This is a genomic window from Gordonia aichiensis NBRC 108223, from assembly GCF_000332975.1.
Taxonomy (GTDB): domain Bacteria; phylum Actinomycetota; class Actinomycetes; order Mycobacteriales; family Mycobacteriaceae; genus Gordonia; species Gordonia aichiensis.
In genome coordinates this window covers 575,335-631,528 of sequence record NZ_BANR01000003.1, presented here as the reverse complement: position 1 = coordinate 631,528, position 56,194 = coordinate 575,335, and the positions used below count along the sequence as shown (strand labels likewise).

Genomic DNA, 56,194 nt, shown 5'->3' with positions numbered 1-56,194 from the left:
CTCTCGCGCGCGTCATCGTCGACGAATACGACGGCGACACCGCACAACTGTGGACGACCGCGACCACCGGCAAGGAACTCTTCGACAGAGTCCGCGCACTGCCGGGCTTCGGGGATCAGAAGGCCAAGATCTTCACCGCGCTGCTCGCAAAGCAACTCGATGTCACCCCGAAGGGGTGGACGTCGGTGGTCGGCGACTACGGGAAGAAGGGTTTTCGGTCCGTGGCCGACGTGACCGATCCCGACTCGCTACAGAAGGTCCGGGACTTCAAGAAGGCCGCCAAGGCCGCGGCGAAAGCCGACAATCAGACGTCTGTGAAAGGCTAGGGTGTCGTCGTGGTCGAAGAACGTGACGTCGAGGTCGGCATCATCCGTCCGGAGGTGCGCTCGGCCATCGACCTTCCGTTTCGGTTGGGGTTCGCGATCACCGGCGTTGCGCTGACCGCTGCCGAGTCCGCGGTCACCATCGCGCGAGTCACCGCAACGAGCGTGCAGCACGAGATCGGGCAGGCCATCGGCATCTCCGGGGCCGAACTCGGCGGCGCGCGGGCTCCTCTCGCTCTGCTGGCCCAGCTGAGCGACCTGATGTCCCCCGACCGCCCGCTCGGCAGGCTGATCGCGCCCGGAGGTCCGCTCGAGCGCCTGGTCACGCCTGGCGGCGTCGTCGATCGACTCACGGCGAAGGACGGTCTTCTGGAGAAGCTGACCGCCCCCGGCGGCCTGTTCGACCAGATCACCGACGAGAACGGCATCCTGGTCCGGCTCACCGCCAAGGACGGTCCGCTCGATCGGCTCACCCGCGAAGGAGGCGTGGTCGATCAGTTCACGGAGAACGAGGGCATTCTCGAACGTCTGACCTCTGAGGGCGGGATCGTCGACCAGCTCACCGCGCCGGGCGGTCTCCTGGACAAGGCGACCGAACCCGGGGGCGCGCTCGACAGGCTCGCCACCGACGGGGGCCTGCTCGATCAACTCGTCGGCGAGGACGGCGCAGTCGAACGCGCGATCACCCCCGGCGGCACACTCGATCGGATCACCGAACTGACCGAGGTCATCGCGACACTCGCACCGAATCTGATCGCCATGCAGGACACCGTCCACGAACTGGCCGACACCGTCGACCTGCTCAATCAGACCGTGGCACCGCTCGGCGGCCTCGCCGACCGATTGCCCAAGCGCCTCACCCGCGGCTCGCGGAATTCCCTTCCCAGCGGTCACGATCCGTCGCGGGCTCCGCACGACCAACTCTGATCGCGTCATCGGCTCCGCACGCGGCGAGTTCGTCGATCGCTGCGGACAACGAGGCGAGGTAGCCGTCGACGTCGGGAAAGACACCGGGGGCGGTGGTCAGCGAGATCGTGACACGATTGCCGATCCCGTGCACACCGTGCGTCAGCCCCTGCGCGGGTGACAGCGCCGGGAACCCGGTCGTCGCGAGCACCGGCCTGCCGTCAAGTGCCAGATCGTCCGCACCCCGGTTCACCGACGACACGACGGTGAACCCGGTGACCCGCTCGGGGACCGCTGTCGGGTCGAATCGACCTATGCCCCAGCGTGTGAGGAAAGCGGGCGTGGCAGCGGTCGCAGCGCGCGATGCGACACGGGTCGGGTCGTCGTCAGCGCGCCGGGCGGCTGCGATGTCGTCGGCGATGAGGCGTGCCCGCTGGGCCAGATTCGGTTGGTCGACATGCAGATCCACACCGACATTGCGAAAGTTGTTGCGCACCCACTTTTTCGGCGTCCGCGCGACGGTCAGTTCGACGACGAGTCGATCGTCGCTCGCTCCGAGAAACGGCGGGAGTGCCATCGAGATCGCTACCAGCGCGCCCACCGTCACACCCGCTCCCCCGATCCGCAGCGCATCACTGTCCACGGTGAGCGTGCGCAGCGTACGTGCCGTCCCAGCCGGCACATTGAACCGCGAGAGCGGAACGCCGCGTCCCTGCTCGACCGGCGCCCTTCGATAGCGACGCCAGGCGACGAACCCACGAGCGATCATCGACGCGACCTGACCGGGCAGCCGCAGCGCACCGAGAAGTGCGGTGCCCGCATGTAGAGCCGAGTCGGGCACCACACGCGTGAGGGTTAGCCGACGAGATCCAGCGGGTAGTGCGTGGCCGAACAAGTCGCGAGCGATTTCCGCCGTACGTCGACCGTCACCGAGCGCGTGCGAGATCTGAAGCGCGACAACAACCCCCGGCCCGTCACCGCCGCCGGGCACTCCGGCGACGCGGCCGAACACATGGATGCGCCAGGCGAGCTCGGTCGGGTCGAGCGGGACCGACATCCGATCGGCCAGTGCCGCAAGACATTCCTGCCAGGTCTGCGCAGCGTCGTCGACGACGATCTGCCGTGAGTGCACCCCGGTGGATACCCAGTACGGCCGATCGAGCGTAAAGGGAACGTCAAGAACGCGAAGGGTCAGGTCGTCGATTCTCGCCGCACGTCGGGCGAGCCACGCGGCGATCTCGCTCCGATCCCCAGCGCTGTGGCCGCGACCTCGGTCGTCTTCGCCGAAAACGTAGACGACGAACTGATCGTTGGGAATGATCGGCGCCATCCAGTACGGCAACGCGTCTGCCGCTGACAATCGCCGCATTCGGGCCGAGTCCTGTTCAGTCCTTGGGATTCTCGAGATGGACCAGTCCCTGAACGTGGACGTCCGAACCAGCCACGGCCGAACGGATCAGCTCGATCTCCGGCCCGAGCACGGCTGCGACGTCGTCGTAGGAGTACGTCGGCGGCGCAGTCACCGTGACCCGGATCAACTTGCGTCCCCGATCATCAACAGCCTTGGCCGAGACATCGCTGAACATGGTGTTGCCCGCGAGATCGTCGGCGACCGCATTGGCGATCAGCTTGGGCGCAACGACCAACTCGCCGTCGTCGTTGCTTCCGGCGAGCTCGAGATCGTCGACCTTGCCGGGACGGATCGCGCTCGCGATCAGTGACCACCCCCAGATGAGACCGACGACGACGATCACGATCAGCGCCACCGTCCACCAGTCGGTACCGTCGAGCCGTGCCGGCCATCCGGAATCGAGATGATCGGACCACTCACGAATCCTGGGCACATCGAACTTCCACAGCAGGGCACCCACCCCGATGACGAGGCAGATCAGCCCGATCAGTCCAGCGGTGATCCGGTGGAACGACGCGGGTCCGCGGTTCATCGCGATCCTTCCTTCTTGTGTCGGGTGACGACCTTGAGCTTCACACGAACCGGCTTCTCCAACGACGTCGCGACATCGTCGAGCGTCTCGCGCAATGCGGACTCGTCGACGCTGCTGTCGGTGGTGACGAGGACCTTGGCCCGCCTACGGCCGACAACGGTCGTGGCGTGCTCGACACCCGACACCGACAGCGCGGCCGTGCTGAATCGGCGTGCCACGTCACCGCGTCGGGTCCACAGGACCTCGTAGTCGCCGAGACTCACGTGGGTGCGCCGACGCGGAGCTACGGCTGTCCACACCAGGAGCAGACCCACGACGACGAATCCCACTGCGGCGGCCCACATCCAGTCCTTCCAGGTCGCACCGTCGAGCCAGTCGGCAGCGGCCTGCAGCCAACCCTCGCCCGACACCCAGCCCGCCTGGATCAACAGGTCGTGTATCGCCAGCGCGACCAGGGCAAGTAACGCAATGCCGATGATCACCCCGGAGACAACGGATTTGGGGCCGGCAGCGGGAGTGAACACCTTGCCCTTGTGCGTGTCGGCGGCATGAGCCCGGGCAACCGAGCGCGACTCGACCCGAGGCGCCTCGCCCCTACCCTGCTCACCCGGCTTCGACTCGACGGGCCCCGCGTCTGTCGTGCTCATGACTCCTCCTCATCGGCGTCTCTGTCCGAACCCGGCTGACCGGATGACTCCTCCGTCCCCGGCTCGCCGGACGACTTCTCCGACGCCCCCGGGTTGGGGATCTCGACGTATCCGGCTTGCCTGCGCTTCGTCTGGGCACCGGTCACTATCTGGGCGACCGTCACGTCGACGCGCGAGGGCCGAACCCCGGTGAGACGCGCGAGCTCGTCCGCGACGTGGTCACGAACCTCGGCGCACACCGCAGCGACAGCACACGGCCAACTCACCGCGATCGTGAGTGTGACGACCGGTGCGGTCTGCGACATATCCGTCGTTGCGGACGGATACCCGCCGGAGAGCGGATTGATCGCGTTGAGTACCGAGCCACCCTTTCCGTCTGACTCGATCACCCTGTCCACGTCGAGCGCCGACCGCTCGGCGATCTTCTCGCCGACGCGGTCGTCGAGCGTCAGGCGCCCGCGCGATCCCGGGTCGGATGAGCCCGCGGCCTCCGGCGACAACGCTCGCGCTGCCGTGCCGACGGCCGCGGCGCTCACGTCGCCGCGGGTGACCGTCACCGCATCAGCCACGGTTCCTGCTCTTCAGCAGTCGGCCGAGGTCGAGAACACCGTCACGGTGCAGGCCGATCACCAGACCCACCGCTCCGAGAACGATGGCCAGGATGAAACCACTGAACCCGCCGGTCGTCGCCGCGATTGCCAGGAGCAATCCGACGATGAGGCCGACCACCGCGTTGTTAATCATCGTTGTTCACCTTCGTTGATCGAGTTGAAGTGCCGTCGTTGTGCTGGGCCTCGTTCTGGGGGGCCTCGTTCTGGGGGGCCTCGTTCTGGGGGGCCTCGTTCTGCGGGGCATCGTTCTGCGCAGCGTCGCCCCGTGTTGCGTCTCCGGGCGAGATCTCCCCTGCGGTGCGATCACCCCCGACGAGTTCGCCTTCTACGACGTCACGTGATGTGTCGTCCTGCGGCGCGGATCCGGTCGAGATGTCCTCGACCACCACCGAGATCGGTACCCCGGCGACCTGCGACGCGGCTGTCACCACCTCGTCGGCGACTGCCCGCAGATCGCGGTTGATGTCGACGACGATGTGCACTTCGCCGGAATTCTCCGACAGACGCACTCCGCTCACCCGGCTTCCGGGAAGATAGGTGGCGACCTCTCCGAAGACACCCGCGTGCAGACCGGTCACCCCGGGCACCGACACCGCGGCGTTCGCCACCCGCTCGGCGAGCGAGCCGTTGTCGTCGGCCGCGGCACCGGGCGTCGAGCCGGCAGGCGTCGTCGTATCGGACATCACTGGACTCGCGGGGTATCCGACGAGTCGTCGTCTTCGTCGCCGAAGTGGATGTCGTGCACGGTCACGTTCACCTCGGTGACCTCCAGACCGGTCATCTGCTCGATGGAGGTGATGACGTTGCGACGGATGGCCGCGGCGAGCTGGTGGATGGCCACCCCGTAGTCGGCGACGATGGAGACGTCCACAGCGGCCTGCCGCTCGCCGACCTCCACATTGATGCCCTGGGTGGTGCTGGTGCCCGTACCCGGGATCACCTCGCGAACCTTGCCCACCATCCGTTCGGTGGCGCCGCCGACGTCGTAGACGCCGTTGATCTCGCGAGTTGCGATGCCCGCGATCTTGGCGACGACCTGGTCGGCGATGGAGGTCTTACCACGCTCTCCCGCGGGTGCCACGCTCTTGGACGCATCCTTCAATGCGACGGCGCTGCCGCTCTTGGAGCTGTCGGTACCGCCCGTGGTCGACTTCGACTCGGTGGTTGCGGTGGTGTCTGACATGACGTTCCCTTTCCTCTACTTCATCCGGTTGGAATGACAGGACGACCTTGGACCGGTGACCTCGGGCGCACGCGCATGTCTCCTGCGCGCCGACCGGCGACGACCGGACCGGGCGGCGACGCGCAGCAGTTGTGCCCGCTGCTTCGTCGCACCCGTATAAGGTCAGTCGTAGTGAATCCGATATCTGCACGCGTGAATTCGAGTGATGCCGGACACAGTGCCGGATCACAGGTTTCTGCGGCCGCGCCCTCGGCATCCCGGTCGTCGCCACGCCGCCCCTCGGGGGATCGGCGGACGTCCGCGCCGAACCCCGCGCCGCCACCAGACCCGAGCCTGTCACTGAACGATTTCTCCGAGGACGAACTCGCCGCGGCAGCTGCGGCGGGCAATGCCGAGGCGTTCTCGGTACTGGTCGAGAAACTTTCGCCGTCTCTGCTGCGCTATCTGCGTCGCATGGTCGATGATCCGCAAACCGCGGAAGACCTTGCCCAGGACACGCTCCTCGACGCGTGGCGGGGATTACCCGATTTCGCATTTCGCAGTTCGTTCAAAACATGGATGTTCGGGATTGCACATCGCAGAACCGTCGATCACTGGCGTCGACGCCGCGACGTCCCGACCGCGGACGAACGGTTCGCCGACCTCTCCGATCCGCGGCCGCTGCCCGCCGACGAGGCGATGCACACCTCCCTCGTCGAGGCGTTGCGCCGCGAACTGACAACCCTCCCCGAGACGTCGCGAGCCGTATGGTGGCTCCGAGAAGCGGAGGGCCTCTCGCTCACCGAGATCTCCCGGGTCCTGCAGATCTCGGTGGGTTCGGTCCGCGGCCACCTGCAACGAAGTCGGCGATACCTCGCAACCCGGTTGGCACCGTGGCGCCCCGGAGAGAGCCCGACCGAACCGAGTACGCAGAGAGGAGGACGACCGTGACGCAGACCAACCGAACCGGGACGCAGAGCAACCGAACCGGGACGCAGAGCACCGGGGGCAACCGCGCCGACCTCGGGCGAATCGATGTCTACGACGACGAGCAGACAGATGCCTGGCTGGTCGACGCGAGTCGTCGACTCGAAGAACCCGACCGCGACATAGCCCGGCTGATCTCGTCGATCACGGGCAAGATCGGCCGGGTCCGCCGCAACGGCCGCCCCCTCGACACCGATGACGAGAGGGTGCAGGTCAACGACCGCGTGGTCAAACAATTACTCGCGACGCGCATCCGGCATGCACTGGGACGACTTGTCGTCCTGGTGGAACTCGACGCACCCGGCAGCGTCGAGAATCCTGCCGAGGACGGCCTCTCCGACAACGCGGTGACCCGAGTGCGCATCGGCCTGATCGCTCGGTACCACGATGATCTGGTCGCCGACTCCGATCGTGTGCGCGAGGTCGCCGACACCGTGCTCGCCTCTGCTCTCGGTCCTGCGATCACCGCGACGGCTCGCCGCCACATCGACATCCGCTGGCAGGACCTCTACACCAGGAACTGGATCGACTGAGCCGCATCGACACGCGCGTTCACCCCCGCGATTGGCACGTCCGTCTATATGCTTTGCCGGGCGGAACTTCTTGTTCACGACCGTCACGGGGAGCAGCGCGGGGCCGACGCCGACAGAAAGGTCGACATGGCGGACGAAGACGCCGGTTCAGAAGAGAAGGTCGCACAGACGTCGTCCGCATCAGCCGACGCGTCGCCCGATGGGCGAAGCGCGCCTGCCGTCGCTGAGCCGAGCGCCGCCGACGATCCCGGTTCGCCGACCTGGGCGTTGCCCCGTGGAACGGTGGTGCTGCTGACCATCGCGGGCATCGTCGTCGCGGTGCTCGGTATCAAATCGATCGGATCGATCGTCGGTCCGGTTTTCCTCGGACTGATCATGACCGTCGCCGTCGCGCCGGTCCCAGGATGGCTGCGACGCAAGGGCTGGCCCAAGTGGACCGCGTTCCTGGCGACGGTTCTCCTCGTGTACGGGATCATCCTCGGACTCTTCGGTTCGGTGATCTATTGCATCGCCCGACTCGCGACGATCCTCCCGCAGTACAGCGACAAGTTCAACGACCTCATCGACGATGTCCAGCAGGCACTGTCCGACCACGGAATCGGGCAGGACAAGGTCAACGACATGCTCTCGCATGTCGACGCGGGCAAGGTATTCGACGTCGTCGGTGACGTCGTGTCGAGCACGGCGAATGCGGCGTCGGCACTCATCCTGGTGCTCACGGTCCTGCTCTTCATGGCCGTCGATTCGATCAACTCCGACGAACGTTTCGCGGTCCTGAAGAGAGTCCGACCCGACGTCGCGCACGCTTTCGACACATTCGCCTCGGGGACGCGCAACTATCTCGTCGTCTCCACCGTGTTCGGCCTCATCGTGGCGGTCTTCGACACGGGTGCGCTGTGGCTCATGGGAATTCCGCTCCCGCTGCTGTGGGGTCTGCTCTCGTTCATCACGAACTACATCCCGAACATCGGATTCGTACTCGGAGTGATCCCGCCCGCGATCCTGGCCCTCCTCGACGGCGGCTGGATGCTCGCGCTGTGGGTCATCGTCATCTACTCGGTGATCAACTTCGTGATCCAGTCGGTGATCCAACCCAAGTTCGTCGGCGACTCCGTCGGCCTCACGACCACGGTCACCTTCTTGTCCCTGATCTTCTGGGCCTGGGTGATCGGGCCACTCGGCGCGCTTCTCGCCATCCCGTTGACCCTGCTGTGCAAGTCACTCCTCCTCGATATCGACCCCTCGACCCGCTGGACAGATGTGCTCATCTCTTCGGGGCGACCGACCACGGACGAGGTCGAGGAGGCGCGACGACACAATGAGCAGCAAGCCCGCATCCGGGAGGAAGCCCAGCAGGCACATCGCGCCGGAGACGGTGGCGAGGACACCGTCTCCTCCTGATCTCTCAGCGATCCGACCAGACCGGGTCACGCTTGGCCAGAAATGCCGTCATGCCCTCCTGTGCGTCACAGGTCATCGCATTGGTCGCCATCGTCGAACTCATCGAGCGGTAGGCGTCCGGTTCCGACTCGTCGATCTGCCGATAGAAGGCCCTCTTGCCATCGCGAGGGTCGACGCGCTCGACGACGCGATCCGCAGCGCGAGATCCCGTGCCGCGGCGTCGAGATCGTCAGGGTCGACGACGTCGTTGACCAGGCCCCACTCGGCGGCCGTTGCCGCGTCGATCGGATCGCCGGTGAGCAGCATCTTCATCGCTCGTTTCCGCCCGATCGCCCTGGTCAACGCAACCATCGGGGTCGAACAGAACAACCCGATGCGTACCCCTGGCGTACTGAACGAGGCGTGCGTGGAGGCCACGGCGAGATCGCACGTGGCCACAAGTTGGCAACCCGCGGCGAAGGCCGGACCCGCGACCTGCGCGATGACCGGTTGCCGGATCTCGTGGATCGCTGTCATCAAGTCGACGCATGTCGCAAACACCGCCTCCTCGTCTTCGAGGGTGCGGTCGACGAGTTCGGTGAGGTCGTGCCCTGCCGAGAACGCAGGTCCCTCGGCACGGATCACGACAACCCGCACGTCCCGGTTGGCGTCGAACTCACCGAGCGCCGTCGTCGCCGCCTGCATCGTCGACGTCGAAAGAGGGTTACGCCGACGCGGATCGGCCAGTGTGAGGTGGCCGATCGGGCCGTCGTACGAGACGGTGACCATCGCGCTGCTCATCTCAGACATTCATCCTCATTTCTCCACACTTTTTCTCCTACCAACTCGAGATTATCTGTGCGCCGGAACACAAAACAGAAGTGATCTGACTCATAGTCCGAGAATAATTGAGCCGGCAAAATAAGAAGGCAAAACGCCGCAGTGCGCAGGCATTTCTCGATAAACAACGTGATTTATCCTGGATAATCAGCCCTGGGCAGGTCAGCGAGTCGATGTGACCTTTCCGTGATCACTCCGTAAGGTCGCCGGTGGTCCAAATACGAGTCACCCGACAACACGTCGAATTCCCCCAACCGGGTGACTGATAGGAGGAACAATGACCACGCGGATGAAGAAGACCGCCCTTCGCGCCGGAATCATCGGCGCGCTCGCACTCGCCCCGTTCGGTGTCGCCACCGCCACCGCATCGGCGGATGGCCACAACTGGGACGCCGTCGCCAACTGCGAGAGCAGCGGCAACTGGGCAACCAACACCGGCAACGGCTACTACGGCGGACTCCAGTTCTCGCAGAGCACCTGGGAGGCCAACGGCGGTAGCGGCAGCGCGGCCAACGCATCGCGCGAGGAGCAGATCCGCGTCGCGGAGAATGTGCTCGCAACCCAGGGTCCCGGTGCATGGCCGGTGTGCGGCCAGTACCTCTGACCGCTGGCCCTGACGGCCGGTGACTCCGGCTGCTTCGGGTTGGCCGACATCGTCGATGTCGATGAGGCCCGGCCCTTCAGTGTCACAACGCCCCGCGAGTGAGTGGGATATGCATCACCGATGCGTATCCACCCTCGCGGGGCGTTGTCGTGTCGCGCGCACGTCGGGACGCGCGAGCAGCACTACCTCCTCTCCGTCGACCTCTACGATCGAGCTGTGACCCGAGTACTAGGACGCAATGAGTGACGAAGCAGAACGACGCCGCGTCGGACGCAATGACGGACCCGTCGAAGACGAACTCGAGCGCAGCTTCGATGCCGTGGTCACCGAAGGCTCTGAGCGACTGCACCGCACGGCGCGCACGATCCTGGTCACCGGGCTGTTCGGCGGGATCGAGGTGTCCGTGGGCATCATGGCGATGCTCGCGGTGCTCCACGAGACAGACAATCACCTTCTCGCAGGCCTGGCGTTCTCCATCGGGCTCGTCGCCATCTACCTCGCCCACAGCGAGCTGTTCACCGAGGATTTCCTGATGCCGATCGCAGCCGTCGCGGCCCGCGACGGCAGACTTCGCGACCTTGCGAAGCTGTGGATCGGCACGTTGGCCGCCAACCTTGTCGGCGGCGCGATCATGATGTGGATCGTGACCAGGGCGTTCCCCGAGTGGAGTGCCACGCTCGCCGAGTCCGCCGAACATTTCGTGCACGCCCCGCTCAACCTCCAGTCGATCTGCCTGGCGGTTCTCGGCGGCAGCACGATGACGCTGCTGACAAGGATGCAGCAGGGCACCGACTCACCGGTCGCGCGGATCATCGCCTGCGTCGGTGCCGCGTTCCTGCTCGCCGGACTGCAGCTGTTCCACTCGGTGCTCGACTCGCTCCTGATCTTCGGTGCCATCTTCTCCGGCGCCGATGTCGGCTACGCCGATTGGCTCGGGTGGTTCTGGTACGCGGTGGTGTTCAACATCCTCGGCGGGGTCGTCCTCGTGACATCGCTTCGGCTGCTGCGGACGAAGGAACTGATCGACGAGGAACGCTCCAACGACGAACAGCCCGCAGGCTGACGACATCCGGTCGGGCCACCGGGGTCGTCGAACGCACCGCACGCTGCAACGATGCACCCGCTACGATCGGCGCATGGACGCCGGACACCCTCTGCCCGACGATCAGCCCACGCAGGGCCACCACGTCTCCGACGCCGACCGGTCGACGCTGTCGATGTCGTTGCTCATGACACCCGACATGGCCAACTTCACCGGGAACGTTCACGGCGGCACCCTTCTCAAACTGCTCGACGAGGTGGCCTACGCGTGCGCGAGCAGGTACTCCCGTCGATACGCGGTCACGCTGTCGGTCGATCGGGTGATCTTCCGCGAACCGATCCGCGTCGGCGAGCTCCTCATCCTGTCGGCCTCGATCAATCACACCGGACGCACCTCGATGGAGGTCGGCATCAGGGTCGAGACCGAGAACATTCATTCCGGAATCCGCCGCCACACCAACAGCTGTTACTTCACGATGGTCGCGATGGGCGACGACGGACGCCCGCACGCCGTGCCGCCGCTCGTGCCCGAGACCGACGATCAGAAACGACGCTTCGCGGAGGCCGAACTGCGCCGCGCGGCCCTGCGCTCGGCGCGCGACGCCTGATCGCGCCATCCGCCGTCGGCATTGAGGAATCGTGGCGGCAGCTCCAGTCGCGGGACGTGTCAGCGGTTGACGCTCCCGACGAGTGCCCATAGCGTCGAGGACAGACCGGGTCGCAGGGAACACCGGTCATCAGCCCCCACACCCTGGCGGTGAGCGATGCACCACCTCCGAACCACGCGTGGTCGACGATGAGAGTTGCCCTATTCGCGACGTGCTTCAACGACACGATGTGGCCGAACACCCCACGCGCGACGCTGCTGCTGCTCGAGCGCCTCGGCGTCGACGTCGAGTTCCCGCTTGAGCAGACTTGCTGCGGTCAGATGTTCACCAATACCGGCTACGCCGACGAGGCCATCGGCGGCGTGCGCCAGTTCGTGGACGTGTTCTCCGGATACGACGCTGTCGTCGCTCCGTCGGGTTCGTGCATCGGGTCGGTCCGTCACCAGCACGCGACGGTCGCCGCCCGCACCGGCGACACCGGGCTGTGTCTGGCTGTCGACGATCTGACACCCAGATTCTTCGAACTCAGTGAGTTTCTCGTCGACGTGCTCGGCATCACCGATGTCGGGGCCTACTTCCCGCACCGGGTCACCTATCACCCGACGTGTCACTCGCTGCGCATGCTGCGTGTCGGCGACAAGCCACTCCGGTTGCTGCGCAACGTTCGTGGCATCGACCTTGTCGAACTGCCCGCGGCCGACCAGTGCTGCGGTTTCGGGGGCACGTTCGCGATGAAGAACGCCGACGTCTCTGTGGCCATGGGAGCCGACAAGTCCCGGCATGTCCGCGACACCGAGGCCGAAGTTCTTGTCGCAGGCGACAACTCGTGCCTCGCGCACATCGGTGGGCTTCTCTCACGCGAACGGGCAGGAGTGCGGACCATGCACCTCGCCGAGATCCTGGCGTCTACGGAGGAGTGTCCCGCATGAGCGAGATCGTCGATGCCGAACCGGTGAACAGCCCGCAGCCCGGCGGCCACCACGGTGTCGGGCTCGGGCATCCGCACGTCGGCGTCACAGAGACCTTCGTCGGGATGCCGAAGTTCCCGAAGGCCGCGCGTCACGAGTTGGCCAACACCGTGCAGCGTCGCAATCTCGAGCATGCGACGTCGACGATCCGACACAAGCGTGCCGCCGTCGTCGAGGAACTCGACGACTGGGAACAACTGCGGGTGGCCGCGGAGTCCATCAAGAACCGAACACTGCGTCACCTAGACGAGTACCTGCTCGAGTTCGAGGAGAAGGCGACAGCCGCAGGCGCACACGTACATTGGGCGCGCGACGCGGCCGAGGCGAACCGCATCATCGTCGATCTCGTTCGGGACACCGGTTCACCGGAGGTCGTCAAGGTGAAATCGATGGCCACACAGGAGATCGAGCTCAACGAGGCACTCGCCGCGGCGGGTATCGACGCCTGGGAGACCGATCTGGCCGAGCTGATCGTGCAACTCGGCGACGATTGGCCCAGTCACATCCTGGTGCCTGCAATCCACCGTAACCGCAGCGAAGTCCGCGAGATCTTCCTGCAGAACATGGCGAAGGTGGGCAGGCCGGCACCCGACGACCTGACCGAGGAACCCGCCCGGCTCGCCGAGGCCGCACGGCTGCACCTACGCGAGAAGTTCTTGCGCGCGAAGGTCGGTATCAGCGGCGCCAACTTCGCGATCGCCGAGACCGGAAGCCTGGTGGTCGTCGAGTCAGAGGGCAACGGCCGCATGTGTGTGACCCTGCCCGAGACCCTCATCTCGGTGGTTGGCATAGAGAAGATACTTCCCACCTGGGCCGATCTGGAGGTGTTCCTACAGGTCCTGCCCCGGTCGAGCACCGGAGAACGCGAGAATCCGTACACCTCGGTCTGGACGGGTGCCGCCGAGGGCGATGGTCCTCGCGACGTCCACATCGTGCTGTTGGACAACAACCGCACGGGCGTCCTGGCCGACCAGGTCGGACGCGCTGCACTGCGCTGCATCCGCTGCTCCGCGTGCCTGAACGTGTGCCCGGTCTACGAACGCACCGGCGGACACGCGTACGGCTCGGTCTATCCGGGACCCATCGGCGCGATCCTCACACCCCAACTGCGTGGCACGGCATCGAAGATCGACCAGTCCCTGCCGTACGCGTCGAGTCTGTGCGGAGCCTGTTTCGACGTGTGTCCGGTCCGGATCCCCATCCCCGACATACTCGTTCACCTCCGTACCAGGGTCGTCGACGAGCATCGGAAAGGCCTCCCGAGCGCCGAGGCGACGGCGATGAAGGCCATGGAGAAGATCTTCGCCGATCATCGCAGGCTCGAAGCCGCGCAGAAGGCCGCCACCGCGACCCACCGTTTCTTCGGCACACGCCGCATGCTCGGTGCTCTGCCCTGGCCGATGTCTCCGTGGTCGAGTGCACGCGACACTCCCGTGCCGCCTGCCGAGACGTTCCGCGAGTGGTGGAAGCGCGAGCGCGGCAACCGATCTGACGGGGATCGACCGTGACATCGGCGCGCGACGAGATCATCGGTCGGGTCCGCGACGCGTTGGCCGACGTGCCCGTCGACGACGCCACTCCGGTCGACTGGGACTATGGACGGCCGGTGAGTACGGGCGAGCTCGGTCGTGTGGATCGATTCGCCGAGCGTGTCTCCGACTACAAGGCCATCGTCGAGCAGGTCGCTGCCGACGAGGTGACTCAGCATGTGACCGCTGCACTGGCATCTGTCGACGGCCCCGTCATCGCCGACGCGGTGGTGCGCGACCTCCTGGCCGACGCTCCGGTGACCTGGTGCTCTGACGACGACCTCTCCCCGACCGAACTCGATGCCGCGGGCGCGGTGGTCACCACGGCGGCCGTCGGCATCGCGAACACCGGAACGATCGTCCTCGATCACTCCGCGGGACAGGGACGTCGGGCCGTCTCGCTCGTTCCCGACGTCCACATCTGTCTGATCCGCACCGACCAGATCGTCAGCGACGTCCCCGAAGCCGTCGCCCGACTCATCGACGAGGGATCGGCGAGCCGTCCGCAGACCTGGATCAGCGGGCCGAGCGCTACCAGCGACATCGAGCTCGACCGCGTGGAAGGCGTGCACGGTCCGCGGACCCTGCACGTCATCATCGTGGCCAACGGCGGTCGCTGAGCGGAATCGATACGGCATCGGGCGGGTTGGTAGTGGGCATGTCGCCAGATATCCGTTTCGGAGTGAACCTGTTGGGTACCGGCACCGGAGAGGAGTTCCGTGCCCAGGTGCGGGCGGTCGCCGATGCCGGTGCCGACGTCGTCCTCGTACCCGACCACCTCGGCCTGATCGGTCCGATGCCTGCCCTCGTTGCCGCGGCCGCCGAGGCCCCGGACCTGCGGATCGGGAACTTCGTCCTGAACGCGCCTTTCTATCGTCCCGCGCTACTCACCCGCGACCTCGCCACGGTCGATCAACTCAGCCGCGGACGCCTCGAGATAGGACTCGGTGCCGGCTATGTCAAGGACGAATTCGACGCAGCGGGAGTCCCCTTCGGACGCCCCGGACAGCGGGTCGACCACCTCGAGGTGGTCGTCGATCACCTGCGTTCCGCCTTTGACGATCCCGACCAGGCACCCCCGTTCGTGCAGCCGCGTCCACCGATCATGGTCGCGGGCATCGGCGATCGGGTGCTCTCACTCGCCGCGCGTAAGGCCGACATCGTCGCGTTCTCGAATCTCCCGAACGACGCGGTACTGACCGATCGCGTCGCGCATGTCCGCGCCGAGGCGGGAGACCGGGTCGACGCACTCGAATTCAACGTGATCGTGTTCGATCTGGCTGTCGACCGCGAACCCGACGTCACGCCACTGCGCGGGGCGAATCCCGACCTCGACGACGCAGCACTCCGCGGGTCGGTGAACATCCTGCACGGCAGCGCTGCGCAGGTCGCGGAGCGCATCGCGAACCTTCACGAGACGGCTGGGATCTCCTACTTCACCTTCATCGAACCGTCCGCAGCCGACCTCGACGCACTGTCCGAGGTGATCGGTCTGGTGCGCGGCTGAGACCCTCAGTCGACGAGTCCCTGGCGACGTGCCGCCGCCACTGCCGCGGTCCTCGAACCGACACCGAGTTTGGTGAAGATGTGCACGAGGTGCGATTTCACCGTCATCTCGCTGACGTGCAACGCTCGTGCGATCTCTCGGTTGCTACGTCCCGTCGCCACCTGCGCGACGACATCGATCTCCCGTGGCGTCAGCACGGTGTCGGGGGTTGCACGGACGCGGGTCAGCAACCTCGTGGCCACGGTCGGTGAGAGTGCGCTCTCCCCCGCCGCGGCGGCGCGCACTGCGGCGAGCAGCTCTGCGGGCGGGGTGTCCTTGAGGAGATAACCGCTGGCGCCCGCCTCGATGGCGGCGAGGATGTCGGCGTCGGTGTCGTAGTTGGTGACGACCAGAACATGCGGCGCATGGGGCAATTCGTGAATGCTGCGTGTTGCCTCGACCCCCGAAAGCCCTTCCCCGAAGCGGAGATCCATCAGTACGACATCGGGTTGCGGTGTCCGGCCGGCATCGGCGCACCAGGCGACGGCATCTTCTGCGGTCGCGACCTCGCCGATCACCTCGACGTCGTCGGCGTTCGTCAGCAACGCTCGTAATCCGGCGCGCACGATGGGATGGTCGTCGGCCAGGAGCAGCCGGATCATCAGCGCCCCTCCCTCATACTCATGTGCGCAGCTGTCACATCCGTGGCTCCGGTGCGGGATTCATCGGTGGACCCGCGAGCGAGGGGGAACGACACCGCTACGGTGGTACCACCTGCGTCGGACGAGACGTCGGCGATACCCCCGAGATCGGCGACACGACGTCGAATCGTGGTGAGCCCGTAGCCTTCCGACGCGTCGGGGGCGAAACCCGTTCCGTCGTCCACGATGTCGAGGTGCACGTCGTCGTCGGTGTAGGTCAGGGTCAGGTGCAGCGTCGTCGCCTGCGAGTGACGCACCACGTTGGACACCGCCCCCTGTGCGATGCGGACCAGCGCGGCCTCGGTCGGCATGGCGAGCGGTTCAACGTCACCGTCGATCACCACGCTGGTGTCGATTCCGTGTCCGGAGGCGTCCGCCGCCACCCGACGCAGTGCATCGGCCAGTGACGACCCGTCCAATGGCGCCGGTGACAGTTCCGCGATGAGACGTCGGGTCTCTGTGAGAGCCTCGGCAGCCGCGGTGCGCGCCAACGCGATCGACGCCTGCGCGCGTTCGCCAGTCGCCTGCTCGGCCGCATGCAGCAGCAGCTGGATACTCGACAGGCTCTGCGCCACGGTGTCATGGATCTCGGCCGCGAGACGTTCCCGTTCGGCAGCCCGCCCCACCGCCTGTTGCTGCTCGTCGAGATCAGCCCGCGCCGTGACCAATTCGTCGATCAGACGTTCGCGCTGCGCGGCCTCGGCGAACAGTTGCGCGTAGCCCGCCGAGATCACCACGGCCACCCCGGCACCCAGAATCGGCCCGATCACCGCCGCCGCCGACCACCCGCTGTGCGCCGCGTACCCGATCACCGCGACAGCCGTCGCGAGCACCACAGCCACCGACCCCCTACGCCTGCCGAGCAGATGCAGGTAGAGGAAGAACAGCACGAACACGAGGTAGGTGGCTTCGGGGGTCAGCGCCAATTCCGCCAGCCACACCGTGGTCAGGACCGTCAACCACACCAGTGCACGCCGCCGATCGCCGAGCGCGAGTCCGCCGGCGAAGTAGACCGCGAGCCACACCGCTGCCACAACCGCCGCCGCGATGTCGGCGGGGGTCGCGATCAGTGCCCGCGCCATCACCACCGCGGTCAACGCGACGGCCAGCAGGTGCAGACCCCAGCGCAGTCCTGCGACGACGGGAGTGAGCGGCGACGTGTGCATGTCACCCAACGATAACCCCGGACGTGGCGTCGGCATCCATCGAAAGTGTGAGATCACGACGTCGGAAGGGTGGACGGGGCGGCACCTTCTCGGGCGACGCGCGCACGAGGGTTCCCGGCCGAGCATAGAGATACATCCGATATCGACATCTGCGACCGGGCGTGCTCGCCGCGGCGCAGCAGAAAGGACTCCCGATGTATGTCGCGCTTCGCGATCTGCGTCGCGCTCGTGGACGTTTCGCGCTCATCGCGCTCGTCGTCGTGCTCGTGGCGGTGCTCGTCACCTTCCTCAGCGGACTCACCGCGGGCCTCAAGCACCAGAATGTCTCCGCCGTGCAGGCCCTGCCGGGCTCGTCTGTGGTGTTCGCCGACACCGGCACATCACCGTCGTTCGACGAATCATCGCTCACCGCAGCACAACTCGACGCATGGCGATCCGCCGAGCCGAGTACCGTCGCCGTGGGGATCTCGAGGTCACGGATCTCGACGTCCACTCAGCCGGACGCGCCTCTGCCGGTGGCACTCATCGGCACCGATCGCGACGCTCCTGGCTCGGGTCACGTCGAGCTGAGCGCCCCGGTCGCCGACGACCTGCACGCGAGTGCGGGCTCGGTCGTCGAACTCGGCGGTCAACGCTTCACCGTGACGCGGGTGGTCGGCGACGACTGGTATGCCCACAGCCCCGTCGTCTATCTCTCGCTCGGTGATTGGCAGTCGCTCTCGCCGCACTCCGGCGCCGCGACGGTCGCGACCTTCACTGCGTCCGGCGACGCCGACACCACGTCGGTGGCGAGAAGCACCCAGACGACCGTCACCAGTTCCGCCGATTCGCTGTCTGCGTTGGCGTCGTATAAGGCGGAGAACAGCTCGCTGACCTTGATGACCGTCCTGCTGTTCGTCATCTCGGCGTTGGTGATCGGCGCGTTCTTCACCGTGTGGACGGTGCAGCGCGTTCCCGACATCGCAGTCCTCAAGGCGCTGGGCGCCTCCACAGGCTCACTCGTCCGCGATGCCCTGGGCCAGGCCGCGGTCGTGCTCGTCGTCGCGATCATCGCACTCGGCCTCGTCGGCGCAGCGTTGGCACTCCGATTCCTCGTCACCACCGATCCACTCACCGCGCTGGGAGGCGCACGATGACCACAACTACTTCACCGAAATCCACTCCCGCTCTTGAGATGTCGGCGGTCACGCTCACCTTTCCCGATGGCGGCGGGCGTGTGACAGCGCTCGACGACGTCGCATTGGCAGTGGCGCCCGGCGAGATCGTCGCGGTGACCGGTCCTTCCGGCTCGGGAAAGTCGAGTCTGCTCGCGGTCGCCGGCGGACTCATCCGACCCGATTCCGGACGCGTCTTGATCGCCACGGCACCGGACGCCGAGCGTGGCAGCACTCTCGAGTCCGGGGCTGTCGGGTCGGGCGGCACGCCCGGGAAGGTTGTCGAGCTGAGTGCGCTGTCGCGCAAGCAGTCCGCGCGGATGCGCCGTGACCACCTCGGATTCGTCTTCCAACAGTCGAATCTCGTCGGTTCGCTGACGGCTATCGAACAGCTCGAGGTGACCGCGCACCTCGGCCAACGCATCATTGTCGGTGGCCGACGTCGCCGCGCGGTCCACGACCGCGCCCGCGTACTACTCGACCAGGTGGGCCTCGCCGCGCACATGCACAAGCTGCCCGGTCAGCTCTCCGGCGGGCAGCGCCAGCGGGTGAACATCGCGCGCAGCCTGATGAACGACCCGGCTCTGCTGCTCGTCGATGAACCGACGAGTGCGCTCGATCAGCAACGCGGCAGCGAGATCATCGACCTGCTGATCAGGATGTCGCGCACGCAGAATGCGGCGACGATTCTGGTCACCCACGACCCATCCCATCTGCATCGGATGGATGCGGTCTGCGAGATGGTCGACGGAAAGCTGCGCGCGCTCTCTGACGACGAGATCGCCACGCAGCAGCGCGTGGGCGCGGGTGCAGCGAAAGTCGCCTGACGTAGCGGGTGCCGGTTACGCCGTGGGGCCACCGGTGCTGTCGCCGTCGGAGTTGCCTGTCACATCACCGGAGTTGTGTTCGTCGCGGGCGGGCATCTCGACGTCGAGTGCGCTGACCGCGATGCCGTAGGGCAGGAAGCGCACTCGGCGGGCCGGATCGGTGTTGCGTTGATTGGCACGTAGCGCGTCGAGTTCGGTCGCGAATACCTGCTCCACGCGGGCACCGCCGTCGGAATCGGTGACGAACACCGCCCAGACACCCGAACCGGTGTCACCGGTGGTCTCCGGTTCGGGAGCAGCGCGGCGACCGGTCTGCTCGAATACCGACGACCATGCAACACCGCCGGAGGGAGAACCGAGGAACTTCCCGACCATGTCGCGCAGACCGTCCCCGGCCTCTCGAGCGAACCGATCGAAATCCTCCGGATCCATGCCGAATGGATTGTTGCCTGCCATCGTCTACCTCCCTGCGGATATCCGGTGAGCACCGGACTGAACTCCAGTGTGGCGACGCGACCGCTTCTTCGCCACCAACCCGAGCGCAGACCGGTTCAGCGCGGCGCCAACGCCTCGATCGTCCAGGTCAGGTTGCCCGTACTGAGCGTGGTGCGCAGGCGGGTGTCGTAGGCGGAGTGCAGGAGCTTCCAGACCTGCCGTGCCTGCGGCAGATCGATCGACTTGAAATGGGAGACGATGAGTTCGCCGCCCGGCGCCAACCACTGTTGCTCGTAGCGGCGCACGGTGCCCAGCGGGTCGGGCAGGTAGTAGAGCATCTCGGAGAACACGATCGCGTCGAACGCGGGGGTGGAAGCAGTCGGATCGAGGTCACCGGGATCGAACGTGGTGGCGTCGGCGGTCACGAAGGTCGCACGTTCCAGTCCGCAGGCCGTCGCACGTTCGACAGCGCTCGGCGCGGCGTCGACCCCCACGAAGCGGGCGTAGTGCGCGGGCGACAGGCGCTGCGCCAACAGGCCCTCGCCACAGCCGAGTTCGAGCACACGCGGTGCGGACGTGGTCCGAAGGCAGTAGCCGGCGACCACGTGGAATCGAGGGGTCTCCTGCTCGTTGGCGAGGTAGTCCCATTCGCCGTGGCGGTACTCGTCTTCACAGTCGTCGACGCCGTGGGCGGACGAATACGGGCGCAGATAGCTCGAGACCAGTGCTGCCCCGCGCGCGAGCTGGCGCCGGACTCCGCCGATCATCCGACATCACCTGTCAGCGCACCCATCGCCACACCGCCTCCATCGCCGGACACACCCGACGAAATGCTACCGGCGATGCCGCTCCCCGCCGGTGAGATGGCGGCCGCCTGCCGATCGGCATCGTCGGTCAGTCGCTCACCACCGGTAATCGAGGAACTTCCCGTCGAAGGTGACCACCACGCGATCGCCGTCGGGGTCGGGCCGCCTGGCGATGTCGACCTTGAAGTTGATCGCGCTCATGATGCCGTCGCCGAACTCCTCGTGGATGAGCTCTTTGAGCGCAGGGCCGTAGACCGCGAGTGCCTCGTAGAATCGGTAGATCGTCGGATCGGTAACCAGTTCATCATCTCGGGTACGGGCAGGCTGCAGACGCAGACTCTCGGCGACGCCTTCGCCGAGCCCGAGCAGTTCGCAGACGATCTCGGCCTTCTCTGCGGGCACCGGATGCTTTCCGAGTAGGGCCGCGACGGTCCACACCAGCGGCGCCTCGATACGGTCTGCGATCTCGGCCCACGTCAGGCCTGCACGGATTCGCGCGGCGACGATCAGCTCAGCGGCATCGGATTTGGACATGATCGGTGCGTTCACCCGCGACTCCCTGCTCTCGACGACCTACGTCGCCCGGTTGCTCTGTTCTCAGGGTCCACCCTTACGCGGTCAGAGCACTCGCGCCAGTCGAGAGCGCAACCCGCTGTAGAGGGCGCAATCCCCGGTCGGCGCGGGGCGTGATTCGATGACCAGTATGTCGTCCTCCCCTCGCGCCGACGGTGGCACGCAGCCGACCGAAGCACACGGTCGCACCCCATCCCCCTCTGTTTCGCAGCCGGAGAGCGAAGACCAATCCGCGTCTGCACCATCGACCGGCAAGCCCGGCGTCGGCGGACTGCTGCTCGTGGTGCTCGCGTTGCTGTCGGCGGTGGCGCCTTTCGCCACTGACCTCTACCTGCCTGCTTTCCCGCAGATGACCGAGGAGTTGCAGACGTCGGCGACGGCCGTTCAGCTCTCGCTGACAGCGTTCCTGATCGGCATCACGCTCGGGCAGCTCGTCTTCGGGCCGATGTCGGATCGATTCGGGCGACGCGGTCCGCTGATCGCAGGCGCCACGCTGTGCGTGGTCGCAGGCATCGTCGCCGTCCTCGCACCGTCGATCGGTGTGCTCGTCGCCGCGCGGTTCGCTCAGGGACTCGGCGGCGCGGCGGGCATGGTGATCGGCCGGGCGATCATCTCCGACCTCTCGGAGGGCCGTCAGGCCGCGCGCGCCTTCAGCCTGATGATGATCGTCGGCGGCGTCGCGCCGGTGGTGGCCCCTCTTCTCGGCGGTGTCCTGGTGTCCCCGCTGGGCTGGCGAGGCGTCCTCGGTGTGGTGCTCGCGATCTCGGTGCTGATGCTGGTGTCGGCGCTGACGGTGATCCGCGAGACCCTTCCGCGCTCGAGACGACACAGCGCGCGAAACTCCACTCCTCGCAACGGCTTCTCGGAGTTGCTCGACGTCGGATTCCTCGGTTACAGCGCCGCATTCGCGTTCGCCTTCGCGGTCATGATGTCCTACATCTCGGCGTCGCCGTTCGTCTACCAGGACATGATGGGGCTCAGTTCCGGCGTATACGGGCTGATGTTCGGAATCAACGCACTTGGGCTGATGGCGGTCAGTGGACTCGCCGCAAGGCTGTCGTCGACACGCTCGCTGCGCGGGATCGTGGCCGCAGGGCTGACTGTGATGTGTGCGGCGACAGCCACTTTCGGCGTCCTGGTCGCCACCGGCGCGCCAACGGGTTGGCTCGCGGTGCCCCTGTTCGTGTGCGTGAGCAGCCTCGGACTGGTGTTCGGCACCGCAACCGGCCTGGCGATGAGCCATGTGGGATCAGCTGCCGGTGCGGCGTCGGCGGTGCTGGGCGCATTGCAATTCGGGCTCGGCGCCCTGGTGTCACCTCTGGTGAGCATCCGGGGTTCCGACACCGCGGGCCCGCTCGCCATCGTGATGGCTTGTTGCGCAGTGATCTCCGTTGCCGCGTTCGTGGCGGCTGGGCGCGCGCGTGGCGGTGTTCACGACGAGGCGGTCTGAGGGTCTGCGAGCCACTCCCGCAGGCGTTGCACCGGCCAGGTGGTCACGATTCTGTCCTGCCCGATCCCCATCGCCTCGGCACGCTGCGCACCCAGTGCCTTGAACTCGAGTTGCCCCGGCGCATGCGCATCGGAGTCGATGGCGAAAAGGCAGCCGAGATCCCGCGCCAGCGCGAGTAGATCGTCAGGCGGGTCGGCGCGTTCGGGGCGTGAATTGATCTCGACCGCGGTTCCGGTGTCACGACAGGCGGAGAACACCTCGTGCGCATCGAATGTCGACTGTGGTCGCTTACCACGTCCTCCGGTGATCAGCCGTCCGGTGCAGTGCCCGAGGACGCGCACCCGCGGATGCTCGACTGCGGTCACCATCCGACGTGTCATCGGGCCCGCGTCCATTCTGAGCTTCGAATGCACCGAGGCCGTCACGACGTCGAGGCGGTCGAGCATCTCCGGAGACTGGTCGAGCGCACCGTCGTCGAGGATGTCGACCTCGATCCCGGTCAGCAGCGTGATGTCGGAGTCGCCGCGCGCGTTGACTTCGTCAATCACACCGAGCTGCTCATCGAGGCGTTGCGCCGAAAGTCCGTTCGCGACCGTGAGGCGGGGCGAGTGGTCGGTGATCGCCAGCCAGTCCTGGCCGAGAGCCTGTGCAGCCGAAGCCATCTCGTCGATGGATGCGCCTCCGTCGCTCCACGTGGTGTGGGCATGGAGATCGCCGCGTACCGCGGCGTAGAGCGGATCGTCGGAGCCGTTCATGGGCTTTGCTTCCGTCTGCAGACGGTCGAGATAGTCCGGCAGCCTGCCGGCAGCGGCATCGTCTATGACCGCCGCTGTGGTCTTGCCGATGCCCGCCAGCGCGGTCAGCGACCCCGACTGCGCGCGGCGTCGGATCTCGTCATCGCCGACTTCGGCGACCGCAGCCGCTGCCCGACGAAAGGCCTCGACACGGTAGGTGCTCTGTCTGTCCCGCTCGAGGAGCCACGCGATCCGCGTGAGCGCCTCCACGGGCGCCACCGGCGCGGTGAGCGGGATCAGTGAGCGCATTCTTCACAGTAGCCCGATGTAGGTCGTGAGACCGGACGCAGAATCGAGATCGTCAGGCCACGGCGACAGGGGTAGCTTGTCGTCCGTGACCGGACACGTGATCATCCTCACCGGCCCGCCCGGGGCCGGCAAGTCCACCCTCGCCGCACATCTCGCCCGCCGCCATGGCAAGGGCGTACATCTACATACGGACGACTTCTGGCACTACATCGTCTCGGGAGCCATTCCCCCGTACGATCCCGCCGCCGATGTGCAGAACCACACCGTGATGGAAGTGATCGCAGGTGCCGCCTTTACCTATGCGTTCGGCGGCTTCACCACTGTGATCGACGGAATCGTGGGACCGTGGATGCTCCACCATTTCCGGACCACAACAGCACAGCCCCCCGAACCGACAGTCCATTACGTGGTGCTCCGGCCGCACCGAGACATCGCGCTCCAGCGAGCCCGAGCCCGAACAGCACCGAGCGCTTTGATCGACGAAGCGCCGATCCTCTCCATGTGGGATCAGTTCTCCGACCTCGGCGAGTTCGACAACCATGTACTCGACACGTCGGAGGAATCCGAAGAGCGCAGTGCCCGAAGGGTGGCAGAGGCCATCAGTAGTGACCGCTTTCGGCTGCCGCGTACCGAGTAACGCCACCACCATCATGACCCGCAACCGCTAGCCGACGGTGATGGCGTCGAGCCGCTCCCTGATGAATTCACCGCCGATGACGGGCGGGCGTCCGGCCACCTTGCCGATTGGCGGCTCGAGCGGCGTCACCACGGCGTCGTGGTTGAGCTCGTAGAAGAAGATCAAGGAGACCAGGTCCTCCTCGGGTGCGTCGGCCTGCGGAGGCAGCACACGGTGCCTGCCCGCGGGCCAGCGTCGGCCCGACCAGTACTCGAGGAGGTCGCCGATGTTGACCGTCAGCGCCGACGGATCGTACGGCGCGTCCGCCCAGCCGCCCTCGTCGCTGTAGACCTGAAGGCCTCCCGCGCCGGGCTCGCGGTCGAGGATGGTCACCGTGCCGAAGTCGGTGTGTGGGCCGATGCGGAACTGGCCGGGCTCAGGCTCGCCCACGTCGGTCAGTGGCGGATAGTGATTGATGTTCGACGTCCACGTCGCCGCACCGGCGAGATCGCGAAAAGGGTTGTCGCCGAACGTGAGTCCCAGCGATGCAGCCATCAGCGCGAGCAGGTCATCGGACAACTTCTTGCAGGCCGCGGTCCAGGCCGTGAACAACTCGCGCAGGCGCGGTGCCTCGGCAGGCCACACATCGGGAGCGAACCAGTAGTCGTCGACCTCGGGAATGCCGACACGCGTCTGTGCACCCGAGTTGTAGGTTTCCTTGAGGTCGGGAGGTGTCTCGGTGCCCTCGGAGTAGCCGTTGGCCTCGAGTCCCGGACCGATCCAGCCGCGACCGCCGACCCCGACGGCGTACTGCTGCTTGACTTCTGGTGGCATCGCGAAGAACTCTCGGGCGGCGGCCCGTAGTGCTGCAGGCAACGCGGGCTCGATGCCGTGGCCGGTGACGAGGAGGAAGCCCGCCTTCTGCAGCGATTCGTCGACTGCAGCGCATACCGCGTCGGCGCCGGCTCCGCCTTCGCGCCACCGCGACAGGTCGACCGTCAGGATGGGGCTCTCGGTGGTCACAGGACCGTCTCCCGCTTCTCCGAACGCGCTTCGTGCACCCCTCCGTCGACGACGCCGATGTCCTCGTTCCACAGTGCCGGATGATCTGCGATGAAGTCCGTCATCATCGCAACGCAACGCTCGTCGTCGAGAACAATGACGTCGACGCCGAGGTCGCGCAACCATTCCTCGCCGCCGGCGAACGTCCGGTTCTCCCCGATCAGGACGGTGCCGATACCGAACTGCCGGATCAACCCACTGCAGTACCAGCACGGCGCCAGGGTGGTGACCATGATGGTCGACGAGTAGTCGCGCTGACGGCCGGCCGCACGGAACGCGTCGGTCTCACCATGCACGGACGGATCGTCGTGCTGTACGCGCCGATTACGCCCCTCACCGAGCAACGTGCCGTCGGCGCTGAACAGTGCTGCACCGATCGGGATGCCGCCCTCGGCGACACCCAGTTGGGCCTGCTGATAGGCGGTGTCGAGTAGTGCCACGGCGTCTACCGGGGAGGTGGTCTGATGTCGCGGGAGCATGACTCGACTGTGCGCGGTGACGCAGTGGTCTTCAACCGACAGTCCGTCATGTCGCGCGCCGACCGCGACGTGCATATCGTCTGTGCATGCCCGAACGACAGGCGTCGACGCTCTCCCTGCGTCGGATCGTCGACGATTTCCTCACCGAGGCCGATCCGCATGTGCTCACCGCGCACGATTGCCTCGAACGCCCGGTGATATGGGTGCACTCCAGCGAGATCTACGAGATTGGTCCGCTCCTCGCCGGTGGTGAACTGCTCTTGACCACCGGACTCGGCTTGGCGGGTCTGGACGCGGGGACCCGTCGGCACTACATCCGTGAGCTGGCCGAACGCGGTGTCGCAGCGCTTGCCTTCGAGATCGGGCGCAGCTTTGACAGCGTTCCCGAGGAGGTGATCCGCGAGGGCTCACTACGGCGCCTGCCGATCATCGAACTGCGTCGGGTGGTGCCGTTCATCAAGATGTGCCGCGCCGCCAACACCGCCATCGTGTCAGCAGAACTGTCCGATCTACGGGTGCGGGGTCAACTCGACGCCAGGCTGCACGACGACATGGCCTCCGGCGGTGGTGTCGCCAAGATGCTCGAGCACGTCTCCGACGCAGCGCGCTGCCCGATCGTGCTGGTCGGCGCGGGCGGCGCACTGATCGCCGCGCACGGCGTCGACGATGACCGTTCGGCGTGGCGGGCCGTCGATGACCAACTCGCATCGACGGCGATTGTCGTTCGCGGACGTGAGATCGCGCGATTGATCGCCGGACCGAGTGCCACCACAGGCGCAGCAGAACGCGCGGCGATGCTTCTCGATTGCGCGGCAGGCCCACTGACCTCGGCCCTGGTGCGCGCAGGCATCAGCCGTTCTGCGGTGGCGTCCCGACTCATCGAGGAGTTGCTCGCCTCGCGCCCCATCAGGCGCGCCGATCTGTTCGCGCGACTGTCGGGATCGGGGGCTCCGGCGACGCAGTCGTCGCAGATCGTTCCGGTAGTAGTCGAATCCCCCGATTCCCGGATGGCCGAGAGTGCACTGGGCCGTGCGGCGTCGCCCCTTGGCGGCGTTGTATTCGAGACCGTCGACGCCACCGTGTACGGCCTTGTCGTGATGGCGACCCCTGCCGGGGAGCACGACGCCGTCGACTGCGTCCACAAGGCCTTCACCGAACTCGGCCCCCACGGCAGTCGCGTGACCGTCGTCGTGGGGCAACCGTGCGCGACAGCAGATGCCGGACCCGGGCCAGGGCTGTCGATGACACTCGGCGACTCACTGCGGACCTGTGCCGAAAGATTGGGCAGCGCAGTCGAATCCGCGCATTCCACAAACCTCTCCGGTCGGGTGTTCACCGCTAGGTCGCTGGCAGTCGACGCCGCGGCGGGCTCGATGTCCGCGGAGGCACGCGACGAACTCATCGGTCTCATCGATCCACTTCTCCGCCACGACACGGCGTCGTCGACACAACTCGCACGTACCCTCGAGGTGCATCTGCGCAACGGCTGCAGCGCCACTCGTTCTGCGCAGGCGTTGCACATCGGGCGCCAGAGTCTCTATCAACGACTCGACCGCGTGCGCGAGGTTCTCGGCTTCGACCCCACCGATCCCGATATGTACGCGTCGATCCTGCTGGCCTTCAGCGCATTACGCGCCGAGGCCACCGGGACCGCATCGCAGAGGTGACCGCAGAAGCCCAGTCGTCGAACTCCCGATCACCCGCCGCTCCCGAACCCGACGCTCCCGAACCCGACGCTCCCGAACCCGACGCTCCTGAACCCGACGACACGACGCGAGCCCTGCTCCGGCAGCGTCGGAGAAGGACTCGCGTCGGCGTGACCGTCGTTGACGGCCCTGGCGACGGCGTCAGCGGTGGCTTCGCTGCGACGCCTCGACGCTCGTGCGAGCCAAAATCACATACCCCACGAATGCGATTGCGAACCCGACAAAGGCGCCGATGTCGCCCAACTCGGGGACGAGGCGAACCACGTACCCGACGAATTTCTCTTGATTGCAGAAGAGCAGGACCGAGCCGACCAGCGCGATCACGAACGCCGCGAATCCACCCCAGTTCACGTATCTGGTGTCGTAGAGAAGATTCAACGACGGCTTCTCCTTCCGTAGCAGACGGTCGGCGAACACCACCCCGAGCCACGGACCGATCCAGTAGGCGACCAGCAGCAGGAATGCCTCGTACGACGCCGCGGCGTCGGCAAGCGCCCACCAAGCGACTAGGAATCCGACAACACCGAACAGCACCGTGACCAGCGCGCGCTGAGTGTTCATCGGCAACTTGAATCCCATGGTCACGAAGGCCATTGCGCCGGAGTAGACGTTGATCGCGTTCGCCGCGACGGCGCCGACAGCGATGGCGAGCAAGGTGAGGTCGGCGACCAGCGTCGGCAGGTTCGCCGTGAACGCTGCGGTCGGATTGTCCGACGACGCCGCTCCGATCGTCACCGACGCCGCGCCCACGAACATCAGTACGGTGCAGGAGACGAACAACCCGAGTGATGCGTACACGCCGGTCTGCACCCGCGACACCGTCGTCGGCAGGTACCGGGTGTAGTCGGCGGCGTACGGCGTCCAGCCCGCGGTGTATCCGAATGCCGCGCCGACGGTCAGCCAGAACCCGGACATCGAGAAGCCGCCACCGGACGACGGCGGCGCACCGAGATGCGACTTGCTGAAGATGATCACGGCGGCGATCAAGAAGATCACAGCAAGAATGGGTGCGGCGATCCGCTCGAAACGCTGGACGAGGTTGTGTCCGAAGAACGCGAACGCCGTCTGCACGATGACGATGATGATCAACCCGACGAGCGGGGTGAAGCCGAACAGCGTCGACAACGCGAAAGCTCCACTGGCACTGTTGGTCGCGAACCAACCGACACCACACATGACCGCCATGAAGGTCGCGGGCAGAATGTTGCCGCGGTAGCCGAAGGCGAGCCTGCCGAGCACCATCTGCGGTACGCCGTGCAGCGGCCCGTCTGCTGACAAGAGATAGTGAGCGGCCGCCGCGAGGCCGTTGCCCACGACGATCGCGACGACGGCCTGCCAGAAGGACAGTCCGAAGACACCGACGGAGAGCACACCGACGAAGATCGTCGCGAACTCGAGGTTGGGGGCCGTCCACGTCCAGAACAACCCGCGGGGCGTACCGTGCCGTGCCTCGGCCGGAATCGGCTCGTTTCCGCCGGGTTCGACGGCGAGGACCTTGCTGCCGTAATTCAACTGCGAGACGGCGGCATCGTCGTCGGTGGGTGCTTCTGTACTCATGGCCGATACTGTGCTGCGTCCGATGAGCTGCGGCAACCGACGGATTGTCCGTTGCGATCGGGTCGGCGCGCGACAGTTCGACGGTCGGGCGCGTGCGGTGACCCGTGGTGCGCGCTGCGGTCCCTGCCGTTCACTCAGCCGTTCACTCAGCCGCTCACCCAGTCGCGCACTCAGTCGACGCAGGGAATGGCCGCGCCGCTGCTCACCGTGCCACCCGAATCGGGAGCGGGGCCTTCCAGCGAAGCCGTCGTGGCGTCTCCGTTGCTCTCATCGGCCCCTGCCTCACCGCCGGCCGAGCCGGTCGTCGACGTCGCACTCGCGCTCGACGAGGAACCGTCGCCCGACCGCGGAGCCGTACTCGACGGGGCCTTCATGCCAAACGCGGTCTGGATCTGTTCACGCACCGTCGCGACGTCGATGATGTTCACGTCCTGACCGTCGACGGTGTCGTAGCGCTCGACAGGAAGGGTGCGGAAACTCACCCGCTGGTCGCTCGGGCCGAGCATCTGCTGGCCCCAGGACATGAGGTCCCACCCGTCGGACAGGACGACGTCGTTGTTGAGTGCGGTGCTGAGTCTGTTCAGTTTCCCGGGATCGGTCAGCATTCCCGTGCTCTGCACCTGGTGAAGAACCGAGAGGAGGAAGGCCTGCTGCCGGTGGGTGCGATCGAGGTCACCGTTGTCGAGCCCGTGGCGCTGGCGAACGAACGCCAATGACTGGGACGCGTTCAGGTGCTGGTGTCCAGCAGGAAAGCGTGCGCCCGAGTACGAGTCGCGGACAGAGTGATTCAGGCAGACATCGATCCCGCCGAGCGCCTTGGCGATGTCATAGAAGCCGACGAGACTGACCTCGGCGAACCGGTCGATCGGCACCCCGGTGAGCTGGCGGACCGTCTGAATGGTCTCGACTCGGCCTGCCTCACGTCCACGTGATTCGAGCGTGGCCTGATCGGTGACACCCTGAGCGGTCAGCTGATCCTCGAGAATCGCCTTCTTGCGGCCATATGCCTCTTTGATCTTCGCCTGACTCACGTCGAGACCGTCGACATCGACGAGGTCGTCGCGAGGAATGGAGAACGCGACGATGTTCTTCCTGTCCGCGGGGATGTGCACCAGAATCAGGGTGTTGGTGTTGTAGCCGCCCTCGTCGCCGTCTCCGGCATGCAGTTGCTTGAGGATGTCCGGCGACAGGTTGTTGCCGTCGCGGTCTTTGCGCGTGTCGAGGCCCATCAACAGGATGTTCTCGGCACCACCGGTCGAGGCGGGCCCGCCTGCCAGTGCACCGGACCGACCGAAACCTCCTGCAACGTGCGTCGCAGTGCCCCAGGCGAGCCCGACAGCACATAGGATCACCGCTGAACACAGCGCGACCGCCAGGCGCCCCACATGGACGAGAGAGGGACGCCGCGAACGTGTTGGTGGACGGGACTGTGCGTGTCGCGTCGTTCCTTGTCGACGGGGTTCGGGCGCGGGGGTGCTCGCAACAGTGGGAATGGGCTGGGTCAGGTCATCCGCGGAACCCCAGCGGGCTCGCGATGACCCCGCGGCAACCTCACCTGCGGTCATCCGTCTGCCATCTGGACGACGAAAACCGTGCCCGGAGGGTGTCCGACGCGCTCGGTCGCGCGATGTTCCCTCCTGCTCCACTGCTCGTCGCCCTTCCTCGTCTTCTGACCGATCCGACTGTGCATGGCGTCACAGACGGCGGGCGGACTCTCCCCCGACCCGACCCGGCAACGGTAGTGACAGCGCCTGTGAGAGCCCTGAGTGGTCGACGATCCCGACGGAACGGACACCACGAACCGAGGAGGGGCGCGCGGCCACATGCTCACAGCGACCTGGCAGCACCGCCTCAGCCGAACCTCAGCACCGCGGTCGCACCATCGAGTCCGTGACCACTGCCTTCTCAGCCGCCGACTTCGGCGCCCCGCGGGTACTCGGGAGAACTGACGACCACGACGCCGGCCCGGGCCCTGCGACGAACCGCGATCGAGCGGCTCTCACAGCACTCCTCGCCGGGACTGCGGTGCTCTATCTGTGGAACATCACGATCAACGGAAACGCCAACACGTTCTATGCGGGTGCAGCGTGGGCGGGATCACGCAACTGGGAGGCGGTACTGTTCGGCTCGGTCGACCCGTCGAACTTCATCACCGTTGACAAGCCCCCGCTCTCCCAGTGGGTCATGGGGGTTTCCGGCCAGGTCTTCGGATACTCGTCTGCGAGCATGCTGATTCCCGAGGCCGTCATGGGAGTCGCGTCGGTCGCCCTGCTGTATGCCACGGTCGCGCGCATCTCCGGCAGGACGGCAGGACTCGTCTCGGGAGCTGCGCTCGCGCTGACACCGGTTGCGGCCCTGATGTTCCGGTTCAACAATCCCGACGCTGCAATGGTTCTGCTCATGACGGCGGCGGCATACTGCACGGTGCGGGCCACGTCACGCGCCTCGGTGCGCTGGCTCGTGTTGGCAGGTGCCGCCCTGGGTTTCGCGTTTCTCGCGAAGATGCTCGAGGGTCTCATGGTCGTGCCCGCGCTCGGCGCGGTCTATCTACTCGCAGCTCCGACAACGCTCAGGCGCCGCATGTGGCACCTGGTGGCCGCTGCACTCGCGCTGGTGGTGTCAGCGGGATGGTTCGTCGTACTGACGCTACTGTGGCCTGCATCGTCGCGCCCGTACCTCGCGGGTTCGACGGACAACAATTTCATGAATCTGGTCCTCGGCTACAACGGACTCGACCGCATAGCAGGGCACGGCCACACCGGTGGTGACTTTCCTGCCGGCTCGGCTGAGACCGCGGATCACTACATGCACTCCCCTGCAGCCGGTTTCGGTGGCGGCGGGTTCGGCAGCACGCCGGGTATCGGCCGACTCTTCGGCGGCGAGTTCGGGGCGGAGATCTCGTTCCTGCTGCCCTCGGCGCTCATCGGCGTGGTGATCGTGCTGGCTCTGCGTGGCCGCGCACCGCGTACCGATCTCGTGCGTGCGGGTGCGCTGCTCTTCGGTCTCTGGTTGCTGCTCGATGGAATCGTGTTGTCCTTCATGAGCGGAACGGTTCATCCCTACTATTCACTCGCGATCGCCCCTCCGATTGCGGGGTTGGTGGGAATCGGGGTCGTCGAGGCGTGGCGGGCGCGCCAATCGAGCACCTCATGGCGCGCCGTCACCGCGCGCATGGGGTTGGCGACGATGATCGTCGTCGGGGGCGTCTGGGCGTTCATCCTGCTCGACCGCGAGTCGTCATGGTTCCCATGGCTGCGCTGGGCGGTACTTGTCGTTGCCATCGCAACCGCGATACTTGCCGCGGCGCCACCACGCGCACGACGCTCCGTTGCACTCGTCGCCGCCGGGTGCGGCGTCCTGGCCGTCCTCTCGGCTCCTGCGGCATTCGCCATCAATGGCGACACCGTGGCGCACACCGGCGGCGGGCCCTCTGTGTTGCCCGGCCACAACAGTTCTGGCCACGCCGGTTCCGGCCGCGAGGGTTCGGCGTCGGGTGTCGCCGAACACAGCGGTTCCGATGGCTTCGGCTCCCCCGCGGACTCGCCACAACTCGATCGTTTGCTGCGGTCGAGTACCGACCGCTGGGCGGCGGCGACCACCAGAACGTCAAGCGCTGCATCGCTTGAACTCGACGCCCACGTTCCCGTGATGGGCATCGGTGGATTCTCCAACGATCCGACGCCGACACTCGCACAGTTCCAGAAGTACGTGGCCGACAAGCAGATCGGCTACTACGTCGTGACCGGTCAGCGCGAAACGGCACCTGCCGCACGAGACGAGTCGTCGAAGGCCATGGGAGAGTTCGCCAGTGAACAGCACACGGGTAGGAGTACCGGATCAGTGGCCGCGACTATCGCGGCATGGATCGCGAACCACTACGCCGCCCGCACCGTCGGCGGCTACACGGTCTACGACCTGAACGTACCGACCGCAGCGGCAAAGACGGAACCGTCGTCGACAACGACTGCGGCACAGCAGAGTTCCGGCTCCGCACAGTCGGAAGAACACACAGGCGCCCATCGTGGTAACCATCACCTGGCACGGAGCTGAGGAGAACACCGATGTTTTGTCAGCAAATTCAGATTTACGCTCTGACCACTCTCTCAGTCACGAACGGCAGTGTGGTCTCGTGAACAGCAACAGGCCCGACGAGCACCACACCTCGCGGATCGAGGGTCCGCTCCCCGAGCAGTACAGCACAGCACCGATCGATTCAACGCCTCCCGACCGGCACAGCGCCGACACATTCCCCGAGCCGTCGCGGCAGAGCACGCCGTACCAGCACCCGTACGACACTGCAGACCACAGCGCTGCCGGCCCCTATGCCGCTGGTCATCACAGCGGCCCTCCTCCGATCGGTTCCTATCCCAGCGGAGTGTATCCGTCGGCACAACCGATGCCTGCGCCCCGCGGCAGAGGAATCGCCAAACCCGTTGTCGCAACGGCGTTACTGGCCGGGTTGGTCGGTGGACTCGTCGGCGTGGGCGGGTACGCTCTTGTCGACCATGGGTCGTCGTCGAGTGCGCCGGTCATCGCTTCTGCGCCTGCGTCGGCGACCAATGCCGCTGACGCGCAACCCGGTTCGGTTACCTACGCTGCGCAGGTCGCATCGAAGTCAACGGCCGACATCAAGGTGTCGACGGCTCAGGGCTCAGCGGTCGGCAGCGGCATCATCCTCTCCCCCGACGGCTACGTACTGACCAACAATCACGTCGTCAACGGCGTCGGCAACGGTGCCAAGATCCAGGTCACCACGCCGGACGGAAAGACCTATCCCGCGACGGTCAAGGGAAGCTCGCCGTCGTACGACATCGCGGTGATCAAGCTCGACGGCGCGTCGGGACTGACACCGGCGACAATCGGCGACTCGGGGTCACTTCAAGTCGGTCAACAGGTCGTCGCCGTCGGCAGCCCCGAAAACCTCTCCAACACGGTGACATCCGGAATCGTGAGCGCACTGTCGCGGACCGTCACCGCAGGCGACCAACAGGGCGGCTCCGTCACCGTCTACAACGGGCTCCAGACCGACACCCCGATCAATCCTGGCAATTCAGGAGGGCCGTTGGTCAATCTGCAGGGCCAGGTCATCGCTGTGAACTCGGCGGTCGACACCGGTCAGAGCAGGGGCCCGCAGGCGTTCGGCCTCGGCTTCGCGATCCCGATCAATACCGCCAAACGGATTGCCAACGAGTTGATGCAGGACGGTCAGGCAACCAAACCCATTCTCGGAGTGTCGGGTTCACTCGCGTCGAGCGATGAATCGGTCAACGGTGCCACGGTTCGGTCGGTGCAGGCAGGTGGTCCGGCAGCTGACGCCGGGATCGCGAATGGCGACACGATCACCAAGATCGGCAATGCCAGCATCAGCAACTATGCCGATCTCATGGCACAGATCCTCACACATGCGCCGGGCGAGACCATCCCCGTCACCGTGAGCTCCGGCGGCCAGACCAAGACCGTTCAGGTCACGCTCGGCAGTACCGTCGACAAGGAGCAGACCACGATTTCCGAGCAGGGCAGTGGTTCTGACGGCAGCGGGTCGGGTGGCGGTTCCGACGACGGATCCGGCGGGCGCTCTGGCCAGCGGCTCCCCTTCGGTTTCGGACTGCCCTGACACTCATGGCAGCAGAGGCAGACATCACGCCACGGCCCCGGCCCGCCGCGCCATCGTCATCGCGTTGTCGACGGCGGCACCGCCGGTGTCGTTGTTGAAGTAGACGAAGACGTCGTCTGACGACGTGAACGCCGCGTGCAGCCGCTCGAGCCACCCGTCGATGGCGCGGGTGCCGTACGACGGCGGAGGCGAAGCGAGACCGGAATGCATTCGGAGGTAACCGAAGTCTGCCGTCCGCCACAACGGAGTGAGCGACCTGCTGCCGCGGTCGGCCCAGCACAGTGCGGCATTGTGTTTTTCCAGTGCCGCACGGACATCGTCGACCCACCACGAGTCGTTGCGCGGCTCGACCACGACCCGCACCGTCTTCCCGAACTCCGAAAGAACGGCGTCGAGCGCCTCCGGATCGACCGTCAGGTTCGGGGGAAGTTGCAACAGAACGGGCCCGAGATGCGCACCGAGCGCGTCCGCGCGACCCAGGAAGCGCGCCACCGGTTCTGCAGGCTCCCTCAGTCGTCGCACGTGGGTCAGATACCGACTCATCTTCACCGATACCAGAAACCCTTGCGGCAGAACCTCATTCCACCCCTCAAACGTGGACCGTTCGGGGAGCCGGTAGAAGGTGTTGTTGACCTCTACTGTCGAGAACTTCTGCGCGTAGTACTCCAGCCAGCGGCGTTGCGGCAGTCCGGTCGGATAGAAGTGGCCGCGCCAGTCCTTGTACTGCCAACCGGAGGTACCGATGTGAAAGTTCACCGCGGGTCACCCTGTCAGACGTAGCGGCGTGCGATGTCGACCACCTGGCCCCGGTATCCCCCGCCGAACACGACGGCATGCATGAGCACCATTGACAGGTAATGGAGCGGCACGCGTTCACGCCAGCCGTCGGCCAGGGGGTACTGGTGTTGGTAGCCGTCGAGGATGTCGTCGAGATGCGGGGTGCCAAACAGCGCGAGGGCCGCGAGGTCGGTCTCCCGATGACCCACGTGCGCCGACGGATCGATGAGCACACACCCCTCCGGTGACCACATCACATTTCCCGACCACAGATCGCCGTGCAGTCGCGACGGAGCGTCGTCGGTGTCAAAGTTCCCCTCGCGCAGCCGCTCACAGAGCTGTTCGACGATGCGTGCGTCGTTGCCGCGCAGGCCGCTCTCGGGTAGCAGTGGCATGAGTCTCTCGTCTGCATACATCGCACCCCAGGAGTCGTGCCCGGTGAGCGGAAGATCGAGGAGGTGGTCGTTGGGGCCCTGATATCCCGCACCCTCCCAGTCCGGTGGCCCCTCACCCCAGCGCGCAGACTCGTCGAGCGTGTGCGTGACGGCGAGTCGTCGGCCGAAATCCGTTGCGGCATCGGCACTCGGTGACGTCGAATCTACGCGGGTCTCTGTCAGCGTGGAGTCGTCGGTGGACACGACGCCGACAATCAATGCGCCGCCGGAGTCCATAGCTCCTGCGAGCCACCGCAACCCTGCCACCTCCCAGCGGGCCGGGCGTCCGGAGGTGTGTTTGGTGAATGTTGAGGAGGGCATGACTCCTTGATACCCGCGCCGCCCGGTGATCGCCCATGGCGCGACATGAATCAGTCGCGGTATCGGGCAAGATACACCAGGTCATACGGACCGGTGTCGCGTCTGCGGATCTCCCGATAGCCCATGCGCTGATACAGCCGTAAGTTGGCGACGCTCCGCTCCCCGGTGAACAGTTCGACGCGCGTGACATTCTCGGGCAGTACCGAGTCGACAGCGGTGAGCAGACGCGTCCCCATCCCGCGTCCCTGCATGTCAGGAGCGACGACGAGGCGCATCACCTCGGCCACATCACGGTCGACGCGGATTCGCATCGCCGCGACCAGCCTGCCCCCGACTCGAATCCCCCATGCACGCACCGCGGAACCCGACAGTTCGGTGAGTAGGTCGAGTAGCGTCTGCGTCAGTGCGGGCAGCGAGACGTCGTCGTGTAGTTGCGCCTCGGTCACGTACGCCGCTCGCTGCAATGTCAGGAGTTCACCTGCGTCGCCGGTCGTCAACTCGACGATGTCGGCATCATTCATCGACATCGCGCCGTCGTCACTCTCTCCGTCACGAGGGTTCACGCATGATACCCAGATGCCGAACCGAACCCGACAGTCCCGGAAGCTCTTTCACCGGAGTCCAGGTGTTGAGGCCGTCGGTGCTGTCGGAGTAGAGGTACTTGCCCGCCTTGTAGGCATCGAGATAGATCCGCCACGCACCGCTGGGCAGTTGGATCACAGCGGGGCCCTCGACGAACGCACCCCAGTTGCCTGGCGCGATGAACCGATACGGACCGTACAGCGACGACGACACTGCGTGTTGCACAACCTTCTTCGTCTCGTTTTTGGTGAAGGCGTGGTAGGTCTGGCCGACCTTCACGATCGTCGTATCGATGTGGTCTGCGCCGAGTCCGGAAAGCGGAATGGGCGGACCCCACGCACGCAGGGATGAGTCGAGCGCTGTCATGATGTACGGCACGAAACCTCCGCCCGTCGACATCGAGAAGATGACGTGGACACGCCCGCCCTCGACAAACCAGTCGGGCGCCCATGCCTTGGTGGTGAACGGGGAGAGCGACGGACCGTCGGACGATCCGGCAGAACCGGACGAGCCCGGCCCGCTCGACGAACCGAGCCCCTTGCCGTCACCGGTGCCGGGCAGAAACGCGCAGCAGAGCGGCACCGGTACGTTGCGCACGAAACTCCAGTGCACCCTGTCGCGGCTGCGCGCGAAACCGATGTTCGCGCCGTCGACCGTTGTGTAGGTGACGTAGTAGAAGCCGTCGGCGTGGCGGAAGATGCTGGGATCGCGCACGCGGCCGCTCGGCGGCCGGTACGCGGGCTTGGCCACGGGCTCGAAGGCGCTGCCGTCGGCGGATTGGTACACATCCATGTACATGTCGCTGGTGTTGCTGAAGGCCACCATCGTGTAGCGCCATCCTGCGGCGGCGCTACTCCCCTGATCCGAGAACATCAGGCCGACGACAGCAAGAATCGCCACCGCCACCGAGGAGAAGGAGCGTCGTCTGGCTTGGGTCACCGCTGCAGTATCGGCGACTCGGACCGCGATGTGTACCCACCGGGGCAAATCGTTATCGACAGTAATTCTGTGTCCCGCGCGGAGAGACGCGGATCCGGCGGCGCGGACTCGACGCGGCCAGAGTGCGGTTGGCTCTGCCATCAGCTCCCGGAAGGACACCACGGAACTGCGACATGGGGCTGCAAAAGTGCGCCAGAATCGCACGCGACACACCGGGATACGACGGATTCCTGCTATCTGTTGCAGCGACCCATAGGCCCCAAAGACGCTCTCTGTCTTGGCTGTTGGAACTTCAGGACTTCCTCTCGCCAAGCGCACGCGTCGCCCAATGCAGGAGCACAACGTGATCACCAAGCACTCCCCTCTCGGCGTCATCGATTCGGGCGTCGGAGGCCTGACCACTGTGGCCGCGCTGTCCAAGCTGTTACCAGGCGAGAATGTGATCTATTGCGGCGACAATGGAAACGCTCCGTATGGAAACCGCACCGGCGCCGAGATCGTCGAACTCACCTCCCACATGCTGCGTTACCTCGCCAATCGAGGCGTGAAGATGGTGGCTGTTGCATGCAACACCATCTCCACGACGTTCGATCTGCCGGAGTTCGGTGGATATCAGGATCAGTTCGGCATTCCCGTCCTGTCCATCGTGCGAGCGGCAGCCGAGGACGTCGTGCATCTGCGCTATCAGTCGGTGGGCGTCATCGCGACAGCGTTCACGATCGCCTCCCGCTGCTATCCCACACTCATCGACGAACTCGACCCCGATATCACTGTGTTCGGCGAGCCGAGCGTCAACCTGGCCGCGCTGATCGAGCAAGGGGATCTCACCAGTCCCGCCATCGATGCCGAGGTCACCAGCCACCTCGACGATCTGCTCAACGCCCACGCGGTCCGCGACATCGTGCTCGGCTGCACGCACTATCCCATCCTGCAGCCGTTGTTCGAGGCCAAAGCACCCCACGTCGCGTTCATCAACCCAGCCAAGGACCAAGCGCGTGATGTTCGGTTGCAGCTCGTCAAGAGCGGGCTCCTCCTGCACGGATCCCACGACACCGTCGGCTCTCTCGAGATCAACACCAGCGGCACCCGGCCCGTCTTCGACACCGTGCTCAACGAACTCGGCATCACTCGCGAGTACACACTGACCGAGCACGTCGACTATTCATCTGTTTCCGCGTCCTGACCCGACGCGTTCCTCGGTACCGATGTGATGCTCCCCTTTGCTGAACACACCACCCTGCGCTCTGCCATTCTGGACACGGACGGGAAAGTCGACGAAAGGGGCTCGCCCATGCTCCGGTCCGGACTCGATCCTGAACTCGTCAACCAATGGCGCAGACGAATCGGACCTGTGGGCGCGCTCGGGCCTCACCGGTCGATCCAGGTGCGTTCGCGAGGTCGGCAGGGGATCGACCTCTACCTGCCTATCGTCGAGTTCGATGCGGAGGTTCCGGAGGACTTCGAGCAGATCGCCTACTGGCGGCCCCTCGGCTCGATCTTCACATTCTGCTATCTGCAGACGCCGGTCCGGACAATGAGAACCGCGGCGCATATACGTGAGTGCCCGTCGAACTTTCTGGTGCTGGCCAGCATTTCGACAGGACTCACCACCGGCACCGCCAACGGGCACGAGTTCTTGGCGCGAGCCGGAGAGTTGTCGATCACCGACAGCCGCCTGCCCTACGATCTCATCACTCACAGCACCTCCGAGGTGACCGGGATCTGGATACCGACCGACATGCTCGGTGACGACATCGCCGCAGGAGCGACCGTCGCCCCCAATCCCGCCGACACGGTGCTGACGCGAGCATGCACCGGACTCGTGACACGTTTCGCCCTCGATGCCGTCATCGGCGGGATCGACGTCGACGCCGCTGCCGAGCAGAACATCATCGACGTCGTGCGGATGCTGCTCAACCAGCACACCAGCCGATATCAGACCTTGCGCGAGCAACCGATTGTCCTGCGAGAAGCGATCGACGGCATGATCGACCGAAACTTTCGGAACCCCACGTTCACTGCCGACACCATCGCCACGCACCTGCACATCAGCAAACGTCACCTCTACCGACAACTCGCTGACCCGGATCAACCGTCACTGGCGGACCGAATCGCCGCTCGGCGACTCGACTGGGCCCGTGGCCAACTCGAACAACCGGGACAGGCTCGGCTCGGCGACATCGCCCACGCCGCGGGGTTCTCCTCAACAGCCACTTTCCGAAACCGGTTCCGAGCGAAGTACGGCCTCACTCCCGATGAGTACCGACGCCATCACTGCGCCCAACCCGTGCACCGCGGCTGATCGGGAAATCGTGGGGCTCACGCCCGATTGAGTGCTATCGCCGCCTGCACAAGCGCGACGAAGGAGTCGGCGTCGAGCTCGTCGTTCTCTTTGATGTCGATCGCGCGTCTGGTTCCGGCGGTGAGGCTCGCGTTGAACACGTGCGCGGGATCGGGCAGCGACGCCCCCTTGGCGAAGGTGAGCTTGATCTTGTCCTTGTAGGTCTCGAGTGTGCAGATCAGTCCGTCTGCCGAAAACGTGGGCACACCATCAGGATTCGACGGCTTGCGCCACTTGATCTCTTCGACGATGTCGGGGTCGGCCCGCATGATCAGTGACCGCATCTCGTCGACTCTGGATTCACGCCAATCGCCTGCCATGTCGGTCACGGTAGCCGGTCGAGTCATGCGACACTGCGAAGGTGTCTGACGGAGTAGCAGGCGAGAGCAGAGCGCTGAAAACGAGCCTCGTCGCCACCGCAGTGCTCGGCGGTGGAGCGGTGATCTGGGGCGTGATCAGCGGCTCGAGTGTGGTGTTGTTCGACGGCATCTACATGCTCGCGGGAATCGCGCTCGTCGGGACGTCGATGGTGGCCGCACGCGCCGCGGCTTCGCCGCCGAGCGTGGAGTTCCCGTTCGGCAGACACGGCGCGACGGCGCTCGCGGTCGCGCTGCAGGGCACGGCGCTCATAGCGACTCTCACCTACGGCGTCGCCGACGCCGTGTCGGTGATCATCGCGGGTGGCTCCGACGCCGATCCCGGATCGGTGGCCCTCTACGGTGTCGTCTCGGCTGCGCTGTCGCTGCTCGTCGTCGTGCTGTTGACTCACCCGGCACGGACGTCGCAGTTGGTCAGGGCTGAGCTCGTCGGCTGGCGCGCCGGGACCCTGATGAGCGTGATGGTCGCGATCGGCGGTGGTATCGCACTCGCGCTCCGGCATCACGGTGCCGCATCGGCTGCCGCCTACGTCGATCCGACGCTGGTCTTGATCGCTTCGGCAGCCATCGCGCCGATGGCGGTCAAGCTCGCACGACAAGCCATTCGCGAGCTGATGGAGGCCGCTCCGCCCGACGAACTGAGCGCGATCATCGAGCAGACCGCCGCCGAGGCCACAGAGCACTTCGACCTCGCTGACCCGGTCATTCGCGCCACACGACTCGGGCGAAGGCTCTACGTGGAGATCGATTACCTTGTGTCGCCCGGCGTCTGGAGAGTCGAAGAGGAAGATCAGGTGCGCCGTTTCATCGTCGACAGACTCGCCTCCACCGAACATCAGGTGTGGGCGACGGTGGAACTGTCCACCGACCGCTCACTCATGGAGGACTGACCGGAGGATCTGCGCATCCCGTCTGCGCCTGGATGGCGCGGATCGTCGTACCGAGGACGCCGCGGCACAGCAGCCCGGGCCCGAGAGGACCTGACGAATCGGAGCCGAGCGACGGAAGTCGACGTAACGCCGACCGCTCCTTCTCCGTCAACTCCTCTATCTGCCAACGGATCTCGGCATCCACTGCGTGCGGATCGCCGGGTTTCGCAAGTCCAACCGCCTTCACCGCATACGCTGCAGCACCCAGTGCGTGCGCGCCCATGTGGGCGACCGCAGATGCCTGCGCGACCGACCGGGCGGCAGCCGCACCCGCGGGTGTGGTCGCCTGCTTCGCGGCCTTCACCGCCTGCATCCGCTTGGCGATCTCCTCGGCGGCTGTACTGTCGCCGTCGGCATACGCACGGGTTCGGGCGACGGCGTCGTGAATCGCATTCTGCGCGTTCGCGTCGGCATCGAACAGCGAGACGACACGCTCCGCACACGCGACCGCCCACCGTGCGAGCACGCGACGGTCGGCGTCGTCGAGTGTCTGCACCGAGTTCACAGAGCACATTCGTCGACGGACGTGCTGCGGTACCTGGTCAGCACTTCCGCAGGAATGTGGCAGGAGTCCTCGGGACAACGGGCGAGTCGGTGCTGATGTTCGTCCGCGCTGCGCACGTAGTTGGCGAGAGGCAACGTTTCGACGACGACGAGTTCGGCGTCGTCCCTCGCGGCGATGAACTCTCGCGCCTGCTCCAGATGCGTCGGGTTGTCGGAGTACACGCCGGTGCGGTACTTCTCGCCGACGTCCGGACCCTGTCGGTTCACGCTGTACGGGTCGATGATCTCGAAGAGATACGCCATCAGTTGCGCGACGCCCACGACCGTCGGGTCGAAGCGGGTCCGCACACATTCGGCATAGCCGTCGTACTCACCGTCGAGCGACTGCCCGGCGCCGTTCGCTCGTCCAGCCTCGGTGAAGAGCACCCCCGGCAGGGTCGAGACGAAGGCCTGAACGCCCCACAGACAGCCGCCCGCCAGATAGATTTCTTCGGTCTCGCCCACGTGCCGATGCTACGACGCGTTGTGGACGTCGACGCTGCAGCGCTCGCCGCCGCGGCATGCATAAGTGTCACGGAGGTGTGGGCGTCGACCGGCCCCGCACGCTTCCAACACGTAGCCGGGCGGCTACACGGTGAACCGGAGCTCGACTGATTCGGGCTCTGCACCCGCGCCGCGGAACGCCATGTGGAGGATCGGGTAGGGGCGACCCTGATCGTCCAGCTCGCTCCGACCGACAACGATGAAACCACGTCGGCGGTAGAAGTCGACCGCCGACGCATTCTGCTCGTTGACATCGACGGTTCGCACGCCGCACTCCGCGAGGGCGAACGAGAGCAGGCGGGTACCGATCCCCTGGCCGCGGTGCAGCGCGTCGACGAACAGCATCTCGAGGCTCTCCCCTGAGACTCCGGCGAACCCGACTGGGAGCCCATCCTGATCGGCAACGTGGAGGTCGACGTGCGGCAGGTAGTCGGAAGCCAGGTGCGATTCGATCTCGTCACGATCGACCTCGGCGAGGAAGTCGTGGGTGGCGTCGACCGCACTGCGCCAGATTGCCACCAGGCGCGGGTACTCCCCCGGGCCGGCCGCCCGACGGATCACCGGCTGGGCTCCGCCCCTCGAAGCGATCACTTCCTCGGGCCCCTACACGTTGGAACGGAACTCCACCGAGATCCGGCAAACGCGCCCCGTCGAAACCCGCACGTAGGCACCGTGATGATCGAGGGAATCAGTGCTTGGCACACACGAGTCACCGCATCAGGCAGCGCCATGCGGTGTCCAATTCCCAGGAAACCGGATATGGCTGACGCAGCATCCGATCACATGCGTCATGTTCACGCGAGCGCCAGCGGGGTGATCGATGCGATCTGCTCCCCTGCGGCGTCCTCTGCGCGGTCGAGCTCGTAGTGGCTCTGCAGGTTGATCCAGAACTCCGCCGACGTACCGAAGTACTTCGCAAGGCGCAGAGCGGTGTCCGCCGTGATGCCACGCTTGCCGTGCACGATCTCGTTAATCCGCCGAGGCGGCACACCGATCGATACGGCGAGCTTGTTCTGCGTGATGCCGAAGCCCTCGATGAAGTCCTCCATGAGAACCTCACCCGGGTGAATCGGCTCGATCCTGTCAGTGGTAGTCAACGATCTGCACCTCCTCCGGTCCGGCGTCGGTCCACACGAAGCAGACCCGCCACTGGTCGTTGATCCTGATGCTGTGCTGGCCGGCCCGATCACCCTTGAGAGCCTCGAGCCGGTTGCCGGGCGGGACGCGGAGGTCCTCGAGTGACTCCGCCGATCCCACCTGACGAAGCTTGCGCAGTGCGACGCGATGGATCCTCGGATCCATCGACCGCACACGCTCACGGCGCCACAGCCGTTCGGTTTCCTTGCTACCGAACGATCTGATCACCCAGACATCATATAACGGAATCCGTCAATAACGCTAGGCGTTAAATCTGAACTCCATTGAGTTCCGGCACGGAGAAACCTCTGGGCCGGGCCGAGACCGGTGCTCACCCGAGCAGCGTGCGGAAGGCCGTGACCACGGCACCCGCGCCGAACAGGGCGACGACGATCGCGGCGAACCGCGTGACCCAAGGGAGCGCACGGTCGAGGACCGCGCGGTTGCGGGGAGCTCCCATCAGCCCGGCGACGAACAGGTCCCAGCCCAGCACGACCGCGAACATCCAGACCCCGTACACAACCTTCAGACCGGGGGACACGCTCGTCGTCGCTGCCGCGAGGCTGACGTAGAACAGCAGGTTCTTCGGGTTAAGCAGGCCCGAGGTCAGTCCCAGCCCGAAGTTCTTCCCCCATGCCGCACGCCCTGCAGCCCCGCCTCCGGCGGTCCTGATCGCGTTCCGCGCCCGCCAGAACGCAACTCCCATCCACACGAGGAAGACACCGCCGGCGAGTTCGACCATGGCGAGCACGACGTCGTCGCCGATCAGGGACAAGCCGCCGAAGGCTGCGGCGATGAAGATCGCGTTCGCGGTGGCGATCCCGACGCACGTGCCGCTGGCGACCCGCCACCCGTGGGCCGCGGCGGTGCGCACGACGAGGAAGAAGTCGACGCCCGGGATCAGGAGGGCGAGAAAGTGGGCGAGGGCGACGGCGACGAACTGTTCCATGGAGCTTTCGAACGGCGAGACGAGGGGACCCCATCACCCTCGCGCCGCGATGCGCCGCGCGTCTTGGACGAAATTGCGTCAGCCTCGATAGCTTCCGGGCGTCGCCGCGACGTACTGCCGGAATACTCGGTGGAGGTGGCTCTGATCCGAGAAGCCCAGCGCGTGCGCGACGGATGCGATGGGCTCACCGCCGCGCAGCATGGCTCGGGCCCGCACGACGCGCGCGTTGTTGCGCCACGCGATCGGGGTGAGGCCCGTGGCCGACCTGACGGCGCGGATCAGCTGGAAGCGGTTCATCCCGACCAGCCCGGCGAGGTCATCCAGCCGCGGATCCTCGACCTGCTCGGCGAGCACCTCGAGCACCGGCTGCAGATCGGTCGCGATCATCGCGGAGGGCCGAGGCTCGAGAAGCTCCGGCGTCGTCAGCCTGGAGAAGGCTCGGCACAGGAGCCGACGGAACGCCGAGAGGTCGTCGGGCGCGTCGTAGAGCAGCCCATTCGCGTCAGAGAAGAGGCGACGCGCGTCGCCATCTCGATGAACCTGGATCGTCCCATCGAACGAGGCGTCGCGCGGCCAGATCCGAGTGCGCAGCCAGTCTTCGTCGAGAAGCATCATCTGATACACCCACCGCCCGCCGACCGGGTTGCACCGGTGCAGGTGCCCCGCCGGGATGAGCACGACGTCGCCAGCCTCGAGCATCACGGGAGTTGCGGATCGCCCAACGAATTCGCTCGTGCCCTCGTCGATGATCCCGATCGCGAAGCGATCGTGCGTATGCAACCTATAGCAGGAGTTCTCCCTGCACGACCGCCGCGACTCGACCTCGAGAAAGCGTGGGTCGTGCCAGAACTCTGGCTGCACGGTCCCCCGCCCCTGCTGGCCCGGCACCGCGGCCCGAACCGCCGCGCCGACCGCCCCGGGGGCTCGTCCACCGTAGTCGGTCTCCGGGACGCCGGGCCCTGTCTCGATGAGTGTCGACGCAGTGACCACAATGGCAACTGTAAGTGGTGACCGCTCCTCGCAGAAGCACCGGGGTCCTGCACGACACGTCGCGCAGGACCCCGGTGATGTGCGATGTATATGCAGGTCAGACCAGGTAATTACACGTTGAACCTGAATTCGACGACGTCCCCGTCGTGCATGACGTAGTCCTTGCCCTCCATGCGGACCTTGCCCGCGGCCTTGGCGGCCTGCATCGAGCCGGCGGCGTCGAGGTCGTCGAACGACACGATCTCGGCTTTGATGAAGCCCTTTTCGAAGTCCGTGTGGATGACGCCTGCCGCCTTGGGTGCGGTGTCGCCCTGGTGAATCGTCCACGCGCGCGACTCTTTCGGGCCCGCGGTGAGGTACGTCTGCAGGCCGAGCGTGTGGAATCCGGCCCGTGCCAGTGAACGGAGGCCCGGCTCGTCCTGCCCGATGGAGTCGAGCAGTTCCTGGGCGTCGGCCTCGTCGAGTTCAAGCAGTTCACTCTCGACCTTGGCGTCGAGGAACACCGCGTCGGTGGGAGCGATGGCGGCCTCGAGCTCGGCCTTGCGGGCGTCGTCGGTGAGGATCGACTCGTCGGCGTTGAACACATAGAGGAACGGCTTGGCCGTCATCAGGTGCAGTTCGCGTACCGACGCCAGATCGAACGAATCCTTCTGCGAGAACAGGGTTTTGCCCGAGTCGAGGACCGCCTGGGCCTTCTTCGCGGCGTCGAGCACCTCGGCCTGGTCCTTGTTCTTGCGGGCTTCCTTCTCCAGCCGCGGGATGGCCTTCTCGAGCGTCTGCATGTCGGCGAGGATGAGCTCGGTTTCGATGACCTCGATGTCGGCGAGCGGGTCGACGCGGCCATCCACATGCACCACGTCGTCGTCGGCGAACACGCGAACGACCTGACAGATGGCGTCGGCCTCGCGGATGTTGGCGAGGAACTGGTTACCCATGCCCTCGCCCTCGGAGGCGCCCTTGACGATGCCCGCGATGTCGACGAACGACACGGTGGCGGGCAGGATGCGCTCGCTACCGAAGATCTCGGCGAGGCGCTCGAGGCGCTTGTCGGGCAGCTCCACCACTCCGACGTTGGGCTCGATCGTGGCGAACGGATAGTTCGCTGCGAGGACGTCGTTGCGGGTCAGTGCATTGAAGAGGGTGGACTTGCCGACGTTGGGAAGTCCGACGATGCCGAGGGTGAGACTCACGGGTGTCCAGTCTACGGTGACGCGTCGGCGTCGTTGTCGTCGCCATCTCCGGCGTCGGGAGGCTCCTTGTCGTCGGGCACTCCGACGTTCTCGGTCACGGGAGCGCCCTCGGGCGGAATCGTCTCGCCTGCTCGCTTGGCAATCTGTTCGTTCAGATACCGCAGCACGACGGTGAACGTGGCCGCAGCGGGGACCGCGAGAAACGCGCCGGTGATGCCGAAGATCGAACCGCCGAGTGTCACCGCCAGCAGCACGATGACAGCGTGCAGGTTCATCGACTTGGCCTGTAGCCACGGCTGCAGCACGTTCCCCTCGAGCTGCTGAACACCGATGATGATGGCGAGCACGATGAGAGCAGTGGTCAGACCGTTCGACACGAGCGCGATCAAAACAGCGAGCGCTCCGGCGACGAACGCGCCGACGATCGGGATGAAGCCGCCCATGAAGGTGATCACCATGAGAACCCCGGCCAGCGGCACCTGCAGGATGAACAGACCGATTCCGATGAAGGTGGCGTCCACGAGACTGACGATGGCCTGAGTACGGATGAATCCGCCGAGCGTGCTCCACATTCGGCGCAGCACCTCGCTGATGTGCGTGGCAGACGGATGCCCGACGGTTCGATCGATCCACGGCGTGAACTTCGGCCCGTCCTTGAGGAAGAAAAAGACCAGCACGATCAGGGTGAACAGCGTGACCAACAGCGACGTCGCCGTCCCGACACCGCTGAACACGCCCGAGGCGATCGTCGCAGAGCTCGACTGCAGCTTGTCGACGATGGCGTGGACAGCATTGTCGATCTGCTCATCGCGGATATTCAATGGCGGCCCCTGCGCCCAGTCCTGCAGTCGCCGCAGACCGTCGGTGGCGCGCGCAGCCAGCTCAGGAGCCTGCCTGACCACCGAGGGAACGATGAGGGCGATGACCGCTGCGACGACGCCGATCGCGATCACCATCATGAGCAGCGCCGCCGCCGCAGGCGGAACGCCTTTGCGACGCAGCCACCCGACCGGTGGCCAGAGCACGGTGCAGACGATGATCGCCAGCAGCACCGGCAGCAGCACCACCCACAGCTTGCCGACGACCCACAGCAGCACCCACACCGCCGCCACGACGAGCACCGACTGCAGTGCGACGATCGCAGACTCCCGCAGACCCTCACGAACCACCGACATCCGCGTCGGATACGTCTTTGTAGGGCTGCTCTCTGCCCCTGCGGGGTGCGGCTCGGGCGCAGCGGACGCGGAAGCAGCCTCAGCGGGCATGCCATCTGACGAAGCAGTCACGCGACGATCCTCACACGAGCGGGCACTCTCGCGCGAAAGGCGCTCGGCGCGTCAGTGTCGTGCGAACGTTCGTTTGAGCCAGCGCAGTAACGCGTTGATCGCTTCGATCTCGGCAAGCATCGGGGTCAGAATCTCCGGCGGTACCGAATCGTCGTGGGCGCTGTCGGCCGACCGTACTGAGCCATCGCGATCCGACTCGGGATCGTTGACGCGTCGGATCTCCGTTCGGCCACCGAGTGCACTGCCCTGTCCCCCGCCCACCGGCCGCGTGCCGTTCTGGCCGCCGAGATCATCGTCGAACCACTTCGGTGGCGTAGAAGCCTGCTCCGCCAGGACACTGTCGACCGTGTCGGAGCCGTACAGTCCTCGCAGGATGTCCAGGCCCCACTCGGGATACTCCGCGAGCGGGAGTTCACGGTTGCGACCTCGATGTCGGAAACCTCCGAACGGTGTGCCCATGCGCAACATGGTGCCACCGAAATGTAATCTGCGTCACGTTTTGAGCGTATTGCTACGCGCCGGTAGCAATGGCCGATTTCCGCCAGAGTCGACCCGGACGACTGTGCCACAGTGAACGTGTGAACGCCCCGGTAATCGCCTCTGACCTCGGGTTCGACTCCTGCTATCGCGCGCTGTCGGCGCGTGATCGCCGATTCGACGGCCAGTTTTATGTCACCGTGCATACGACGGGCATCTACTGCCGACCGTCGTGTCCCGCTCCGACACCGCGTCCCGCGAACGTCTCGTTTGTACCCACCGCGGCGGCGGCCCAGGTGCGGGGTTTTCGCGCGTGCCGACGCTGCGCCCCGGACGCAGTTCCCGGCTCACCGAGATGGAACTCCGACGCCGACCTCGGCACACGTGCGATGCGACTGATCTCCGACGGCCTGGTGGAGCGCAGCGGTGTCGACGGCCTCGCCGCGGCGCTCGGCTACTCCGTCCGCCATCTCAACCGAGTGCTGACAGCAGAGCTCGGGGCAGGCCCACTCGCTCTCGCCCGTGCGCACCGCGCGACAAACGCATGCACGCTCATCCAGCGGACGTCGATGCCGATGGCCGACGTCGCGTTCGCCGCGGGTTTCTCGAGCGTGCGGCAGTTCAACGACACCATCCGCGACGTCTTCGGACTGACGCCGACGCGTCTGCGGGCACTCCGCGGCGGCGGTCACCCCGACGCCGAGGTGGGCCGGTTCTCCGACGCCGGAGGCATCTCCTTGCGGCTCCCGTACCGCGATCCGTTCGACGCGTCGTGGCCCGCGACGCTGTTGGGCGCCCATGCCGTCGACTCGCTGGAGGAATTCACCGGGAATCCCTCGGGCGCCTGGACGTTCTCGCGTGTCCTCTCACTGCCCCACGGGCACGCCCTTCTCCGGCTCTCGCCCGGCCCCGAGTCCGATCGGCGTGGCGGATTCATCCGGGTCCGCCTCGCACACCTCGACACCCGGGATCTCGGTGCGGCGGTAGCGCGCGTGCGCAGACTTCTCGATCTCGACGCCGACGCCGACGCAGCCGACACCGTGCTCCGCGCCGACCCCATACTCGCGACGCTCGTCGACGCGAGGCCGGGCATTCGTCTGCCCGGATCGCCGGACCCGACGGAAGCGCTGATCCGCACGATGATGGGTCAGCAGATCAGCGTGCGCGCGGCGCGTCATCACGTCGGCGAGTTGGTGGCTGCTCTCGGCGAACGGACCGGATGGAGTGACGGGCCCCATCGTGCCTTTCCGACGGCGACCGCGATCGCCGAGAACGGGAGATCGGTACTGCGCGGGCCGCGTACACGCGTCGAATCCGTGGTCGCCGCGGCGTTGGCCCTCGCCGAGAATTCAGTGGAACTCCACCCGGGGGTCGATGCGTCTGAGTTGCGTGCTCGTCTCCTGGGTTTGCGGGGAGTCGGCGCCTGGACGGCCGACTACGTGACCATGGTCGTCACCGGCGACCCTGACACCCTGCTCCACCACGACCTCGTGGTGCGGCACGCGGCAGCCGATCTCGGCGTTGACCTCGCCGCGACTCAGGGGTGGGCACCGTGGCGCTCCTATGCATCGATGTATCTGTGGCGCCATCGGCTCGGGCCGCAGCTCGGCACGGTCTGCTGACCTGTCGGGGTCGTGTGTCGGAGCAGTCCTGTACCGGCACACCAGAGGAGCACCGTGAGCACCACCGACACCGACAAGAGGTCCGCGGTTGATACCGCTGTGACCGCAGATACCGAGCCGCGCACACACGCTGCGCCGGACGCAACCGCCGCGCACGTCACCGTCGCCACGCCCACCGGACCGTTCACCGCCGTCGTCGACGACACCGGCGCGGTGCTCGCGTCCGGCTGGACCGACGACGCGGCGGCATTGCTTCCGGGAGTTCATCCGACGCTGCGTCCGTCGTCGTCGCAATGGTCCTCCGAGCTCACAACCGTGAGCGACGCGGTCAACGCCTATTTCGCCGGCGACCTCGGGGCGATCGACTCGGTGCCCGTACGGCAGCGATCGGGCCCGTACGTGGAGGCGGTGTGGGGCGCGCTGCGGCAGATCGCCGCCGGTCACCCGCTGACCTTTGCGACACTCGCGGACGCTGCCGGACACCCGACGGCGATTCGCGCCACCGCCGCGGCGTGCGCACGCAATGCCGTGACCCTGTTCGTCCCCTGCCATCGCGTGCTTCGCCAGAACGGCACCATCGCCGGGTTCCGCTACGGCGCAGCGCTCAAGCAGTGGTTGCTGACCTACGAAGACGGCGGGACCCCGACCTACTGACACGAACGGGACGCTGACCTGGGGCGACACGAGTTTGTCGGTGCCTCGTAGCACGATCGAGGCCATGTTGTCCGTCACCGCCGCCTTGTTCGTGGGTCTGTTGATCGGTGCCGTGCTGGGTTGGTTGGCCAACGCGTCACGCTCCTCCGCCGCGGTGGCGGCCGCGCGCACTGAGGCGGACGCACTGCGCAGTTCCCAGGAACTCGCAGCGCGATCGCTCTCAGCGGCCAGCGAGGACGCCGCACGCAGACAGTCGACGGCCATCGGGACGCAGGTCAACCACATCGTCGAGCCGTTACGCGGCGTACTCGGCCAACTGTCGGAGGAACTGCGCAGGGTCGAGCGCAGTCGGATCAGTGCGTACTCGGGCCTCACCGAGCAGGTGCGCGGCATGCACATCGCCTCGCAGCAGCTCTCCACCGAGACCCGCGCACTGGCCAACGCGCTGCACACTCCGCACATCAGGGGCCGCTGGGGCGAGCTACAGCTCGAGCGGGTCGTCGAGTTGGCCGGCATGAGCGAGCACTGCGACTTCAGCACGCAGGTGTCGGCCGAGTCGGATCTCGCGGGGCAGGTTCGTCCCGACATGGTGATCCATCTGGCAGGTCAACGCGAGATCGTCGTGGACGCGAAGGTCCCGCTGCACGCCTACCTGGCGGCCGCTGACTGCACGGACCCGGACAAGCAGGAAGCGCATCTGAACGACCACGCACGCGCGGTCCGTTCGCACATCACGCAGCTCGCGTCGAAGTCGTACTGGACCGCGTTCGCGAACACCCCGGAGATGGTCGTGTTGTTCGTGCCCGGCGACACCATCCTCGACGCCGCGGTGCGCGCCGACCCGGGCCTCATCGAGTTCGGCTTCGCGCGAAACGTCGTGGTGACGACACCGACGAGCCTCGTGGCCCTGTTGCGCACAGTCGCGTTGGGGTGGCGCCACGACGCACTCGCGGCCGACGCCGCTGTGATCCGCGAGCTGGGCGTCGAGCTTCACCACCGCCTCGGCTCTGTCCTCGGACACCTGGACAAGATGGGTGTGTCGCTGCGCCGGGCGGTGGAGTCGTTCAACTCAACGCTGGGCGCGGTCGATACCCGAGTCGGGGTCACCGCGCGCAAACTGGCATCGCTGGAATCGCTCGGAATCTCCGCCGAGACGACGCAGCCCGGCTCCGTCGACATCGGCGTCCGCTCGACGCCCGGAACGCCCGTCTCGTCGTCAGAGCCCGATTCGTCAACACCCGACGAACCAGACGCGCACGCAACATCGCCATCTGGTTGAGGGAAATCTGCGGATCACCCGGTACCGTCTAGGAGTGCCTTTCCCGCAGCGAAGCCGCTCCGCGGTGCCCGTCGACCAACAGTCGGTACTGCCCAACGTCCGGGGTATCCCCTGGTGGGGCGCTGTTGTGGTGGCCGCGGTGTTCACCGCCGTCGGGGCGATCATCGACGCCAACCAGAGCGACGGCCTCGGTGCGGTCTTCAATTTCTTCTACCTCGTCGGCTGCGTCGTCGCAGTCCTCACGGTGCGCAGACGGGCACTGTTCACCGCCGTAGCCCAACCTCCGCTGATCGCTTTCGGTGTGGGTGTCATCACCCTGTATGGCCTCAACGCCGACGAGGCGTCGGGCCTCAAGAGCCTGATCTTCAAGGTTCTGCTACCGATCGCCAACGATTTCCCGTGGATCCTCGTCACCTTCCTCGTCACGCTCGCGCTCGGAGTGGGCCGGTGGTACATCACGCGCCACCAGACTCCGACCGATTCGCCCGCACCGACGCGTCGCAGCCGCACGGCCCGAACTCAGCACACGTTCAAGAACCCGCCGTCGAAGAACGACGAGGCGAAGGGTGACAGGGCGAAGGGTGCGGCCGCACGAAGCCCCGAATCGCGACGTTCTCGTGCCCGGAGTTCCGACGCCCCGCGTCCTGAGAGCAGCAATTCGCAGCGCCGAAGTGCGCAGAGCAAGAGTTCGCGGGGCGGTGATTCGCCGCGCGGGGACGCGCCCGCGTCGAAGCGTAAGTCGCAGCACAGCCCGCAGTCGGGCGAGCCGAAGCGGTCGCGTTCTCCACAGCGTTCCGGCGATTCCGCCGCGTCCCAGTCCACCGCATCCCCGTCTGCCCGGTCGCAACCCAACGCGACGCCTCGCAGTCGCACGGCGCCCGCGACCGCAGCACCGACCAGCGATGCGCGTCCGCGGCGTCGAACCGCTGGTGAACGAGCCGCCGGTGAGCGATCTGCGGGAGACAGAACTGACCAGACCCGCGGCAGGCGGGATCAGGCCCGCGAGCGCCCCGCACCCGACGACCGCGAACGCCCCGGGCGTGAGGATGCCCAACGCCCGCGTCCGCCGAGGAGTGCGTCGTCGCAGAATCAACGCCCGCGTGCCACGGCGGGACAGGTCCAGCGCAGCGCGGCGGGCGAGCAACTCGACGGTGCCCCATCGGCTCACGCCCAGCCGGCAGCAGATCTCGACCGGTACGAGCCCGCGACGCGATCGAACGGTTCGGCCGTTTACCAGACCACCCGCGCCCGCAATCAGCGCTGAGAATCCAGTGCAGAACGCGGTTCAGTGAACTCCGTCGACGAGCCAGCCACCGAGTAGTCGAGCCGCATCGTCGACCAGCGACGGCCAGTCCATCGCCTGTTCGTCGGCGCCGTCGCTGACCACTTTCACCAGTCGACACTCGACGTCGAATGCGGCAGCCACGTACGCGATGGCGCAGCCTTCCATGTCCACCAGGTCGGCGTGCTGGGCCAGACTCGAGCGGCGCACCGGGTCGGCGACGAATGTGTCCCCGGAGGCGAGGACCGAGCCGTCGCCACCGGCGATCTCCCACCGGTCGATGAGCGGGTAGCCCATCGCGCGAAGTTCAGCGGCGCTGATGTCGTGTTCGACGACCACCGACGGCAGGAACAATCCGGCGTGATGATCGTGCAGCGCACCCGCGGTACCGATATTCACGATGAGCCGTGTGGGCGGCGCCGACGGGTCGGCGAGCATCCGCGTCAGTGCCGCTGTGGCGCGCATTTTGCCGATACCGGTGATCAGCAATCGCGCGCCCGACGGCACATACCGCGCCTCCGCTCGGGTCGCCGAGACGATCAGAACCGACGGATCGAAGTCGCCCTGGCCAGGCGTCGACATCATCCGCCACCTCCCGCGAGCTCCAACGTCTTCCGTGCGGCGTCGCCGAGCGCGACACCGTAGCCGGGTCCATGTCGTACCGAGTGCACCGCGAGCGGGTGTAGTTGATGCATGGGGATTCGTTGCCTGAAGCCGTCGGTCAACGGGTGCCGCCGCTGATAACCGTCGACGATGCTGTCGAGGTGAGGGCATCCGAACAGCGCGAGCATCGCGAGGTCGGTTTCGCGGTGTCCCCCGTGGGCGGCCGGATCGATGAGCACTGCACCCTCGGGTGTCCACATGACGTTTCCGCCCCACAGGTCGCCGTGCAACCGAGCCGGTGACGCGCCGTCGTCGAACTTCCCGGAGGCGATCAGATCGCAGGCATCGCGCGTGAGCTCTGCGTCGCGCGCGCTGACGTTGCCTGCGGCGATCCCTGCCTCGAGGAATGGCAGGACGCGCGCCGACGCATAGAACTCACCCCAGCGGTCGAGCATCACGGTCGGCAGCGGCAGCTTCCCGATGAACTGCCTGCCGTCGTAACCGTCTGGTAGAGAGCCGAATGCGTCGGCTCCCGCGTCGTGGGTACGGGCGAGCATGTCGCCGAAGGCCTCGGCCGCCGCCACGGTTGGGCGTGTTGTCGTCACACGCTGCGATTCGATTCTGTCCGCCGACACCGAGATCACCTCGACGACGCGAGCACCCCCTGCCGACAGCCACCGCAACGATGCCGCTTCGGCCGCGAAGAAGTCCGGATCAGTTTCCGGGCCAGCGGTTTTGACGAAGGAGTCGTTCACCCGCGGTCCGCTGCGGTCCCCGACTGAACGTTCTGCGCCGACCGCGTCTCGAGTGTGCTACCCGCCACCCGTGCGAGATGATCGAAACGATTGTTGGCCACTCGCATGACGATCTCGTACGGCAACGCGAACTTGCGCGCCCACCAGAATCCGAATCGTGTGTCGAAGGAGGTGTAGACCATGAATTTGTTCTTTCGCACACCGGCGAGGATCTTGGCCGCCGCCGTCTCCGGCGGGACGGACACACGGTGAAATTGACTGATGGCCTTGGCAATTCGCGGATCATCCCGATCGACGCCGACGATGCTCACCGTGTTGACGAGTGGCGTGGCGACAGCACCGGGGCACACGAGTGAGACACCGATACCGTGGCGACGCAGGTCATATCTGAGAACCTCCGAAACGCCCCGGATGCCGAACTTGCTGGCGCTGTAGGCCGCATGCCACGGAAGTGCGAGAAGCCCTGCGGCTGACGACACATTCACCAGGTGACCGCCGTGGCCGCGTCGAACCATCTGCGGCACAAAGGATTCGATGATGTGGATAGGACCCATGAGGTTGACGTCGACCATCGACCGCCAGTGCTTGTGCTGCAGGTTCTCCACGGTGCCCCACACCGAGATGCCCGCGATGTTCATCACCACATCCATCACGCCGACCTCGGCGTCGACCTGACGGGCGAACGCGGACACCCACTCGTAATCGGAGACGTCGCCGGCGAGGTGGAACAGCACGGTGCCGCCGGTCCCGGTGATCGAGGCAACCACCTCGTCGAGCGGCTCGGAATGCAGATCGGTCAGGACCAACTCGGCGCCCTCGGCCGCTGCGGCTTCCGCCGTCGCCCGGCCGATCCCACTTGCCGCGCCGGTGATCAGCACCTTGCGACCGCGCAGCGACGGCACCGGCGTCTTCATGACGACGAGATCACGGATACCCATGGTTTCCAACAGTAGCTGGCGACCCACGGCGGCGAGTGGCTACCGGACGATCAGGGAACGGCCGGTACGGCCTCACCCGACGGGCAGTTTGCCGTCGAAGAGCCCGTAGATCACGTCGAGCATCGCGTTGAGCACCTGTGCGGACACGTCGGGCCCCTCGGAGAGCAGCAGCTGCGTGATCTCCTTCGGGTCGCCGGACTTCAACAGCTGCTGAACGAACGGGATGACCAGCGACAGCCCGCCGTCAGAACTGGGAGAACTCGACGGCGGTGTGGCGGGCGGCTTGTTGAGCGTGTCGACCGACGGCGCCGCAGCACCCGGATGCGCGTAGTTGAGGATGCCGTTGGTGATCGCCATCGCGTACTTCAACTGGCCGTCGCGTCCGGCGAGTGCGGCAGCCTCGCTCGGGTTCGACAGGTTGCCCATCTCGATGAACACGGCGGGCACAGTTGTCAGATTGACCGCGGCGATGTCGGATCGCGTCTGGATTCCGTTGACCACGCCCGCATAGTTCGCCGACGCGAAACC

62 protein-coding genes and 1 pseudogene (2 of these 63 running past the window's edge) are annotated in these 56,194 nt (G+C 66.1%); 26 read left to right on the top strand and 37 right to left on the bottom strand.

The genetic code is table 11. The features are described from left to right. Positions 1-326 carry the 3' portion of an HhH-GPD-type base excision DNA repair protein gene (locus tag GOACH_RS04380; protein ID WP_005171100.1) on the top strand. Its footprint begins 262 nt before the window's first position, so only the last 326 of its 588 coding nucleotides appear in the window; the start codon falls outside the window, past its left edge; the stop codon is at positions 324-326. 9 nt (positions 327-335) lie between these two features. Continuing rightward, entirely contained in the window at positions 336-1,250 is a 915-nt protein-coding gene (locus GOACH_RS04375; RefSeq protein WP_005171098.1) for a hypothetical protein, read from the top strand. Here GOACH_RS04375 and GOACH_RS04370 read toward each other — a convergent pair. The 7 genes from GOACH_RS04370 to GOACH_RS04340 are packed head-to-tail and all read right to left on the bottom strand — an operon-like array spanning position 1,180 to position 5,613. Next, a complete protein-coding gene (locus tag GOACH_RS04370; protein ID WP_005171097.1) occupies positions 1,180-2,598 on the bottom strand; it encodes a WS/DGAT domain-containing protein in 1,419 nt (472 codons plus the stop codon). The two genes, GOACH_RS04375 and GOACH_RS04370, sit on opposite strands and share 71 nt — an antisense overlap. Before the next feature lie 16 nt (positions 2,599-2,614). Next, positions 2,615-3,172 carry an Asp23/Gls24 family envelope stress response protein gene (locus tag GOACH_RS04365; RefSeq protein ID WP_005171094.1) on the bottom strand — a complete coding sequence of 186 codons (558 nt, stop codon included), beginning with the start codon at positions 3,170-3,172 and terminating at the stop codon, positions 2,615-2,617. After that, positions 3,169-3,819 (bottom strand): DUF6286 domain-containing protein, encoded by a 651-nt coding sequence (locus tag GOACH_RS04360; RefSeq protein WP_005171092.1) that lies wholly within the window; start codon positions 3,817-3,819, stop codon positions 3,169-3,171. The genes GOACH_RS04365 and GOACH_RS04360 overlap by 4 nt, the downstream gene beginning before the upstream one ends. Next, a complete protein-coding gene (locus GOACH_RS04355; RefSeq protein WP_005171090.1) occupies positions 3,816-4,388 on the bottom strand; it encodes an Asp23/Gls24 family envelope stress response protein in 573 nt (190 codons plus the stop codon). The genes GOACH_RS04360 and GOACH_RS04355 overlap by 4 nt, the downstream gene beginning before the upstream one ends. After that, a complete protein-coding gene (locus tag GOACH_RS04350) occupies positions 4,381-4,563 on the bottom strand; it encodes a DUF2273 domain-containing protein (protein ID WP_005171088.1) in 183 nt (60 codons plus the stop codon). The genes GOACH_RS04355 and GOACH_RS04350 overlap by 8 nt, the downstream gene beginning before the upstream one ends. After that, the gene (locus tag GOACH_RS24190) at positions 4,556-5,113 is read right to left on the bottom strand and encodes a hypothetical protein (RefSeq protein ID WP_005171085.1); all 558 of its coding nucleotides are present in this window, start codon (positions 5,111-5,113) and stop codon (positions 4,556-4,558) included. The genes GOACH_RS04350 and GOACH_RS24190 overlap by 8 nt, the downstream gene beginning before the upstream one ends. Next, positions 5,113-5,613 carry an Asp23/Gls24 family envelope stress response protein gene (locus GOACH_RS04340; protein ID WP_005171083.1) on the bottom strand — a complete coding sequence of 167 codons (501 nt, stop codon included), beginning with the start codon at positions 5,611-5,613 and terminating at the stop codon, positions 5,113-5,115. Before GOACH_RS04340 ends, GOACH_RS24190 begins: the two co-directional genes overlap by 1 nt. Positions 5,614-5,784: 171 nt before the next feature. Between GOACH_RS04340 and GOACH_RS04335 the strand changes: the two genes are divergently transcribed. The 3 genes from GOACH_RS04335 (at position 5,785) to GOACH_RS04325 (ending at position 8,513) form a co-directional block, all read left to right on the top strand. Beyond that, a complete protein-coding gene (locus tag GOACH_RS04335; RefSeq protein WP_005171077.1) occupies positions 5,785-6,543 on the top strand; it encodes an RNA polymerase sigma factor in 759 nt (252 codons plus the stop codon). Next, the gene (locus tag GOACH_RS04330) at positions 6,540-7,112 is read left to right on the top strand and encodes a hypothetical protein (protein ID WP_005171073.1); all 573 of its coding nucleotides are present in this window, start codon (positions 6,540-6,542) and stop codon (positions 7,110-7,112) included. The genes GOACH_RS04335 and GOACH_RS04330 overlap by 4 nt, the downstream gene beginning before the upstream one ends. A 126-nt stretch (positions 7,113-7,238) precedes the next feature. After that, on the top strand, positions 7,239-8,513 hold the full coding sequence (locus GOACH_RS04325) for an AI-2E family transporter (RefSeq protein WP_005171071.1): 1,275 nt from the start codon (positions 7,239-7,241) through the stop codon (positions 8,511-8,513). A gap of 4 nt (positions 8,514-8,517) precedes the next feature. Here the strand turns inward: GOACH_RS04325 and GOACH_RS04320 are convergent. After that, positions 8,518-9,302 (bottom strand): annotated as a pseudogene (locus GOACH_RS04320) (enoyl-CoA hydratase). A 307-nt stretch (positions 9,303-9,609) separates the two neighbouring features. Here GOACH_RS04320 and GOACH_RS04315 point away from each other — a divergent pair. The 7 genes from GOACH_RS04315 (at position 9,610) to GOACH_RS04285 (ending at position 15,589) form a co-directional block, all read left to right on the top strand. Beyond that, entirely contained in the window at positions 9,610-9,936 is a 327-nt protein-coding gene (locus GOACH_RS04315) for a transglycosylase family protein (RefSeq protein WP_005171066.1), read from the top strand. A 238-nt stretch (positions 9,937-10,174) separates the two neighbouring features. Then, a complete protein-coding gene (locus GOACH_RS04310) occupies positions 10,175-10,999 on the top strand; it encodes a formate/nitrite transporter family protein (RefSeq protein WP_005171064.1) in 825 nt (274 codons plus the stop codon). Between the two features lie 73 nt (positions 11,000-11,072). Beyond that, a complete protein-coding gene (locus tag GOACH_RS04305) occupies positions 11,073-11,585 on the top strand; it encodes an acyl-CoA thioesterase (RefSeq protein WP_005171062.1) in 513 nt (170 codons plus the stop codon). A gap of 188 nt (positions 11,586-11,773) precedes the next feature. Next, positions 11,774-12,514 carry a (Fe-S)-binding protein gene (locus tag GOACH_RS04300; protein ID WP_005171061.1) on the top strand — a complete coding sequence of 247 codons (741 nt, stop codon included), beginning with the start codon at positions 11,774-11,776 and terminating at the stop codon, positions 12,512-12,514. Then, complete coding sequence (locus GOACH_RS04295; RefSeq protein ID WP_005171059.1) at positions 12,511-14,061, top strand: LutB/LldF family L-lactate oxidation iron-sulfur protein; 1,551 nt, start codon at positions 12,511-12,513, stop codon at positions 14,059-14,061. Before GOACH_RS04300 ends, GOACH_RS04295 begins: the two co-directional genes overlap by 4 nt. Next, on the top strand, positions 14,058-14,702 hold the full coding sequence (locus tag GOACH_RS04290; protein ID WP_005171057.1) for a LutC/YkgG family protein: 645 nt from the start codon (positions 14,058-14,060) through the stop codon (positions 14,700-14,702). The genes GOACH_RS04295 and GOACH_RS04290 overlap by 4 nt, the downstream gene beginning before the upstream one ends. 38 nt (positions 14,703-14,740) lie before the next feature. Beyond that, complete coding sequence (locus tag GOACH_RS04285) at positions 14,741-15,589, top strand: TIGR03621 family F420-dependent LLM class oxidoreductase (protein ID WP_005171055.1); 849 nt, start codon at positions 14,741-14,743, stop codon at positions 15,587-15,589. Between the two features lie 5 nt (positions 15,590-15,594). On the opposite strand, the gene GOACH_RS04280 is transcribed toward GOACH_RS04285, so the two are convergent. After that, positions 15,595-16,230 (bottom strand): response regulator, encoded by a 636-nt coding sequence (locus tag GOACH_RS04280; protein WP_005171052.1) that lies wholly within the window; start codon positions 16,228-16,230, stop codon positions 15,595-15,597. Then, a complete protein-coding gene (locus GOACH_RS04275) occupies positions 16,230-17,435 on the bottom strand; it encodes a sensor histidine kinase (RefSeq protein ID WP_040517595.1) in 1,206 nt (401 codons plus the stop codon). Before GOACH_RS04275 ends, GOACH_RS04280 begins: the two co-directional genes overlap by 1 nt. Before the next feature lie 194 nt (positions 17,436-17,629). Between GOACH_RS04275 and GOACH_RS04270 the strand changes: the two genes are divergently transcribed. Both GOACH_RS04270 and GOACH_RS04265 read left to right on the top strand, forming a co-directional pair. Next, positions 17,630-18,571, top strand: a complete 942-nt coding sequence (locus GOACH_RS04270) for an ABC transporter permease (RefSeq protein ID WP_005171048.1) — start codon at positions 17,630-17,632, stop codon at positions 18,569-18,571. After that, entirely contained in the window at positions 18,568-19,416 is an 849-nt protein-coding gene (locus GOACH_RS04265) for an ABC transporter ATP-binding protein (protein ID WP_005171045.1), read from the top strand. Before GOACH_RS04270 ends, GOACH_RS04265 begins: the two co-directional genes overlap by 4 nt. 15 nt (positions 19,417-19,431) lie before the next feature. Here GOACH_RS04265 and GOACH_RS04260 read toward each other — a convergent pair whose 3' ends face one another. The 3 genes from GOACH_RS04260 to cynS all read right to left on the bottom strand — a co-directional run bounded on the left by GOACH_RS04260 (position 19,432) and on the right by cynS (position 21,206). Beyond that, positions 19,432-19,872 (bottom strand): Rv0313 family protein, encoded by a 441-nt coding sequence (locus tag GOACH_RS04260; RefSeq protein ID WP_005171042.1) that lies wholly within the window; start codon positions 19,870-19,872, stop codon positions 19,432-19,434. Positions 19,873-19,967: 95 nt separating this feature from the next. Continuing rightward, the gene (locus tag GOACH_RS04255) at positions 19,968-20,618 is read right to left on the bottom strand and encodes a class I SAM-dependent methyltransferase (protein WP_005171038.1); all 651 of its coding nucleotides are present in this window, start codon (positions 20,616-20,618) and stop codon (positions 19,968-19,970) included. 135 nt (positions 20,619-20,753) lie between these two features. Beyond that, positions 20,754-21,206: a cyanase gene (gene cynS / locus GOACH_RS04250; RefSeq protein ID WP_005171033.1), complete on the bottom strand. Its 453-nt coding sequence runs from the start codon at positions 21,204-21,206 to the stop codon at positions 20,754-20,756. A gap of 145 nt (positions 21,207-21,351) precedes the next feature. Between cynS and GOACH_RS04245 the strand changes: the two genes are divergently transcribed. Then, positions 21,352-22,680, top strand: coding sequence for a multidrug effflux MFS transporter (locus GOACH_RS04245; RefSeq protein WP_005171028.1), 1,329 nt, complete (start codon positions 21,352-21,354; stop codon positions 22,678-22,680). On the opposite strand, the gene GOACH_RS04240 is transcribed toward GOACH_RS04245, so the two are convergent. Continuing rightward, on the bottom strand, positions 22,662-23,723 hold the full coding sequence (locus GOACH_RS04240) for a PHP domain-containing protein (RefSeq protein ID WP_005171025.1): 1,062 nt from the start codon (positions 23,721-23,723) through the stop codon (positions 22,662-22,664). The two genes, GOACH_RS04245 and GOACH_RS04240, sit on opposite strands and share 19 nt — an antisense overlap. A gap of 85 nt (positions 23,724-23,808) precedes the next feature. Here GOACH_RS04240 and GOACH_RS04235 point away from each other — a divergent pair, with 85 nt between their 5' ends. Beyond that, entirely contained in the window at positions 23,809-24,360 is a 552-nt protein-coding gene (locus tag GOACH_RS04235; RefSeq protein ID WP_005171021.1) for an AAA family ATPase, read from the top strand. Positions 24,361-24,387: 27 nt separating this feature from the next. On the opposite strand, the gene GOACH_RS04230 is transcribed toward GOACH_RS04235, so the two are convergent. Beyond that, positions 24,388-25,362, bottom strand: a complete 975-nt coding sequence (locus GOACH_RS04230) for an isopenicillin N synthase family dioxygenase (protein ID WP_005171019.1) — start codon at positions 25,360-25,362, stop codon at positions 24,388-24,390. After that, entirely contained in the window at positions 25,359-25,880 is a 522-nt protein-coding gene (locus tag GOACH_RS04225) for a nucleoside deaminase (RefSeq protein WP_052003903.1), read from the bottom strand. Before GOACH_RS04225 ends, GOACH_RS04230 begins: the two co-directional genes overlap by 4 nt. Positions 25,881-25,966: 86 nt before the next feature. Here GOACH_RS04225 and GOACH_RS04220 point away from each other — a divergent pair, with 86 nt between their 5' ends. Next, positions 25,967-27,547 (top strand): helix-turn-helix domain-containing protein, encoded by a 1,581-nt coding sequence (locus GOACH_RS04220; protein ID WP_005171017.1) that lies wholly within the window; start codon positions 25,967-25,969, stop codon positions 27,545-27,547. A gap of 180 nt (positions 27,548-27,727) precedes the next feature. On the opposite strand, the gene GOACH_RS04215 is transcribed toward GOACH_RS04220, so the two are convergent. Continuing rightward, positions 27,728-29,143, bottom strand: coding sequence for a purine-cytosine permease family protein (locus tag GOACH_RS04215; RefSeq protein ID WP_005171015.1), 1,416 nt, complete (start codon positions 29,141-29,143; stop codon positions 27,728-27,730). Between the two features lie 170 nt (positions 29,144-29,313). Further along, the gene (locus GOACH_RS04210) at positions 29,314-30,789 is read right to left on the bottom strand and encodes an LCP family protein (protein WP_083859014.1); all 1,476 of its coding nucleotides are present in this window, start codon (positions 30,787-30,789) and stop codon (positions 29,314-29,316) included. A 244-nt stretch (positions 30,790-31,033) separates the two neighbouring features. Here GOACH_RS04210 and GOACH_RS04205 point away from each other — a divergent pair, with 244 nt between their 5' ends. Both GOACH_RS04205 and GOACH_RS04200 read left to right on the top strand, forming a co-directional pair. Beyond that, a complete protein-coding gene (locus GOACH_RS04205) occupies positions 31,034-33,193 on the top strand; it encodes an ArnT family glycosyltransferase (RefSeq protein ID WP_005171011.1) in 2,160 nt (719 codons plus the stop codon). A gap of 79 nt (positions 33,194-33,272) precedes the next feature. Beyond that, a complete protein-coding gene (locus GOACH_RS04200) occupies positions 33,273-34,757 on the top strand; it encodes a S1C family serine protease (RefSeq protein WP_005171009.1) in 1,485 nt (494 codons plus the stop codon). 24 nt (positions 34,758-34,781) lie between these two features. Here GOACH_RS04200 and GOACH_RS04195 read toward each other — a convergent pair whose 3' ends face one another. From GOACH_RS04195 to GOACH_RS04180, 4 genes are read right to left on the bottom strand one after another with little or no spacing between them, the layout of a single operon-like run. Then, a complete protein-coding gene (locus GOACH_RS04195) occupies positions 34,782-35,513 on the bottom strand; it encodes a DUF72 domain-containing protein (RefSeq protein ID WP_005171007.1) in 732 nt (243 codons plus the stop codon). 14 nt (positions 35,514-35,527) lie between these two features. Beyond that, the gene (locus GOACH_RS04190) at positions 35,528-36,289 is read right to left on the bottom strand and encodes a fructosamine kinase family protein (protein WP_005171004.1); all 762 of its coding nucleotides are present in this window, start codon (positions 36,287-36,289) and stop codon (positions 35,528-35,530) included. A gap of 50 nt (positions 36,290-36,339) precedes the next feature. Beyond that, positions 36,340-36,852: a GNAT family N-acetyltransferase gene (locus GOACH_RS04185; protein WP_157227483.1), complete on the bottom strand. Its 513-nt coding sequence runs from the start codon at positions 36,850-36,852 to the stop codon at positions 36,340-36,342. Then, on the bottom strand, positions 36,839-37,858 hold the full coding sequence (locus GOACH_RS04180) for a glycoside hydrolase family 43 protein (RefSeq protein ID WP_005170999.1): 1,020 nt from the start codon (positions 37,856-37,858) through the stop codon (positions 36,839-36,841). The genes GOACH_RS04185 and GOACH_RS04180 overlap by 14 nt, the downstream gene beginning before the upstream one ends. 295 nt (positions 37,859-38,153) lie before the next feature. Here GOACH_RS04180 and murI point away from each other — a divergent pair, with 295 nt between their 5' ends. Both murI and GOACH_RS04170 read left to right on the top strand, forming a co-directional pair. Further along, positions 38,154-38,993 carry a glutamate racemase gene (gene murI, locus GOACH_RS04175; RefSeq protein WP_005170995.1) on the top strand — a complete coding sequence of 280 codons (840 nt, stop codon included), beginning with the start codon at positions 38,154-38,156 and terminating at the stop codon, positions 38,991-38,993. Positions 38,994-39,101: 108 nt separating this feature from the next. After that, a complete protein-coding gene (locus tag GOACH_RS04170) occupies positions 39,102-40,112 on the top strand; it encodes an AraC family transcriptional regulator (RefSeq protein ID WP_005170992.1) in 1,011 nt (336 codons plus the stop codon). Between the two features lie 17 nt (positions 40,113-40,129). On the opposite strand, the gene GOACH_RS04165 is transcribed toward GOACH_RS04170, so the two are convergent. Further along, positions 40,130-40,471, bottom strand: a complete 342-nt coding sequence (locus tag GOACH_RS04165; protein WP_040517719.1) for a DUF1801 domain-containing protein — start codon at positions 40,469-40,471, stop codon at positions 40,130-40,132. Between the two features lie 41 nt (positions 40,472-40,512). Here GOACH_RS04165 and GOACH_RS04160 point away from each other — a divergent pair, with 41 nt between their 5' ends. Beyond that, entirely contained in the window at positions 40,513-41,418 is a 906-nt protein-coding gene (locus GOACH_RS04160; protein WP_245551802.1) for a cation diffusion facilitator family transporter, read from the top strand. On the opposite strand, the gene GOACH_RS04155 is transcribed toward GOACH_RS04160, so the two are convergent. The 10 genes from GOACH_RS04155 to GOACH_RS04110 all read right to left on the bottom strand — a co-directional run bounded on the left by GOACH_RS04155 (position 41,405) and on the right by GOACH_RS04110 (position 48,515). Then, positions 41,405-41,971, bottom strand: a complete 567-nt coding sequence (locus tag GOACH_RS04155; RefSeq protein ID WP_245551801.1) for a putative immunity protein — start codon at positions 41,969-41,971, stop codon at positions 41,405-41,407. The two genes, GOACH_RS04160 and GOACH_RS04155, sit on opposite strands and share 14 nt — an antisense overlap. Beyond that, positions 41,959-42,465, bottom strand: coding sequence for a peptide-methionine (S)-S-oxide reductase (locus GOACH_RS04150; RefSeq protein WP_005170981.1), 507 nt, complete (start codon positions 42,463-42,465; stop codon positions 41,959-41,961). Before GOACH_RS04150 ends, GOACH_RS04155 begins: the two co-directional genes overlap by 13 nt. A gap of 123 nt (positions 42,466-42,588) precedes the next feature. Further along, positions 42,589-43,095, bottom strand: coding sequence for an acetyltransferase (locus GOACH_RS04145; protein WP_040517592.1), 507 nt, complete (start codon positions 43,093-43,095; stop codon positions 42,589-42,591). Between the two features lie 203 nt (positions 43,096-43,298). Then, entirely contained in the window at positions 43,299-43,601 is a 303-nt protein-coding gene (locus GOACH_RS04140) for a HigA family addiction module antitoxin (RefSeq protein ID WP_005170974.1), read from the bottom strand. Beyond that, on the bottom strand, positions 43,588-43,869 hold the full coding sequence (locus GOACH_RS04135) for a type II toxin-antitoxin system RelE/ParE family toxin (protein ID WP_005170972.1): 282 nt from the start codon (positions 43,867-43,869) through the stop codon (positions 43,588-43,590). The genes GOACH_RS04140 and GOACH_RS04135 overlap by 14 nt, the downstream gene beginning before the upstream one ends. A 103-nt stretch (positions 43,870-43,972) precedes the next feature. Further along, positions 43,973-44,590: a LysE family translocator gene (locus GOACH_RS04130; RefSeq protein ID WP_005170966.1), complete on the bottom strand. Its 618-nt coding sequence runs from the start codon at positions 44,588-44,590 to the stop codon at positions 43,973-43,975. A 78-nt stretch (positions 44,591-44,668) separates the two neighbouring features. Continuing rightward, positions 44,669-45,580 (bottom strand): helix-turn-helix transcriptional regulator, encoded by a 912-nt coding sequence (locus GOACH_RS04125; RefSeq protein WP_005170965.1) that lies wholly within the window; start codon positions 45,578-45,580, stop codon positions 44,669-44,671. A gap of 110 nt (positions 45,581-45,690) precedes the next feature. After that, positions 45,691-46,770, bottom strand: coding sequence for a redox-regulated ATPase YchF (gene ychF, locus GOACH_RS04120; protein ID WP_005170963.1), 1,080 nt, complete (start codon positions 46,768-46,770; stop codon positions 45,691-45,693). An 11-nt stretch (positions 46,771-46,781) separates the two neighbouring features. Continuing rightward, positions 46,782-48,056 (bottom strand): AI-2E family transporter, encoded by a 1,275-nt coding sequence (locus GOACH_RS04115; protein WP_040517588.1) that lies wholly within the window; start codon positions 48,054-48,056, stop codon positions 46,782-46,784. A gap of 51 nt (positions 48,057-48,107) precedes the next feature. Then, positions 48,108-48,515: a hypothetical protein gene (locus GOACH_RS04110; RefSeq protein ID WP_040517586.1), complete on the bottom strand. Its 408-nt coding sequence runs from the start codon at positions 48,513-48,515 to the stop codon at positions 48,108-48,110. A gap of 68 nt (positions 48,516-48,583) precedes the next feature. Between GOACH_RS04110 and GOACH_RS04105 the strand changes: the two genes are divergently transcribed. From GOACH_RS04105 to GOACH_RS04090, 4 genes are all read left to right on the top strand, one after another. Further along, the gene (locus GOACH_RS04105; protein ID WP_005170956.1) at positions 48,584-50,155 is read left to right on the top strand and encodes a DNA-3-methyladenine glycosylase 2 family protein; all 1,572 of its coding nucleotides are present in this window, start codon (positions 48,584-48,586) and stop codon (positions 50,153-50,155) included. 54 nt (positions 50,156-50,209) lie between these two features. Next, a complete protein-coding gene (locus GOACH_RS04100; RefSeq protein WP_005170953.1) occupies positions 50,210-50,809 on the top strand; it encodes a methylated-DNA--[protein]-cysteine S-methyltransferase in 600 nt (199 codons plus the stop codon). Between the two features lie 64 nt (positions 50,810-50,873). Further along, positions 50,874-52,088 carry a DNA recombination protein RmuC gene (locus tag GOACH_RS04095; protein WP_005170950.1) on the top strand — a complete coding sequence of 405 codons (1,215 nt, stop codon included), beginning with the start codon at positions 50,874-50,876 and terminating at the stop codon, positions 52,086-52,088. Positions 52,089-52,122: 34 nt separating this feature from the next. Next, entirely contained in the window at positions 52,123-53,352 is a 1,230-nt protein-coding gene (locus GOACH_RS04090; protein WP_245551799.1) for a DUF6542 domain-containing protein, read from the top strand. A 21-nt stretch (positions 53,353-53,373) separates the two neighbouring features. Here GOACH_RS04090 and GOACH_RS04085 read toward each other — a convergent pair whose 3' ends face one another. The 4 genes from GOACH_RS04085 to GOACH_RS04070 all read right to left on the bottom strand — a co-directional run. Then, entirely contained in the window at positions 53,374-53,952 is a 579-nt protein-coding gene (locus GOACH_RS04085) for a nucleosidase (protein ID WP_005170945.1), read from the bottom strand. Then, positions 53,952-54,728 (bottom strand): fructosamine kinase family protein, encoded by a 777-nt coding sequence (locus GOACH_RS04080; RefSeq protein WP_005170942.1) that lies wholly within the window; start codon positions 54,726-54,728, stop codon positions 53,952-53,954. The genes GOACH_RS04085 and GOACH_RS04080 overlap by 1 nt, the downstream gene beginning before the upstream one ends. Next, complete coding sequence (locus tag GOACH_RS04075; RefSeq protein ID WP_040517712.1) at positions 54,725-55,666, bottom strand: SDR family oxidoreductase; 942 nt, start codon at positions 55,664-55,666, stop codon at positions 54,725-54,727. The genes GOACH_RS04080 and GOACH_RS04075 overlap by 4 nt, the downstream gene beginning before the upstream one ends. A 72-nt stretch (positions 55,667-55,738) precedes the next feature. After that, positions 55,739-56,194: the 3' portion of an N-acetylmuramoyl-L-alanine amidase gene (locus GOACH_RS04070; RefSeq protein ID WP_040517711.1), read on the bottom strand. 606 nt of this gene lie beyond the right edge of the window; 456 of the gene's 1,062 nt are visible here — the last part of the coding sequence; the start codon falls outside the window, past its right edge; it ends in the stop codon at positions 55,739-55,741.

Excerpts from the sequence above, each read along its gene's own strand:
- GOACH_RS04370 (WP_005171097.1), bottom strand. The coding sequence starts at position 2,598 with ATGCGGCGATTGTCAGCGGCAGACGCGTTGCCGTACTGGATGGCGCCG.
- GOACH_RS04365 (WP_005171094.1), bottom strand. The coding sequence starts at position 3,172 with ATGAACCGCGGACCCGCGTCGTTCCACCGGATCACCGCTGGACTGATC.
- GOACH_RS04360 (WP_005171092.1), bottom strand. The coding sequence starts at position 3,819 with ATGAGCACGACAGACGCGGGGCCCGTCGAGTCGAAGCCGGGTGAGCAG.
- GOACH_RS04350 (WP_005171088.1), bottom strand. The coding sequence starts at position 4,563 with ATGATTAACAACGCGGTGGTCGGCCTCATCGTCGGATTGCTCCTGGCA.
- GOACH_RS24190 (WP_005171085.1), bottom strand. The coding sequence starts at position 5,113 with ATGTCCGATACGACGACGCCTGCCGGCTCGACGCCCGGTGCCGCGGCC.
- GOACH_RS04340 (WP_005171083.1), bottom strand. The coding sequence starts at position 5,613 with ATGTCAGACACCACCGCAACCACCGAGTCGAAGTCGACCACGGGCGGT.
- GOACH_RS04325 (WP_005171071.1), top strand. The coding sequence starts at position 7,239 with ATGGCGGACGAAGACGCCGGTTCAGAAGAGAAGGTCGCACAGACGTCG.
- GOACH_RS04315 (WP_005171066.1), top strand. The coding sequence starts at position 9,610 with ATGACCACGCGGATGAAGAAGACCGCCCTTCGCGCCGGAATCATCGGC.
- GOACH_RS04310 (WP_005171064.1), top strand. The coding sequence starts at position 10,175 with ATGAGTGACGAAGCAGAACGACGCCGCGTCGGACGCAATGACGGACCC.
- GOACH_RS04305 (WP_005171062.1), top strand. The coding sequence starts at position 11,073 with ATGGACGCCGGACACCCTCTGCCCGACGATCAGCCCACGCAGGGCCAC.
- GOACH_RS04300 (WP_005171061.1), top strand. The coding sequence starts at position 11,774 with ATGAGAGTTGCCCTATTCGCGACGTGCTTCAACGACACGATGTGGCCG.
- GOACH_RS04295 (WP_005171059.1), top strand. The coding sequence starts at position 12,511 with ATGAGCGAGATCGTCGATGCCGAACCGGTGAACAGCCCGCAGCCCGGC.
- GOACH_RS04285 (WP_005171055.1), top strand. The coding sequence starts at position 14,741 with ATGTCGCCAGATATCCGTTTCGGAGTGAACCTGTTGGGTACCGGCACC.
- GOACH_RS04280 (WP_005171052.1), bottom strand. The coding sequence starts at position 16,230 with ATGATCCGGCTGCTCCTGGCCGACGACCATCCCATCGTGCGCGCCGGA.
- GOACH_RS04275 (WP_040517595.1), bottom strand. The coding sequence starts at position 17,435 with ATGCACACGTCGCCGCTCACTCCCGTCGTCGCAGGACTGCGCTGGGGT.
- GOACH_RS04270 (WP_005171048.1), top strand. The coding sequence starts at position 17,630 with ATGTATGTCGCGCTTCGCGATCTGCGTCGCGCTCGTGGACGTTTCGCG.
- GOACH_RS04265 (WP_005171045.1), top strand. The coding sequence starts at position 18,568 with ATGACCACAACTACTTCACCGAAATCCACTCCCGCTCTTGAGATGTCG.
- GOACH_RS04260 (WP_005171042.1), bottom strand. The coding sequence starts at position 19,872 with ATGGCAGGCAACAATCCATTCGGCATGGATCCGGAGGATTTCGATCGG.
- GOACH_RS04255 (WP_005171038.1), bottom strand. The coding sequence starts at position 20,618 with ATGATCGGCGGAGTCCGGCGCCAGCTCGCGCGCGGGGCAGCACTGGTC.
- GOACH_RS04245 (WP_005171028.1), top strand. The coding sequence starts at position 21,352 with ATGACCAGTATGTCGTCCTCCCCTCGCGCCGACGGTGGCACGCAGCCG.
- GOACH_RS04240 (WP_005171025.1), bottom strand. The coding sequence starts at position 23,723 with ATGCGCTCACTGATCCCGCTCACCGCGCCGGTGGCGCCCGTGGAGGCG.
- GOACH_RS04225 (WP_052003903.1), bottom strand. The coding sequence starts at position 25,880 with ATGCTCCCGCGACATCAGACCACCTCCCCGGTAGACGCCGTGGCACTA.
- GOACH_RS04220 (WP_005171017.1), top strand. The coding sequence starts at position 25,967 with ATGCCCGAACGACAGGCGTCGACGCTCTCCCTGCGTCGGATCGTCGAC.
- GOACH_RS04215 (WP_005171015.1), bottom strand. The coding sequence starts at position 29,143 with ATGAGTACAGAAGCACCCACCGACGACGATGCCGCCGTCTCGCAGTTG.
- GOACH_RS04190 (WP_005171004.1), bottom strand. The coding sequence starts at position 36,289 with ATGCCCTCCTCAACATTCACCAAACACACCTCCGGACGCCCGGCCCGC.
- GOACH_RS04170 (WP_005170992.1), top strand. The coding sequence starts at position 39,102 with ATGCTCCGGTCCGGACTCGATCCTGAACTCGTCAACCAATGGCGCAGA.
- GOACH_RS04165 (WP_040517719.1), bottom strand. The coding sequence starts at position 40,471 with ATGGCAGGCGATTGGCGTGAATCCAGAGTCGACGAGATGCGGTCACTG.
- GOACH_RS04155 (WP_245551801.1), bottom strand. The coding sequence starts at position 41,971 with ATGTGCTCTGTGAACTCGGTGCAGACACTCGACGACGCCGACCGTCGC.
- GOACH_RS04130 (WP_005170966.1), bottom strand. The coding sequence starts at position 44,590 with ATGGAACAGTTCGTCGCCGTCGCCCTCGCCCACTTTCTCGCCCTCCTG.
- GOACH_RS04110 (WP_040517586.1), bottom strand. The coding sequence starts at position 48,515 with ATGGGCACACCGTTCGGAGGTTTCCGACATCGAGGTCGCAACCGTGAA.
- GOACH_RS04105 (WP_005170956.1), top strand. The coding sequence starts at position 48,584 with ATGGCCGATTTCCGCCAGAGTCGACCCGGACGACTGTGCCACAGTGAA.
- GOACH_RS04095 (WP_005170950.1), top strand. The coding sequence starts at position 50,874 with ATGTTGTCCGTCACCGCCGCCTTGTTCGTGGGTCTGTTGATCGGTGCC.
- GOACH_RS04085 (WP_005170945.1), bottom strand. The coding sequence starts at position 53,952 with ATGTCGACGCCTGGCCAGGGCGACTTCGATCCGTCGGTTCTGATCGTC.
- GOACH_RS04075 (WP_040517712.1), bottom strand. The coding sequence starts at position 55,666 with ATGGGTATCCGTGATCTCGTCGTCATGAAGACGCCGGTGCCGTCGCTG.